Origin of the sequence: Mesorhizobium sp. ESP6-5, assembly GCF_020164695.1 — a bacterium.
GTDB classification, from domain to species: domain Bacteria; phylum Pseudomonadota; class Alphaproteobacteria; order Rhizobiales; family Rhizobiaceae; genus Mesorhizobium; species Mesorhizobium australicum.
This window is the reverse complement of record NZ_JAIUGR010000002.1, coordinates 110,663-168,333: the sequence shown is the minus strand read 5'-3', so window position 1 is coordinate 168,333 and position 57,671 is coordinate 110,663. Positions and strand designations below refer to the sequence as shown.

The following is a 57,671-nucleotide window of genomic DNA, read 5'->3' as shown; positions in this document are numbered from 1 at the left end:
GCCGATTATGGCGTCACCCATCTGTGCGGGGCGCCGGTGGTCATGTCGGTGCTGATCAACGCCAAGGACGAGGACAAGCGCGCATTTGCGCAAACCGTCACCTTCAACACGGCGGCCGCCCCGCCGCCCGAAGCCGTGCTGTCGGGCATGGCCGATGCCGGCTTTGCCGTCACCCACCTCTACGGCCTGACAGAGACCTATGGGCCCGCTGTCGTCAACGAATGGCATAATGGCTGGGACGCACTCGACAAAGGGGCGAGGGCGGGCAAGAAGGCACGGCAGGGCGTGCGCTATGCCGCACTCGAAGGCCTGACGGTAATGGACCCCGAGACCATGGCCGAGACGCCCGCCGACGGCGAGACCATCGGCGAGGTGATGTTTCGTGGCAACATCGTCATGAAGGGCTACCTGAAGAACCGCAGGGCGACTGACGAGGCTTTCGGCGGCGGCTGGTTCCACTCTGGCGATCTCGGCGTCATGCACCCGGATGGCTATATCCAGCTCAAGGACCGCTCCAAGGACATCATCATCTCCGGTGGCGAGAACATTTCCTCGATCGAGGTCGAGGAAGCGCTCTACAAGCATCCCGCCGTCGCCTCCTGCGGCGTCGTGGCGCGCCATGACGACAAATGGGGCGAGGTGCCTGTCGCCTATGTGGAACTGAAGCCGGGCAAGGAGGCGAGCGAGGCCGAGATCATCGAGCACTGCCGGACGCTGCTCGCCCGCTTCAAAGTGCCGAAAGCGGTGATCTTTGCCGAGATACCGAAGACCTCGACCGGCAAGATCCAGAAGTTCCGGCTGCGGGAAATGGCCAAGGTCGCCTGAAGCCCCCGGGGATTTTCGAGAGAATATTTTCAATGGTCCGCATCCTGAGGGCGCCTTGTGACGTCTACTGGATGTCACCAATTGTCACCTATCGTACGCGTACACCGAATCCGCGTTGACACCTCGCTCATTTAGATTTACGAGTGATGAAAATCGAAATTCGTCACTCGTTATTTGACAGAGAGCTATGTCCGAAGCCGCCAACATCGTCGCCGACGTCGCCCGACAGGAAAATGTAACGCGCATACTCGATTGCGCCGAGCGCCTGTTCCGGCACTATGGCTACGGCAAGACCAATGTCGCCGACATCGCCCGCGAACTCGGCATGTCACCGGCCAACATCTATCGTTTCTTTGCCTCCAAGGTCGAGATCCACCAGGCCGTATGTGGCCGGATGCTCGGCGCCAGCTACAAGATGGCTTACGAGATCATGCACCTGCCGATCAGCGCCGAGGAGCGGCTGCGTCGTTATGTGCATGCACAATACAAGCTGACGATGGAGGTCATGCTCGACGACCAGAAGGTCCACGAGATGGTCATCGTCGCGCTCGAGCGGGACTGGGGCGTCATCGACAAGCATGTCGACAGCATTCACGATCTTTTCGCCGAGGTGATCGGCGAGGGCATCGAGGCCGGCGAGTTCAGGAAGCAGGACCCGGTGACCGCATCGCGCTGCTTCGGTGCCGCCACCGTCATCCTGTGCCATCCGCAGATGGTGGCGCAGTGCCTCGCCAAGACCAATCGGGCAATGCCCGACGACCTCATCGATTACGCCATCAGAGCCTTGAAATAGCCGTCGCCAGCCGGTGCCGGTGTCGACAGTCCGTCTTCCAGTCGGGAGTACCGAAATGTTTTTGCCCAGTTCCATCCTTCGCAAGCTGCCAGCTGCCGGCCTGATCGTCGCATCGCTTGGGCTTGCCGGCTGCTCGCAGGAAAAAGCCGAGGTGAAGGACATCATCCGTCCGGTGAAGGTCGTCGAGATCGCCCAGGCGCATGACACCCGTACGCTGTCCTATTCCGGATCGGTGCGCGCCCGCACCGAGAGCACGCTGGGTTTCCGGGTCAATGGCAAGATCACCGAGCGTCTCGTCGACATCGGCCAGCACGTGGCGCCTGGCGACGTGCTCGCCCGCATCGATCCCTCCGACTATGACCTGTCGGTCAAGAGCGCGCAGGCGGCACTCGATGCCTCTGAACGGCAGGTCGAGACGGTCGAACTCGCCCGTAAGCGCGCCGAACAGCTTTTCGCCAAGAACTTCGCGCCGAAATCGCAGCTCGAACAGGCGACACTGACCTATGACCAGGCAATCGCCACGCGCGACTCCGCCCGCTCTACGCTTGCCCAGGCCAGGAACCAGGTCGGCTATACCGACCTCAAGGCCGACAGGGACGGCATCGTCACGGCGGTAAACGCCGATGTCGGCCAGGTGGTCGGCTCGGGCACGCCCGTGGTCACCGTCGCGGTCGACGGTGAAAAGGAAGTGCTGATCGCGGTTCCGGAAATGGAGATCGCCGAGTTCAAGCCGGGCAAGGACGTCAAGGCGGGCTTCTGGTCGGACGATGGGCTGAAGCTTGACGGCAAGGTCCGTGAGGTCGCCGGCAGCGCCGATCCGCAGTCGCGCACCTTTGCCGTCCGCGTCAGCCTGCCCAACGACCCGCGCGTGCTGCTCGGCATGACCGCCAATATCGAGGCGTCGGCGGCCAACGAAAAGCAACTCGTGTCCATCCCGCTCAGTGCACTCGCCGAGAAAGACAGCCAGTCGATCGTCTGGACGGTCGATCGTGGCGCCGACACCGTGCATGCCCGTTCGGTCAAGGTCGCCGAGTTCGCCCCCGACGGCGTGCGTGTCGCGGAGGGATTGAAACCGGGCGACGTCGTGGTCGCCGCCGGTACGCAGTTCATGACCGAGAACCTGAAGGTGAAACTCCCCGGCGGCACCGCACAGCAGTCCGCCTCGGCCGAGGGCGACGAAGCCAGCCAGTTGCGCTGACGACAGACAGGTCGGCCGCGCGTTCCCGCGGCCGCAGGTTTCCGGGCGGCGTGCCCGAAGGTCGAGACGTCAAGGCCGATGTACCCCCGCATCGACCCTCGCGTCCCACCGCGATGAGTGTCTCTCCGCTTGAAGAGCAACGCCGCCCGGAAGCCAGTATCGAACGCAGATGATTTCGTTCCGCGCGCGCTTCCTCGAAGCCCCTTTTTCGAAGCACCAAGCGCCGGCAACCAAGCAAAGTGGACCACTTCCGATGACGACCCCCACTGAAGAAAAGCGTGCCTTCAACCTGTCCCGTTGGGCCATCGGCCATCCCTCCATAGCGCGCTTCCTGTTCGGGCTGATCATCATAGCCGGCGCGCTCGGCTTGATGCGCATGGGCCAGAAGGAGGATCCCGACTTCACCTTCCGCGTCATGGTCGTGCAGGCGATCTGGCCGGGCTCCTCAATCCAGGAGATGGAGGACCAGGTCGTCAACAAGATCGAGCGCAAATTGCAGGAGACGCCGCATCTCGATTTCGTGCGTTCCTTCACCCGCGCCGGCAGCGCCATCATTACCGTCCAGATCAAGGGCGACACCAACGCCGCCGAAGTGACGGATGCTTTCTATCAGGTGCGCAAGAAAGTCGGCGATATCCAGGGCGACCTGCCGCAAGGCCTGCTCGGCCCGTATTTCAACGACGAGTTCGGCGACACGTTTATCACCCTGCATTCGATCAGCGGCGACGGCTTCTCCTTTCCCGAATTGAAGAAGTTCGCCATCCAGGCGCGCGATATGCTTTTGACGACGCCCGGCGTCGAAAAGGCCGTCATCATCGGCGACCAGCCGGAAAAGCTCTATATCGATGTCTCGTCCAAGGCGCTGGCCGAACGCGGCCTGACGCTGACCGACCTGCAGAACGCGATCAAGGGCCAGAACAACGTCGACCCCGCGGGTTCCGTCGACACCGGCGTCAATTCGGTGCGCATCTCGGTCGAAGGCGACGTCGCCAAGGCGGCCGACATCCGCGAACTGCGCCTGCGCGCCGGCGGCCAGGTTACCCGGCTGGGCGACATCGCCACCGTCACTTCGGGCCTGGAGGACCCCTTCCAGCGCAAATACCGCTTCAATGGCCACGACAGCGTGCAGCTTGGCGTGGTCATGGCCAAGGGTTTTAAAGTCACCGATGTCGGCAAGGATGTCGAGGCGACCTACAAGCGCTTCGAGGAGGCGCTGCCCTATGGCGTTTCGGTCGACCAGATTTCCGACCAGCCGGGCGTCGTCACGGATGCCGTCAGCGAATTCATGCATGCGCTTGGCGAAGCGCTGCTGATCGTGCTCGTCGTCTCGTTCCTGTCGATCGGCTGGCGCTCGGGGCTGGTCATCGCCATCGCCATACCGCTGGTGCTCGCCGCCACCTTCGCCATCATGTACGAGATCGGCATCGACCTGCAGCGCATTTCGCTGGGCGCGCTGATCATCGCGCTCGGCCTGCTTGTCGATGATGCCATGATCGTCGTCGAGATGATGGAGCGCAAGCTCGAAGAGGGGCTGGTCAAGATCGAGGCGGCGAGCTTCGCCTATTCCTCGACCGCCTTCCCGATGTTGACCGGCACACTGATCACCACCGCCGGCTTCATACCGGTCGGGTTCGCTGCTTCGACGGCTGGCGAATATGTGCGCACCTTGTTCTATGTCGTGGGCATCGCGCTGATCGTGTCGTGGTTCGTGGCGGTCTATTTCACGCCCTGGCTCGGCTATATGATCCTCAAGCAGCGCAAGCATGCCGGCAGCCATCACGACGCCTTCGACACAGGCTTCTACCGTCGGCTGCGTGCCACGGTGGGCTGGGCCGTGCGCCATCGCATCATCGTTTTGGTGATGACGCTGGCGACTTTCGGCACTAGCCTTTGGGCGTTCCAGTTCATCCCGCAGAATTTCTTCCCGCAATCGTCACGGCCCGAAATTCTTGTCGACCTCTGGCTGCCGGAAGGCACCAGCATCAAGGAGGTCGAGGCGCAGGCCAAGGCCCTGGAAGCCAAGGTGATGGACGACAAGGACAAGCGTTTCATCGCCACTTATATCGGCGAGGGCGCCCCGCGCTTCTTCCTGCCGCTCGACCAGCAACTGCGCAACCCGAACTTCGCCCAGATGCTGGTCATGGCCAATGACGAGCCGGCGCGCGAGCGGCTGATCGTCAAGCTGCGCACGGTTCTGGCTCAGGACTTCCCGTCGATCCGTGCCAAGGTCGACCGCCTGTTCCTCGGACCGCCGACCGGGTGGCCCGTGCAGATGCGCGTCATGGGTCCGGACCGCCAGGAGGTGCGCCGCATCGCCGACCAGGTGAAGGCGAAGTTCCGGCAGGATCCCCTGCTCGGCGCCGTCCATGACGACTGGCTGGAGCCCGTTCCGGCGATGAAGCTGGTTATCGATCAGGATCGTGCCCGTGCGCTCGGCGTCACCTCGCAGCGCATCCGCCAGATGCTGCAGGCGACGATGTCCGGCGCGCCGCTTGACGATTTCCGCGACGGCGAGGAGACGGTGTCGATCGTCGCCCGCGAGCCGGATGCCAGCCGTAGCCTGCTGTCGTCGGTCGACTCGGTCTATATCCCGACCGATTTCGGCGGCTTCGTGCCGCTGTCGCAGGTGGCCAAGGTGGTGCCTGTGCTGGAGCAAGGCATCGAATGGCGGCGCGACCGCCTGCCGACGATCAGCGTGCGCGCCACATTGCCAGACGGCGTGCAGTCCAACGACGTCGTCACCAAGATGTACAAGGACATGCAGGGCCTGCGTGACGGCCTGGCGCCCGGTTACAAGATCGAGATCCAGGGCGGTGCGGAGGATTCAGCCGAAAGCCAGGCTTCGATCGCCGCCAAGGCGCCGATCATGCTGGCCATCATCGTCGTGCTCCTGATGATCCAGCTGCAGAACTTCGGCAAGGCGATGCTGGTGCTGGCCACCGGCCCGCTCGGCATCATCGGCGCGGCCGCGGCTCTGCTGATCAGCGGTGCACCGTTCGGCTTCGTCGCCATCCTCGGTGTCATCGCCCTGCTCGGCATCATCATGCGCAACTCGATCATCCTGGTCGACCAGATCGACCAGGACATTGCCAAGGGCATGGACCGTTCCGAAGCGATCGTCGGCTCGGCCGTGCGCCGCTTCAGGCCGATCGTGCTGACGGCGATGACGGCGGTGCTGGCACTGATCCCGATCTCGCGCGGCGTGTTCTGGGGACCGCTCGCCTATGCCATGATGGGCGGCATTCTGGTCGCCACCGTGCTCACCATCCTGGTGCTGCCGGCGGGCTATGCGCTCTTCTTCGGCCGCGAGCCGAAGAAGGCGAAGACCGACCAGCAGGCGCCGGAGCCAGGGGAGATCGAAGGCATCGAACGGCCGCAACTGCCGTTGGCGGCGGAATAAAAAACCGGCCGGTCGATTTGCGACCGGCCGGTTTTCCTTGATGCAATGATTTAGGCCGCGGTCAGACCATCAGATGACGAACACCCAATTCGCGATGAGCATGACCGCCACGCCGGCGACCAGTGTCAGATAGGGCAGCATGCCCGCCTTCTTGACCGAAAGGTCGGCTCCCGCCATGCCGAGATCGGCCAGCATGTGGTCGGGGAATTTGCCCTTGTCCTGGATGTAGTGGCGGAAGCAGAACACCGGGATGATCAGCGCCGCCGTGATCAGTCCGGCCCACAGCGCCATCGGGTTCCACACTTTGGCGCCTGCGCCCATGAAGATCGCGTTGACGTAGGCGAAGATCGCCCCGATCCCCAAGAGCCAGCTCGGTGCTTTCCACGGCCGTGCGATATGGCCGTTGTCGATGCGGTGGATCCAGCCGGCATTGAGGTTGAGGAAATTGAAGATAATGTAGCCGCAGTTCGACACGGCGAGGATGAAGAAGAAGCTCGTCGCGTCGGCCGAGGCGATCGCCAGCACGACCAGATTGAAGCAGAGATCGGTCCACATGGCCCGCGTCGGCGCGCCGTGCTCGTTGACGTGGCTGAGATAACGGGGCAGCCAGCCGTCGACCGAGCCCTGGTAGAGCGTGCGCGACGAGCCGGCCATCGCCGTCATGATGCACAGCACCAGCGCCAGGATCATCAGCATCACCAGCAGGCTGTGGATAAGCCTGCCGCCGCCGACCATGCCGGCCAGCGCATCGGCCACGCCGGAGCCGTCGACGATCGGTGTTGCCAGCATGCCGTTCAAGCCCAGCACGCCCTGGAAGGTGAAGGGCACCAGGATGAACAAAAGCATGCAGAGCAGGCCGGAATAGAAGATGGCCTTGAACGTATCGGTACCCGGGTTCTTGAACTCCGACGTGTAGCAGACGGCGGTTTCGAACCCGTAGGTCGACCATGCGGCGATGAACATGCCGCCGAGCGCCAATGTCCAGCCGGCGATGTTCCAGGAGCCGGGCTCAGGTGCATAGGCGGCGGCGAGCGGCACCAGCGGCGAAAAGTTCGACCAGTCGATCTGGCCGGTGAAGATCGGCACCACGCCGACGATCAGCATCGGGATAATGACCAGCAGTCCGATATATTTCTGCACGCTGGCAGTGCCCAGGATGCCGCGATGCTGGATCGAGAAGATGATCAGCATCAGCACGGCGCCGATGAAGAAGGTGGCATTGAGCGTGAAGGACACCGGGCCTAGCGTGTGGCTCCACAGAGTCCAGTTGCGGATCGCCGGCGTCGCGGCGGCGGTCACCGCGGTGATGGCGTCGGCAGGTGCCGTTCCGGCGTGCGCGGCGATGTAGGCGACGACATCGGGCGAGGCCTCGGTGAACAGCGGCACCGGCGCCAGCGCATTGAGGATATAGGCGGCGGCGATCGAGCAGCCGAGCGACAGCACCGGCGACCAGGCGAACCAGTTGCACCACACCGACAACGGCGCGATGAACTTGGAGTAGCGCAGCCAGGCGGTGGCGCCGTAGATCGAGGCACCGCCGGACTTGTTCGGGAACAGGCCGGCGATCTCGGCATAGGTGAAGGATTGCAGGAAGCCCATGATCATGGACACCGTCCAGATCAGGAACGCCAGCTTTCCCGTCGTGCCGGCAATGCCGCCGATCGAGAACAGGACCAGCGCCGGAACGCCACTCGCCACCCAGAAGGCGCCGCGCCAGTCGATATGCCTGAGCAGCTTGCTTTCGGCAGGCTGGTCCAGGACCGTACTTATTGTGCTCATGTGGATGAGTTCCCCTTTTTCGATGTTCCCCGCCAGTGGTGTCTCGGCTACGCGAAACTTACTCCCCGGCAAATGATCGTTCCGGCCGCAGTGTTTCCACTCAGTCGTATTTTTTTCTTAGGAGTGAAGATTGATCCGGCGCGGCGTCACGTCAAGCGATTTGTGAAACCATGCACATCACGCTTGCGCGCGCGGACATCAAAGCGTCCGGCGGTGCGGCCGGCGGGCGCTTTGCGAGTCCCAAAAGGGCAGGTCAGGAACGTGGTTTGGTCTTTTGCGGATCGTAGTGGGCAAAGGCCACGACCCGAGCCGGCAGCCGCTTGGCGTGGCCGTCGAGCTTGCCGATCTCGACCTCCGTGCCGACAGCGGCATGAGCGACGTCGAGCCGCGCCAGCGCGATGTTCTTGCTCAGCACCGGCGAGCGCATGCCCGACGTGACGACGCCGATCTGGGCGCGCCCGACATGGACGCAGTCGCCGTGGCCGACGGCGACATTGCTGTCGATGTCGAGGCCGACCAGCTTTGTCTGCGGATGATCCTTGCGCCGGATCAGCGCCTCGCGGCCGATGAAATCGTCGGTCTTGCTCTTCAGCGGCACGGTGAAGCCGATGCCGGCCTCGAACGGATCGGTCTGGTCGGAAAATTCGTAACCGGCGAAGATCAGTCCGGCCTCGATGCGCACCATGTCGAGCGCCTGCAGGCCCATCGGCTTCAGCCCATGCGGCTGGCCGGCCTCCCAGATTGCGTCGAAGACCTTTTGCGCGTCGCGCGGATGGCACCAGATCTCGTAGCCGAGTTCGCCGGTATAGCCGGTGCGCGAGACGACGATGGGAATGCCGTTGCCGCCGCCGATCCTGGCGACGGCGAAGCGGAACCATTCGAGTTCCTCGATCGATGGCTGCAGCGGCGAGGTCCAGATCACCTCCTTCAGGATGGCGCGGCTCTTTGGCCCTTGCACGGCGATGTTGTGCATCTGGTCGGTGGACGAGCGCACCAGCACGTTGAGGCCGAGTTTTGTCGCCGTCTCGCGCAGCCATTCGCCGGACAGATCGTCGCCGCCAACCCAGCGGAAATTGTCCTTGCCGAGCCGCAGAAGCGTGCCGTCGTCGATCATGCCGCCATGCTCGTAGCATATGGCGGAGTAGACGACCTGGCCGACGCCGAGTTTCTTGACGTCACGCGTCAGCGTATATTGCAGCAGGGCTTCGGCATCCGGGCCGGTCACTTCGAACTTGCGCAGCGGCGACAGGTCCATGATCACGGCATCCTGTCGGCAGGCCCAGTATTCGGCGATGGCGCCTTCCCTGGCGAACGAATTGGCCAGCCAATAGCCCCTGTACTCGACGAAGTCGCGTGTGTGGTTGGCAAAGCTCGAATGGAAAGCTGTCTCGCGGGTCATTTTCGGTTCCGAATCGGGCGTCATGCGTCTGGCGATCGCTCGCGAGAATTTGTGCTGGCCGGAATAGGTCCGCACGTGGATGTCGGTCAGGTCCCAGCCATTGGCCGGCGTCGTGTCGTCGGGGCAGGCGGAGGAGACGCAGACGATGTCGGTCAGCGCTCTGAGCAGAACATAGTCGCCGGCCCGCGACCATGGCTCGTCCGACACCATGACGCCATGGGCGTCGATCGCCGTGTTGAAGAAGAAGTTGATCGCCATCCAGCCGGCGCGGGGATTGACGCCCTTGCCGTCCAGCGCGCGATTAAAGTTCTCCGAGCAGTTGGTGTGGCCGGGATAGCCGATGTCGTCATAATATTTCGCCGCGCAGGCGAGCGCGAAGGCATCGTGCCGGCCGCATGTGTCCTGCACCACCTCAACCAGCGGTTCCATGTCCTGGTCGTAATATTTCGAGTGCAGGCCAGGCATCGGATAGCTCGCGCCCATCAGCGTGCGCGTGGTCGTGACGTCGAGCGGATGGTCGAGCCCCTTGTCCAGCTTGCGGGCCGAGAAACACTGGAAGTCGGTGCACTGGCGCCCGTCGACATCGATGATCTGCAGATAGTCGCCCGCCTTGACGAAATACGATTCCGCCGTCGCCGAATGGACGCGCAAATCGAGCACCGGATCGGCCAATGGATCGGCAAGCCGGGATTTCGTTTTCAGGCGGATCGTGTTGCGCCGCACGACGACGCTGAGCGGCGTCGCTGTGTCGTGCCCGTCGACCAGCATCGGACCGCCGGGTGCGGCGATCAGCATCGCGCCGTCGCGCGCGACGGTGAATGCCTGCTCGGTACCGGCTGGTGTCATGCCGCCAAACACGCGCACCGCCTCGGCCTGCCCAAGCTGAACCTGGCGGCGTTCGAGGCCGCGGCGCACCGCCGAAAGACTGTCGTCGCCCTCGGTGAGCAGCGCCTTGATGCCGGCGGCATTGCTGTTGGATTTTTCACTGAGAATGCCGGGATCGCTGGCGCCTGACCTGTCCCAAGCCAGCAGCTCGCAGGCCTGGCCTCCCTCGACGTTGCGAACCGTGATCGTATCGCCGGCCTCGACCTCGATCAGCACCGCGCCATTCCCCTGTACGGTATAGCGCTCCATGCCGGCCGGCAGCGCGATCTGGCCAGGCCGCAGGATCAGGCTTGGCCTGGGCGGTCCGGCTGTCACGGTGGGGTAGGGCGACTGGCTCATCTCAGCCTTGCGGTTCGAGAAACAAGTTTGCCTGTGTGTGAAATTATTTTAGCAGCAAGAATAGCAGCGGAGCGGAGTTTGGCAAGGCGGGGAAGAAGCGCAGTGCTACGCCAAGTCCTCCGAATGCCCGATCTCGACACCATACTCGGCAGCCGAGTCCAGCATCGTGTGCCACAGGCTTTCGGCGAAGGTCGAAAACACCAGAACGGTGAAAACAGCCTGTCCGTCCGGCGCATCATTGCCACGCCACAGCGTGACGCTGGTGTGATCCATCGAGGTGGTTGCCGCGGCTCCGACCGGGAACGTCGCCGGATACAGATCGATCGACGACAGTTTGGCGAGCAGGGCGCGCGCCTTGTTGCCGGAAATGCTGATCAACACCCGCGCATGTGACTGGTCCGAGAGCGAAGCCGAGGTCGCGAAAACCGGGGCCAGCGACTCCACCGTGTGTCTGCCTTTCGACAGCACGAAGAACTGATCCGGTCCCGACCAGATGAGCGTGGCTTCGGCTGCTGCGGCCGTCTTCGGTGTTTCCGGCGCCGTCACGCCGAAATGCGCGTTCGCGGCGCTCGCCATCTCGGCCGTCTTGCCGCGCCGCGCCATCACCTGGACAAGGTCGAAATTGCGGATCTCGCTCAGGGTCACGCCGGCGTCGCCTCGCGCGCCGTGTGGACCGGCGACGAGTGCGCGGTGGAGAGGGCTGCGGGTTTCCCAGGAAAACTCAGCCACGCTGGCGCCCTCCATCCGGGTCATAGAAGACAGGGTTGCACAGTTCCAAATCGTAATCCTCGCCGCGTAGCGGATCGTGCGCATGCACGATCTCGCCGAACCGCTCGCGGCCGCGCTCGACAAGTGCAAGCCCGATCCATTGGTCTGATGTCGGCGAAAAGCAGACCGAGGTGACGTAGCCCTGGTCGTTGTCGGGCCCGGGTGTCTGCCCCTTCGGAATGATGTGCGCGCCGGAACGCAGGCGCCGGGCCTTGTCGGTCGGCTTGATGCCGACGACGACCTGCCGATCAGCTGCGATCAGCGCCTCGCGTCCGGCCATGACGCGGCCGATGAAATCCTTCTTGGTCGACATCATTTTGCCGAGGCCGAGATCGGCCGCGGTGGTCGTGCCGCTGAGTTCCGGACCCGCGACGTGACCCTTTTCGATGCGCATGACGCCGAGTGCCTCGGTGCCGTAAGGCGTCACGCCGAACGGCTTGCCCGCAATCATCAAATTGCGCGCCATCGCCTCGCCGTAGCGCGCCGGCACCGAAATCTCGAACGCCATTTCGCCCGAGAAAGAAATGCGGAACAACCGCGCCCTGACGCCGCCGCGCAACGCGACTTCGCGCGCGCCCATGAAGGGGAACCCTTCGTTGGAAAGGTCTTCCGAAGGATCGACGATCTCTTTCAACAGGTCGCGGGTTTTGGGCCCGGCAATCGAAAATTGCGCCCACTGGTCGGAGACCGAGGTTAACTGCACATCGAGTTCCGGAAACAGCACTTGCCGGCAGAATTCGAGATGCTGCATCACCAGCCCGGCCTTGGCCGTGGTGGTGGTGAGGAAATAGTGGTCCTCGGCCAGCCGCGACGTGGTGCCGTCATCATAGACGATGCCGTCCTCGCGCAGCATCAGCCCGTAGCGCGCTTTTCCCACCGCAAGAGTGGAGAAGGTGTTGATGTAGACACGGTCGAGGAAGGTGCCGGCGTCCGCGCCATGCACGTCGATCTTGCCCAGCGTCGAGACATCGCAGAAGCCGACGCCTGAGCGCACCGCCTTGACCTCGCGGGTCACCGATTCCAGCCAATCCTTCTCGCCGGCGCGCGGATACCATTGCGCGCGCTTCCACAGGCCGGTGTCGACGAAGATCGCGCCCTGTTCGGCGGCCCAGTGATGCGACGGCGTCAGCCGCGTGGCGTGAAAATTCTCGTCGCGATGATGGCCGGCGAAGGCGCCGATGGCGACCGGCACATAGGGAGGCCGGTAGATTGTCGTGCCGGTCTCGGGAATGGATTTGCCCGTGACCGCCGCCATGATGGCGAGGCCGGCGACGTTCGAGGTCTTGCCCTGGTCGGTCGCCATGCCGAGCGTGGTGTAGCGCTTCAGGTGCTCGACCGATTCGAACCCTTCGCGCTGCGCCAGCTCGATGTCCGATGCGGTGACATCATGCTGCTGGTCGACGAAAGCCTTGCCCTTGCCGGCAACGTGCCAAAGCGGCGCCAGTGAAAAGGCTTCGTCGTCGGCCACCGGCGTGGAGCCTGAGCCATTGCCGTGTCCGGCATCACGTGCCGCAGCCGCGCCCGCCGCAAATCCTTCGCGCAAGCAGGCGCCAAGCCCGAAGGCGCCGTTGGCGGCACCAGCCGCGACCATTCCCGGAGGCGCGCCGTCGGGCACGAAGGCGGCGATATCGTCGCGCCATTTCGGCCGGCCGCGATGATAGGAGGTGAGCCCGACCGCCGGGTTCCAGCCGCCGGAAACGGCAAGCCCGTCGGCTTCCACTTCGGCACGCGCGCCGCCGGTGAGTGAGACGGAAATCTTGCGCACGCCATTCTTGCCGCCATCGATGCCGCTGACGGAGCCATGCAGAACCGCAAAGCCGCCCTTGCTGGCAAGCGAGCGGTGCTCGGAAGAGATTTCGGCGCGCGCGTCGATCACGGCGGCGACCTGCAGTCCCGCCCCGAGCGCTGCCTCGACGGTGCGCCAGCCGTCCTCGTTGTTGGTGAACAGCGCGATGCGTCTGGCCGGTGCCGCGGCATAACGTGCGATATAGCTGCGCATGGCGGACGCCATCATCACGCCCGGCATGTCGTTGCCGGCAAAGACGATTGGCCGTTCGAGCGCGCCTGCCGCGACGACGCAGCGCTTGGCCACGATCCGCCATAGCCGCTGGCGCACCTGGTGCTCCGGCGGCGAGGGCAGATGGTCGCTGACACGCTCGATCGCGCCATAGGTGCCGCCATCATAGACGCCGAACAGCGTCGTGCGCGTCATGATGCGGACATCAGGCATGGCGGCAAGCTCACTGAGCGTGCGCGCGATCCATTCGTCGGCAGGCATGCCGTCGATCATGCCGCCATCGGCAAGCAGGCGCCCGCCGGGAACAAAGTCCTCTTCGCACAGGATGACGCGGGCGCCGCTGCGGCCTGCTGCGAGGGCGGCTGCGAGGCCCGTCGGGCCGGACCCGGCGATCAGCACGTCGCAATGCGCCCACGCCTTGTCGTAGTGATCCGGATCGGCAATGCCGGCTGCACGGCCGAGACCCGCGGCGCGGCGGATCGCCGGCTCATAGATCGCTTCCCAGAACTTCGCCGGCCACATGAAGGTCTTGTAGTAGAAGCCGGCGACGAAGATCGGCGCGAACAGCTGGTTGACCGACATCACGTCGAAGGCGAGCGACGGCCAGCGGTTCTGGCTGGCGGCGTCGAGCCCTTCATAGAGCTCCGCTGTCGTCGCCTTGGTGTTCGGCTCGCGCCGTGCACCGCTGCGCAGCTCCACCAGCGCGTTAGGTTCTTCCGATCCCGCGGTCAGGATGCCGCGCGGGCGATGGTACTTGAACGAGCGGCCAACCAGCTTGACGCCGTTGGCAACCAGTGCCGAGGCAAGCGTGTCGCCTTTGAAACCGGAGAAGCTCTTGCCGTCGAACCTGAAATTCAGCGGCGCCGAACGGTCGACGAGACCCCCGGATGTGAGACGATGGGGTTGAGAGGTCACGATGTCCAGCCTCTCGTCGATTCGATGTCATGGCGGAGGGCAGCACTGCCCCTCATCGCCCTGCCGGGCACTTCTCCCCGTATAGTGACGGGGAGAAGGGGGCTGGCCGCTAAGTTGGCTTCCTTCTTGCAGCGCTGGCGATAGGCGAAAGCGGGGACGGCAGCACCCCTCTCCCCGTCCCTATACGGGGAGAGGATGCCGGCAGGCAGGTGAGGGGCGGCGCCGAGTTGGCAGGAAATATTCATTTCGCAACCTGCCTCGCCCCGGCACCCGCTGCCGGTTCAACCGCCGAAATCTCGTGCGTCACCGTGTTGCGGGTGACCTTCAGCCAGGCCCGGCAGCCGCCGCCATGATACCAGTTCTCATCCATCACGCCGGCGATGTTGTCGCGCAGATAGACGTAATCGTAGACCTCATCTTCCGACGCTCCAGGTGCCGGCCGCGCCGGCTTGGCGTCGCCGAGATAGGTGAACTCGCCGAGCTCACGTTCACCACAGAAGGGACAGACAATACGCATGTTTTTCGACTGTCCTCAGTGCAGGTTCGGTTGGGCGCCCTGGCCCTTTTCGTCGATGACAGCACCAGACCGGAACCGGTCGAGCCGGAAGCGGGCGGCCTCGGCGTGCGATTCATCGCGAGCAAGCAGATGGGCGAAGACGAAGCCTGAGCCGGGTGTCGCCTTGAAGCCGCCATAGCACCAGCCGGCATTGAGGTAGAGCCCGTCGACCGGTGTCTTGTCGATGATCGGCGAGCCGTCCATCGACATATCCATGATGCCGCCCCATTGGCGCAGCAGCCGCACGCGGCCTATCATCGGCATCAGCGCCATGCCGCCTTCGCAGACATCTTCCATGACAGGCATGTTGCCGCGCTGGGCATAGGAATTGTAGCCGTCGATGTCGCCGCCGAAGACCAGCCCGCCCTTGTCGGACTGGCTGACATAGAAATGGCCGGCGCCAAACGTCATGACGCCGGGAATGAGCGGCTTGATCGCCTCCGAGACGAAGGCCTGCAGCACATGGCTTTCGATCGGCAGCCGCAGGCCAGCCATCGCCGCGACGCGCGATGAGGACCCGGCCACCGCCATGCCGACCTTGCCGGCGCCGATCCTGCCGCGCGAGGTCTCGACGCCAGTCACCTTGCCGTTGGCGTCCCTGACAAAGCCCGTGACTTCGCAATTCTGGACGATGTCGACGCCGAGTTCGCTGGCAGCGTGGGCGTAGCCCCAGGCCACCGCATCGTGCCGCGCCGTGCCGCCGCGCCGCTGCAGCAGCCCGCCCTGCACGGGAAAGCGCGCATTGTCGAAGTTCAGGAACGGGATCATCTTCTTGACCGCCGCCAGGTCGAGCAGTTCGGCATCGATGCCGTTGATGCGCATGGTGTTGCCGCGCCGTGCATAGGCGTCGCGCTGCGCATCGGAATGGTAGAGGTTGATGACGCCGCGCTGGCTGACCATCGCGTTGTAGTTGAGGTCCTGCTCCATCCGTTCCCAAAGCTTCATCGACAATTCGTAGAAGCCGGTATTGCCGGGCAGGCCGTAGTTGGAGCGGATAATGGTGGTGTTGCGGCCGGCATTGCCGGAGCCGATCCAGCCTTTTTCCAGCACCGCGACATTTTTGATGCCGAATTCGCTGGCCAGGAACCAGGCGGTGGCCAGCCCATGGCCGCCGCCGCCGATGATCACCACGTCGTAGCGATCCTTCGGCGCGGCGTCGCGCCAGGTGCGTTGCCAGTTTTTGTGGCCGGAAAGAGCGGCGCGGGCGAGCGAGAAGATCGAGTATTTCATACGTTCATTCCGAGGTCGCTCGCCCCACGCAGGAACTTTCTTGACGCATCGCCTTTGCCGAAAACCGTGTCACACTTTTCGGTCCGATGCTCTAGATGTCCAGCGTGTGGTCGCGCTCCCATTGCGTGAAATGCGAAGCATAGGAATTCCATTCCTGGTGCTTCAGCTTTAGATATGCCGACGAGAATTCCTCACCCAGCGCCGCCTTGAGCGATTTGTCCTTGTCGAACTCGCGCAACGCATCGAGCAGGTTGAGCGGCAGCTTGGGCGCGCCCTTCACCGTGTGGCCATGCTGGTACATGTCGATATCGTAGCGCTTGCCCGGATCGGCCTTCGAGCGGATGCCGTCGAGGCCGGCGGCGATGATGACCGCCTGCAGCAGATAAGGGTTGGCAGCGCCATCCGGGAGGCGCAATTCGAAGCGGCCGGGGCCGGGCACGCGCACCATGTGGGTGCGGTTGTTGCCGGTCCAGGTCACCGTGTTCGGCGCCCAGGTCGCGCCCGAAATGGTGCGCGGCGCGTTGATGCGCTTATAGGAATTGACCGTCGGGTTGGTGATCGCGGCGAGCGCCGAAGCGTGCTTCATGATGCCGCCAAGGAAGTTCTTGCCTTTGGCGGAAAGACCGAGCTCCATCGAATTGTCGGCGAAGACATTGGTCTTGCCCGATTTGTCCCAGACAGAGATGTGGGCATGGCAGCCATTGCCGGTCAGGCCCTGGAACGGTTTGGGCATGAAAGTGGCGCGCAGCCCATGCTTTTCCGCGATCGACTTGACCATGAACTTGAAGAAGGAATGCTTGTCCGCGGTCGGCAGCGCATCGTCGAACGCCCAGTTCATCTCGAATTGGCCGTTAGCGTCCTCGTGGTCGTTCTGGTAAGCGCCCCAGCCGAGCGCCAGCATGTGGTCGCAGATCTCGGCGATGACATCGTAACGGCGCATCACCGCTTGCTGGTCGTAGCAAGGCTTCGATGCCGTGTCGTATTCATCGGAGATCGTCTTGCCGTCCGGCGAGATCAGGAAGAACTCGGCCTCGACGCCGGTCTTGACGTGCATGCCGTCGGCGGCTGCCTCGGCGATCAGCCGCTTCAGTGTGTTGCGCGGCGCCTGGTCGACGTCCTTGTCGTCCATGATGCAGTTCGCGGCGACCCAGGCGACTTCCGGTTTCCATGGCAACTGAATGACCGAGTCTGGATCCGGCACCGCCAGCATGTCGGGATGCGCCGGCGTGAGGTCGAGCCAAGTGGCGAACCCGGCAAAGCCGGCACCGTCCTTCTGCATGTCGGCAATGGCTTGCGCCGGTACCAGCTTGGCACGCTGGCCACTGAACAGGTCAGTGTAGGAAATCATGAAATATTTGACGTTTTTCGCCCTTGCGAACTCTGCAAGATCAACTGTCACTGAAGTTCCCCATTTCTTATCGATTGTTGGCCCTAGAGCATATGGCCTTCGGCCCTTTGATCAGAAGCCGTTCTTCCCCGGTATCCAGTTGGTGCCGGCCAGCGGCACGCCGGCCATGGCGGCAGCCTCGATCGTCAATGCGACGAGGTCCTCGGGTTCGAGATTGTGCAGGCTGTTCTTGCCGCAGGCGCGGGCGATGGTCTGCGCCTCCAGCGTCATCACCTTCAAATAGTTCGCCAACCGGCGCCCGGCGGCCACGGGGTCGACCCGCTTCATCAGTTCGGGGTCCTGCGTGGTGATGCCGGCAGGATCCTTGCCCTCATGCCAGTCGTCATAGGCGCCCGATGTGGTGCCGAGTTCGTTGTACTCCGCCTCCCAGCGGGGATCGTTGTCACCGAGCGCCACGAGTGCCGCGGTGCCGATCGACACGGCGTCGACGCCGAGCGCCAGCGCCTTGGCCACATCGGCGCCGTTGCGGATGCCGCCTGAGACGATGAGCTGAACCTTGCGGTGCATGCCGAGATCCTGCAGCGCCTGCACCGCCGGCCTGATGCAGGCGAGCGTCGGCTGGCCGACATTCTCGATAAACACTTCCTGCGTTGCAGCCGTTCCGCCCTGCATGCCGTCGACCACGACGACATCGGCGCCGGCCTTCACCGCAAGTGCTGTATCGTAGTAGGGCCGGGCGCCGCCAACCTTGACGTAGATCGGTTTTTCCCAGTCGGTGATTTCGCGCAGTTCGAGGATCTTGATCTCGAGATCGTCCGGTCCCGTCCAGTCGGGGTGGCGCGAGGCCGAGCGCTGGTCGATGCCTTTGGGCAGCGTGCGCATCTCGGCGACACGGTCGGAAATCTTCTGGCCGAGTAGCATCCCGCCACCGCCGGGCTTGGCGCCCTGGCCGACGACCACTTCGATCGCATCGGCGCGACGCAGGTCGCGCAGGTTCATGCCATAGCGCGATGGCAGGTACTGATAGACCAGTTGCTTGGAATGGCCGCGCTCTTCCTCTGTCATGCCGCCATCGCCGGTCGTGGTCGAGGTGCCCGACAGCGTCGCGCCGCGCCCGAGCGCTTCCTTGGCGGGACCGGACAGCGAGCCGAAGCTCATGCCGGCAATGGTGATCGGGATCTTCAGTTCGATAGGCTTCTTGGCGTGGCGCGAACCGAGCACCACGGATGTGTCGCAGCGCTCGCGGTAGCCTTCCAGCGGATAGCGCGAGATCGAGGCGCCGAGGAACAGAAGGTCATCGAAATGCGGCAGCTTGCGCTTGGCGCCGGCACCTCTGATATCGTAGATGCCGGTCGCCGCGGCGCGGCGGATTTCCGAGAGCGTGTAGTCGTCGAAGGTCGCGGATTTGCGCGGCGTCGTCGGCGGGTTGCGATAGGTCATGCTGCCTCAATACGCGTCGGCGTTGTCGATATTGAAATTGTAGAGCGTGCGCGCCGAGCCGTAGCGCTTGAACTCCGACGGCTTGACGCCGGTCACGCCGGCGCGGTCGAGCAGACCCTGCAGCAGTTCCAGATGCTCGGGCCGCATCTCCTTGGCGATACAGTCCGCACCAAGACTGTCGACCTTGCCGCGCACGAAGAGCCGCGCCTCGTAGATGGAATCGCCCAGTGCATCGCCGGCATCGCCCAGAACAACGAGGTTGCCGGATTGCGCCATGAAGGCCGACATATGGCCAATATTGCCATGCACGACGATGTCGATGCCCTTCATCGAGATGCCGCAGCGCGACGAGGCATTGCCTTCGATGACCAGCAACCCGCCCTTGCCGGTGGCGCCGGCATACTGGCTGGCATCGCCCTTGATGACGATGGAACCCGACATCATGTTCTCGCCAACGCCGGGGCCGGCCGAGCCGTGCACGGTGATGGCGCTGCCGGAGTTCATGCCGCCGCAGTAATAGCCGACGCTGCCGCGCACATCGATGCTGACAGGATAATCGACACCCACGGCGACCGAATGGCTCCCTTTCGGGTTGAGCACTTCCCACGCCGTCTCGTTCGAACCCGGAGCCAGATTGTGGAGCGCTTGATTGAGTTCGCGCAGCGACAGGACGTCGAGGTCGAAGACGCGCGCATGGCTGTCGCGCGTTGCCTTGGAGGTTGCCGGCATGAACTCAATGCTCCCAGAAATAAACGGTTGCGGGCTCCGGTTCCCAGACCCTCGCATTGTCTATGCCCGGCAGCTTGGTCAGGGCGCGATATTCCGAGCCGAAGGCGACATACTGGTCGGTCTCGGCCATCACGGCGGGCTTGCAGGCGATCGGATCGCGCACCACGCCAAAACCATTCTTGGTGCCGACGACGAAGGTGAAGAAACCGTCGAGGTCGGACAGCGTGCCTTCCAGCGCCTCGCCGAGATTCTTGCCATGCGCCATTTGCGAGGAAAGGTAAGCGGCCGCCACTTCGGTATCATTCTCGGTCTCGAATTTCATGCCTTCGCGGATCAATTCGCGGCGAACATTGTTGTGGTTCGACAATGAACCATTGTGCACAAGACACTGGTCGGCACCGGTCGAGAAAGGATGCGCACCCATCGTCGTCACTGCCGATTCCGTCGCCATGCGGGTATGACCGATGCCATGCGTGCCGGTCATCTTGCGCACGTCGAAGCGATCGACGACGGCTTCGGGCAGGCCGACTTCCTTGTAGATTTCCACCGCTTCGCCGGCGCCCATGATGCGGATGTCCGGCCTGAGCGACTGGAGGGCTTCACGCGCCGCGTCGACCCTGTCCGGCGTGGTCCTGACCACCGCGTGGGTCGATTTCACCGCAATGCTCACCGGCGCTCCGACGGCCTTCGCGAGTTCGGCGTCCAGGCCGCGGAAATCGCGTTCCGGCTTCGGCGACTGGATGGTGATCTTGGCCTCGTTGCCGGATGTCGCGCCATAGATGGCGATGCCGGCACTGTCAGGCCCGCGATCGCTGAGCGATACCAGCATCTCCGACAGCATCGCGCCGAGCTTCGGCTCCAGCGCCTTGTCCTTCAGGAAAAGTCCAACGATTCCGCACATGTCAGCCTCCCGACGTTTGTGACTAAGATGATGTACCGAATGAAATCCTCTAATTCAATGGCATGAAAGAAATTTTCCTCTGGTTACGTATGCGGCTCAATGCCGCTCTGCGTATCGTTTCCTTCCGTCCGGGCATTATGAGCCCATTTGGCGGTACGGATGCGGGCGATCTTGTAGGCGTCGAGGATCGACAGCGCATAGATCAGGAAGCCGCCGGCGTGACGGCCGACGAAACTGGCGTCCGGCGGTGAAATCTTGGCGGTCACCCAGGCCAGGACGACCATGAAGAAAAGAAACTGCAGTCCGCGCACCGGGATGCCCAGAATGACATGACCGCTTGCCGGCAGCACGATTGCGGCGCCCAGGACGAGATAAGGGCTCACTGGCGCCGGCGAAGTGTCTGAAGTGCTCATGCGGCCTGCCGTTCGCTTCGGTTGATGGCGTCGCGCAGATCCGAGAGCGACACCAGCAACCGCTCGATCAGCGCAGAATCGATCCGTGTGTCACCGAACGCGGCTTGCCGGAAGACACCGTAGCGTGCCCGCTCGGCCTCGGCCAGCAGCCACACGATGCGCACTCCGTTCGGCGTGATCAGCAACTCCTTGGCGCGGCCCTTTGAAAAGGGTTCCATATGGTCGGCGATGATGCTCTGCGGGAAACGCGTGCCCCTGCGGTCTGTCCGCAGCACCGCCTCGGCCGGAAAACCGGGCGCCTTCGGCAATGTATGCTGGAGATGGTCGAAATTGGAGAACGTCGTCGGCGAGCCCGGCCGCATCATCATATCGAAAATGGCAGGTACCGAGACCTTCTCGGTGATCGAAACGCTGAGCCAGCGCGCCGGCAGTTTCCGCGTCGCCAGCGTGTCGACGATGGTGCGCACCTGCACGCGTTGGCTGTTCCATGATCCTTCCCAGGTGATGACGCCGGCGGTGCCGTCCGAGACATTGTCTGCATCCGCGACGACGGCGCGAACGCCCGCCTCATCGGCGGCCAGCGCTGCCGAGGCCCTGTCGCGGCTGCGGCGCGCCTGCCACGCAAAGTGAAGGACGAGAGCCAGGACAATTGCCCCGGCAAGCAGTGCTGATATCACGTCGGACATTTTATCGTGCAAGGCCCGTCCATATCCTGGACGGGCCTACTCCCATCAATAGCCCTGTGGTTTCGGCCACGGCATGGTGAACTGGTCCCCACGCCGCACGAATTTGTAGCGATAGAAATGGAACCACAGCGAAATCAGGAAATAGAAGGCGACCATGGCGATCAACTGCGAGCCGAAGCCGAGAAAGATGGCGAAGAAGGTCACCACGCACAGGCAGAACAGGACGATTGCCGGCAGCGGGTGGAACGGGTGCGTGTAGCCGCGGCGGATCGAGCCCAGCGGCCACTTCTTCCTGAACATCATGATGTTGATGCTCATGAAGGTGTATTGCAGCACGCCCGACAGGATCGAGAAGGTGATCGCCTGGTTGAGGTCGGCGATGAAGGCGAAGGCCAACGCGATCGGCAGCAGGAACAGGATCGAGCGATAGGGCGTGCGGTATTTCGGATGCACCGCCGAAAACCAGCTCGGCAGATAGCGGTCGCGGCCGAGCGAGAACCAGGCGCGCGCCGCGTCATTGATGCAACCATTGGCGGAGGCAAGCGCGGCGAGCAGCGTTGCTATGAACAGGAGGTTCTCAAGCAGCGGGCTGCCGGTCAGTTTGCCGGCGTCCCACAGCGGATAATAGGTGATGCCGAGATATTCCCAAGGCATCAGCGAGGCGCAGACATACCAGGTCATGGCGGCGGCGATGAGCAGCGTGATCATGCCGGCCATGGTGCCGTAGGGCAGGGAGCGTGCCGGCGAGCGCACTTCCTCGGCGGCCTGGGTGGTCCCTTCGATCCCGAGATAATACCAGATGCCGAACTGGAAGGCGGCGATGACGCCGATCCAGCCATAGGGCAGCGCGTTGCCTGGAGTGACCAGTTCGTTGAGCTTCAGCACCGCGCCTTGCGTCCAGGGGCTGACCGAGAAGAACAGGACGACGATCGAGACATAGGCGATGGCCGTGATGACGAAGTTGACGTTGAGCGTCATCAGTACGCCGCGATAGTTGAGCCAGGCCAGCACCACGATGGTGGCGGCGATGAAGGAATTGTGGGTCAGCCCTTCCACACCCGCCTTGGCGACGATGGTGTCGCCGAGCAGGATGGCGTCGGACACTTCCAGCATCGTATAGGCAAAGACCAGGAACAGCGCGACGTTGAACGCCATCAACGGCCCGACAATGTGCTTGGCCTGCGCATACTGGCCGCCGGCGGCGGCCACTGTCGACGTCACCTCGGAATCGATCATGGCCACCGAGGTGTAGAGCAGCCCGACGACCCAGCACACGATCAGGGCAGCCAGCGCGCCGCCCTTGTCGGCCGAGAAATTCCAGCCGGTGAACTCGCCGACCAGAACGATGCCGACGCCGAGCGCCCAGACATGGGCCGGGCCAAGCACCCGAAGCAGCGATACCCGGTCGCCGTGAATTGTGGTGGTGGTGGTGTTTTCAAGCGCGACCGTCATCGATCAATCCCCACTCAGATCCGGTGTTTTTCGGAAGCGGCTTCAAGCTCGCCTTCACGCGACGAGGTCAAGACGTCCTCGGAGTAGTTCGTATCGACCTTGAACCAGTCGTAGAGCATCCACAGCGCGAGCACGATCGAGATGCCCCAGCATGCGTAAGAGAGTGCCACCCACATGATCGTGTCCCCAAATTCTTCGTCGCCAAACTTTACCTGTCGTCGAACTTCTCGTTGATGACATCGCGATATTCACGGTCGGATGCCCGGAACAGGAAGACGAAATAACCGATCAGGACGGCCGCCATGATGATCAGCGTCGGCCAGTCGATAATATAGTGGAACCGGTTCTGGATGATGTCGTGCGCGGTCTCGGGCGTATAGCCGAGCTTTTCCCAGATCGACGCCATGGTCGGATTCTGCCCGAGCGCTTCCCAGGTCTTGGCATCGAGCGCGTCGATTGATTTTGCGGCACCGGCAAGACCAAGCTTCAGCGGCAGCCACAGCGCCACGAAGATGGCGACCACGACAACGGCGATGTCGAAGACTTGCCCGGCCTTGCTCTGCTCCGGCGGCGTATAGCGGGACATTGTTCCTCCCCTCAGGACTTGCGGTTGCGGGATGCGTCGGCGTTCTTGATGTCGAGCCCGTAGATGAACTCCTTGTCTTCTTTGTAATGTTTGACCATCGCCAGGATGGCTGCCGTGTTGAAGATGAGCACGGCGGCGGCGGCAATGGCGACGACGGCCTTGATGCCGCCCTGCGGAATGTATGGCCATGTCATGAAGAGGACGAAGAGGATCGTCGCCCACAGGCAGATGATCAGGAGCGCGGATCCGCGCAAGTCGGAGCGGTACAGCGCCTCGATGCGCTGCTGCAGGTCTGCCATCGGTTTTCCCCTTCTTTGCCGACGCCCGGTTCCGAATCCACCGCCCGCCGCTCTCTTTCAAGAGAGTGAAATTTTTTTCATAAATTCAGGCCGAATTCCGCAATTGTCAAGGCGAATTTACGCTGAGTTAACCGCTCAGTTCGGACGAGCGATTTTGCCTGACAATGAAATTATTTGCTTGCAGGGGATTGCGGGCCTCTCGCGTTTGCGATCAATATTCGACCAAGCTCCCGGCCTGGCGCACGGGAGCAGGGAACAGCAGCATTTTCGAATGGAGGACGAGCGGATGACGGCATCTTGGAGATTTTCGACCCTGGCGGATCGCCATCGTGCGCTGGGTTCGAAACTCGAAGACTGGAGCGGCATGGGCACCGCCTGGACCTATGACAAGGATGCCGACGAGGAATATATCGCCATCCGCACCAAGGCCGGGCTCATGGATGTTTCCGGCCTGAAGAAGGTGCACATCACAGGGCCGCACGCCTCGCATCTGATCGACCTCGCCACCACGCGTGACGTTGAAAAGATCTATCCCGGCAAGTCGGCCTATGCCTGCATGCTGAACGAAGCGGGAAAATTCACCGACGACTGCATCCTCTACCGCACGGGACCGAATTCCTGGATGGTGGTGCACGGCTCGGGCACCGGCCATGAGGAACTGCAGCGGGCGGCGACGGGACGGGACGTGTCGCTGCGCTTCGACGACAATCTGCACGATTTGTCGCTGCAGGGGCCAACAGCGGTCGACTACCTGGCCAAGCACGTGCCCGGCATCCGCGACCTCAACTACTTCCATCACATGCAGACGCAGCTGTTCGGCTTTCCCGTCATGATCTCGCGCACCGGCTACACCGGCGAACGCGGCTACGAGATCTTCTGCCGTGGCCAGGACGCCGGCACGATCTGGGACAGGATTCTCGACGAGGGCAAGAACGCCGGCATCATTCCCTGCCGCTTCACCACGCTCGACATGCTGCGGGTCGAAAGCTACCTGCTGTTCTACCCCTACGACAATTCCCAAAAGTATCCGTTCGAGAATGAAGGCCCCGGCGATACGCTTTGGGAGCTCGGCCTCGACTTCACCGTCAGCCCCGGCAAGACCGGCTTTCGCGGTGCCGAGGAGCACTATCGCCTGAAGGGCAAGGAGCGCTTCAAGATCTATGGCGTCCTGCTCGACGGCAAGGAGCCGGCGGACGAGGGCGCTCCGGTCTATCGCGACGGCAAAAAGGTCGGCGTTGTCACCTGCGCCATGTATTCGCCGCTGGTCGAGAAATCGATGGGCATTGCCCGGCTCGACGTCGACTGCGCGGTCAAGGACACCACGCTCGAGATCCGCAACAAGAGCCGATCGATCAAGGCGACGGCGCAGCCCTTGCCGTTCGACGATCCCAAGAAGACCAAGCGCACGGCGAAAGGCTGAGGCATAATCGACAGCGAGGGGTTTCGAGGCACGAAGACTTAAATGGCAGCCAAGACCATCATCAGCCGGCCCATTTACGGGACCCTGTCTCCGCAACCCGGCAGGCATCATCTTTTCGTCGCCGACGCGGAAGGCGCGCTCGCAATTACCGATATGGCCCGAACCGCGCCACCTGGCTTTTTCGATGGTGCCGAGATCGTCTTCATTCCCGGTCCTGACGGGAAATACAGTGCCGCTCTCGAAGCATTGAAGCCAGCCCAGCTTCATCTGGCCCCGTCCTTCGCCAGTCTGCTGCCGCGTCTGAAGCAGACGCTTGATAACGCACATATGGGTTTGCGCCTCTATCTTGCCGGCACCGAAGGGCTGATCGGTCAGGCCATGCAGGTGGCGCTCGAAGCCGGCATCGACCACACCTCCGTGCAGACCGAGCATCGCGGCTCGCTGGCACGGCGCATGCAGTGCGTGCACTGCAAGGGCATCACCGAGAATGTGACGACGCAGCCGGCGACATGCTCGCATTGTGGCCTGCTGCTTCTCGTGCGCGATCACTATTCAAGGCGCCTTGCCGCGTTCCAGGGCGTCTGCATCAATGCCGAGGATCGCAGTGAAATTCCTCCGATGGAGGAGATATTTCGATGAGCACCGGCACGACCAAGCTCGACGTCGTCGTCAGCGATGTCGTCCCGGTCAATGAGCTGGTCACCCGGTTCCATTTTCGCCGGCGTGATGGCGAGCTGTTGCCGACCTTTTCCGGCGGCGCCCATGTCGTGGTCGAGATGCGCGATGGCCAGCGCACAAGGCTCAATCCCTATTCGCTGATGGGCTCGCCGCTAGACACGCGCGAATACACCATCTCGGTGCGCCGCGACGACGTCGGTCGCGGCGGCTCGCTGTTCATGCACAGGTCGGTCAAGCCGGGCCTGGAGATGGTGATCAGCTATCCGGTCAATCTTTTTTCGCTCGATCTGCGCGCCAAGAAACACCTGATGCTGGCCGGCGGCATCGGCATCACGCCGTTCATGGCCCAGACCGCCCAGCTGGCGGGGGAGGGCGGCAATTTCGAACTGCACTACACCTGCCGCACCGCTTCGCTTGGCACCTATGCCGACGTGCTGCGGGAACGTTACGGCCGTCGCGTTCGGCTCTACCATGATGACCTTGAGGAGCGCATCGAACTCGACCGGTTGCTATCCTCGCAGCCGCTCGGGACGCACCTCTATGTCTGCGGCCCGGCCGGCATGATCAACTGGGTGCGCGACCGCGCAGCTAGCCTCGGCTGGCCGCCGGAGACCGTCCACTACGAGCATTTCGCGGCGCCGCAGCCCGGCCTGCCATTCGACGTGACGCTTGCCGTCAGCGGCAAGACCATCCGCGTCGGCGAGCAGCAGAGCCTGCTGGAAGCCATTGAAGCCGCCGGCGTCGATCCGCCCTATCTCTGCCGTGGCGGCGTCTGCGGCCAGTGCGAGACCAACGTCATCTCGTGTGACGGCAAATTCATCCACAACGACCATTGGCTGAGCGAGGAAGAGCACCGTTCGGGCAGGAAGATCATGCCGTGCGTGTCGCGCTTCGAGGGCAGGTCGCTGGTCTTGGAAAGATAGGAGGCGAGAATGGGCATCACCTTTCGCAAGGAAACGTTCCGCGACGACTTCACCTTCAAGAACAGCCCCGAGCACATCAGGCGGTTTCCGTTCCCGTTCCACGAAGACAGCTACATGTACGCCGTCAATATCGAGCCGCATGTCGTCGGGCCCAGGGGCTCGGTGCTCGAAAACCTGATCGACGTCGACGAACACTATGTCGCAGAGATGCAGGACCGCGCCTTGGTGCTCGCCGAGGATCCCCTGCGCTGCCAGTCGCTGCCGCACATGACGCTCGCCGGCTGGGATCTGCTGGAGCTTTTGATGGAGCAGCAGGCGCTGGGCTATCCCGAGCATTTCACGCTGACGCGCGACGGCGACCGCTGGCGCTGGATCAACCGGCCGCTCGGCATCGATGATACTTTCACCTTCGGCGACACCTCGACTTTGCCTTACGGGCCGATGGAATACATCACCCGCCAGAGCCAGGGCGATTTCTGCATCCTCGACCAGCGCGACGGCAATCTGTGGATGGACGCCGGCATGGTCACCACCCAGGCCGACTGGTCGCTCGATTTCGACATCGGCATGAATTTTTTCGAGTGGCACGCGCCTGTGCCGCTGGCGCATGAGAAGGGCATTTTCACGCGCGCGCTGAAGTTCCTCACCAACATCCAGCAGGGCAGGCCGGCACGGCGCCTGAACTGGACGATGACCATCAATCCGCGGCTGGACACCAGCCCGGAGAATTATCACAAATGGGGTCCGGACCGCGCGACGGTGACGTCGGAGAATGTCGGCGACAAGGTGCATCTGCGTGTCGAACTGCAGAGTTTCTGGCGGCTGCCGCGCTCCAATGGCATCGTCTTTCCGATCCGCTGCTACCTGATCAAGATGGACGAACTGGTGACGCAGCCGAAATGGGCACGGCGCCTGCACCGCGTCATCCGCGACCTACCCGAGGAACTCGCCAGCTACAAAGGCCTCACGCGCTTTCGCCCGACACTGGTCGAATGGCTGTCGAAGCTGGACGATGGGAGCCCGACGAGCCCGGGGTTCGGACCGGATTAAAAGCCCCCCTCATCCGGCCGCTTCGCGGCCACCTCCCCGAGGGGAGAAGAGATCGCCAACGCTGGCGTCGGGCTCCTCTGCCCTGGGGGCAATCCGGGTGAGGGGCTGCGGCGGCCCGCCTACCCAGCACTGCCCTGCGGGTAGCAGATAATCGACAAATACCGCATCGGCAGTTTCGTCAGTTGCTCCGGTCCGTGCGGCGCGTCGGCGTCGAAGAACAGGCTGTCGCCGGGCTTCATCGGGTAGAGGTTGCTGCCATGCCGGTAAACGACCTCGCCCTCGAGCATGTAGAGAAACTCCATGCCTTCGTGCTGGAAGGTCGGGAACACGTCGGAATCCTCGGTCAGCGTGATCAGATAGGGCTCGACGACGACGCCGCTGGTGTTCGAACCGATATGGCCAAGCAGATTATACTGGTGGCCGGCGCGTGTACCGCGGCGTTCGACATCGAGGCCTTGGCCGGCCTTGACGAAGACGGCGCTGCGTTCTTCCTCGAAGCGGCGGAAGAAGGCGGTGACCGGAACGCCGAGCGCCCGCGACAGTGCCTGCAAGGTGGTCAGCGACGGAGAGGTGATGCCGTTCTCGATCTTCGACAACATGCCCAGCGAAATATCGGTGGCGACCGCGAGATCCGCCACGGTGATGCCGAGCTTCTTGCGGAAGGCCCGCACCTCGCGGCCGATCGCGACCTCCAGCACTTTTTCGCGTGTATCGCGAATGGCGTGCGGGTTTTGTGTCAGCGGCGCGCGTATGGTCCTGCCGTCCGCCGACACTTTCGGCGACGGCTTTGCCTTTGCGCTCGCGGGAGCCTTGGAATCCGAATTAGCCTTTGCCATGCCGCCCCCAATCGTCAGGATTTATTTCACTCAAGGTGAACATGTCAGGTGCCGATACAGGAGCGCAACCGCAACGGCAAGCCATCTTATGTTGCGCGCGGCAGTGCGACCATCGCGACGCCCGCGGGTTTTCCGCCAGGAATCCACTGCGCGCAAACGCCGTTCCAGCAGATGTCTGTTGACAGCACCAAGAGGCCAATTACTGTCACTGGCAGTGAAATTTGTTTCGCTGGGGAAATCAAAAAAGGAGGCCCGGAATGAACACTCGCGTTGCCGTCATCGGAGCCGGACCGTCCGGTCTGGCCCAACTCAGGGCTTTCAAGTCGGCGGCCGACAAGGGCGCCGAGATTCCCGAGATCGTCTGCTTCGAAAAGCAGTCCGACTGGGGTGGCCTGTGGAACTACACCTGGCGTACCGGCCTCGACGAACATGGCGATCCCGTGCACGGCTCGATGTACCGCTATCTCTGGTCGAACGGGCCGAAGGAATGCCTGGAATTCGCCGACTACACATTCGAGGAGCATTTCGGCCGGCCGATCGGCTCCTACCCGCCACGTGCGGTGTTGTGGGACTACATCAAGGGCCGCGTCGAGAAGTCGGGCCTGCGCAAATGGGTGCGCTTCAACAGCCCGGTGCGCATGGTCACCTTCTCGGACGAGACGAAGAAATTCACCGTCACCGCGCATGACCGCACCAACGACGTGACCTATTCGGAAGAGTTCGACAATGTCGTCGTCGCCTCCGGGCATTTTTCCGTGCCCAACGTGCCCTATTTCGAGGGCTTCTCGACCTTCAACGGCCGCATCCTGCACAGCCATGATTTCCGCGACGCCATGGAGTTCAAGGGCAAGGACATCCTGATCATCGGCCGCTCCTATTCGGCCGAGGACATCGGTTCGCAGTGCTACAAATATGGCGCCAAGTCGATCACCTCCAGCTATCGCTCCAAACCGATGGGCTTCAAATGGCCCGAGAATTGGAAGGAAGTGCCGCTGCTGCAAAAGGTCGTCGGCAAGACGGCGCATTTCAAGGACGGCACGACCAAGGATGTCGACGCCATTATCCTGTGCACCGGCTATCTCCATTCCTTCCCGTTCCTGACCGACGATCTCAAGCTCAAGACCGCCAACCGCATGTGGCCGCTGGACCTCTATGAGGGCGTGGTCTGGGAGAAGAACCCGAAGCTGTCCTATATCGGCATGCAGGACCAGTTCTACACCTTCAACATGTTCGACGCGCAGGCCTGGTTCGCGCGCGATGTCATCATGGGCCGCATCAAGCTGCCGTCGGCCGAGGCGATGGCGGCGCATGGCGCCAAATGGCGCGCCCGCGAGGAGACGCTGGAGGACGCCGAGCAGATGATCTGGTTCCAGGGCGACTATACCAAGGAACTCATGGACCAGACCGACTATCCCGGCTTCGACGTCGAGGCGGTCAACCAGACCTTCATGGAGTGGGAGCATCACAAGGCCGAAGACATTATGAGCTTCCGCGACCATTCCTACCGCTCGCTGATGACCGGCACCATGGCGCCGCTGCACCATACGCCCTGGCTGCAGGCATTGGACGATTCCATGGAGAGCTATCTCGAGGTGAAAGGAGTGGCGGCCGAGTAGGCCGCCGCCGCTATCCAAGCCTTGCCCGCGCCTTTGCCGTCCAGGCATTGAACAGCCGGTCGGCGACGATGCCGATGAAGGCGATGGCGAGGCCGGCGACGATGCCGCGGCCGGAATCGGCTTTCGATAGCGCGATGAACACTTCCTGGCCGAGATCGCGCGTGCCGACCATGGCGCAGATGATGATCATTGCCAACGCCATCAGGATGGTCTGATTGACGCCGAGCATGATCTCCGGCAGCGCCAGCGGCAGTTGCACGCGGAAAAAGGTCTGGCGCGGGGTGCAGCCCGACACTTTCGCTGCCTCGATCAGTGCCGGCGGCACCTGCCTTATGCCGTGATTGGTGTAGCGGATCGCCGGCACCACGGCGAAGGCTATCGTTGCAATCATCGCCGTCACGTCGCCAACCCTGAACAGCATCACGACCGGGATGATGAAACAGAAGGACGGCAGCACCTGCAGGGTGTCGATGACGGGTGTGACGATCTTTTCGAAACGGTCGCTACGGGCTGCCATCAGGCCGATGGGAATGCCGATCAGGCAGGCGATGAAGGCGGAGATGCCGCAGAGATAGACCGTCGCCATGGTCTTTTCCCACAGGCCGGTGACCGCGCAGAAAGCGGTCAGCATTGCCACCAGGACGGCCAGCCGCGGGCCGGAAAGCTGGTAGCCGGCAAGGCCGAGCAGGAACACCGCGCCCAGCCAGGGGAAGCCCTCGCAGAAGGCGCGCAGCGGATTGAGCACATTGAGGATCAGCGCCACGCGGAAGGCTTCGATGAGATCGAAGAAGTTGATCGTCACCCAGTTCACCGCCGCTTTCCACAGTGGCGCGGTGGTGAAGGTGATCGCCTTGGGCACGGCCGCGAAGGCGGGTACGAACAGGCCGAGCAGAGTGGTGACGGCAAGGATGGCGACGGCGAGCGTCAGATTGGGATAGCGGCGCCAGAACCTCGGGCTCGCGGACCGGTGGACATTGCCCTTCGCCTGCTTGTGGGCGATGGCCTGGCTCAGCCGGTCGAGCGCGATGGCCAGTGCGACGATGGCAAGCCCGGCTTCCATCGCCTCGCCGACCTTGAGCGCGCGTAGCGCCAAAAGCACGTCGTAGCCTAGGCCGCCGGCGCCAATCATCGAGGCGATGATCACCATGTTGAGTGCCAGCATGATCACCTGGTTGACGCCGACCATCAGCGTCGGCCGCGCCGACGGCAGCAGCACGCGCCACAATTTCTGCCGCGCCGTGCAGCCTGCCATCTCGCTGAAATCGTCGATCTCGGACGGCACCCGGGACAGGCCCAGCATCGTCGCCCGCACCATCGGCGGCGTGGCGAAGATGGCGGTGGCGATCATCGCCGAGACCGGGCTGTTGCCGAACAGCAGCAGCATCGGGATGAGATAGGCGAAGGTCGGGATCGTCTGCATCAGGTCAAGTGCTGGGGAGACCACAAGCCGCTCGGCCCACGGCCTGCGCCAGGCCCAGATGCCGGCGAACAGCCCGGTGAGAATGCAGAACGGCACCGCGATCGAGATCAGCGCCAGGGTCAGCATGGCACTGGTCCACTGGCCGAACAGCGCGATGTAGAGGAAACATCCGCCAACCAGCAGGCTGAGCTTCCTGCCTCCTGCCGCATGGCCGGCGAGGAAGGCGACGGCGCAGACGCCAACCCAGGACAAACGCGGCAGCACGAAAGCGTCGGCGCCATGGCCGAACTTGAAATTCTTGGCCAAGAGATTGAGCGCGAAGTCGAGCGGCACGCCGAGCACCGCGGTGACCGAGCGCGTCAGCCAGGACAGGTTCGACTTGATCCAGCCCATCAGCGCGCTGACCCAGTCGGCGACGGGGACGACCGCCTCGACCGGGTAGTTGACGGCCCATGGCAGCCTGTCCTGCAGCAGGAACATCACCAGCACGGCGGCAAGCGCGAGCACCCAGATCACCAGCCACCGTTGGATCGGCGGCCTTGTCCGGCTGGCGTTTGCGGTTACCGTCATGCGCCGGCTCGCTCGATGCCGGCCAGAAGATCGATCACCGCTTGCGGCGTCACTTCGCCGATCGGCGTGCCGGTGCCGTTGATCACGGCGAAGGGTTTGCCGGCGGCAACGATGCTGCCCGAAAAACTCGATATCTTGGCCTCAGGCGCCACCGTGCCGCCGTGCTCGGCGCCATCGCAGCTACGCATCAGGCTGCGCGCCGAGATCACCTTGGCGCGGTCGACGTCGCGGGTGAACTCGGCGACATAGTCGGTCGCTGGATTGACCACCAGTTCCTCCGGCGTGCCGATCTGGATGACTTGGCCGTCCTTCATGATGGCGATGCGGTCGGCCAGCCTGATGGCCTCGTCGAAATCATGGGTGATGAAGACAATGGTCTTGTGCAGCATGGTCTGCAGCCGCATCAGCTCGTCCTGCATCTCGCGGCGGATTAGCGGATCGAGCGCCGAGAACGGCTCGTCGAGAAACCAGATCTCCGGCTTGGTGGCGAGGCTGCGGGCGATGCCGACGCGCTGCTGCTGGCCGCCCGACAGTTCGCGCGGATAGAAATGCTCGCGGCCGCGCAGACCGACGAGTTCGATGACTTCCCGGGCGCGCGCCTCGCGTGTCGGCCGATCCTGTCCCTGGATACTCAGAGGAAAGGCGATGTTGTCGAGCACGTTGAGATGCGGCAACAGCGCGAAATTCTGGAACACCATGCCCATGCGATGGCGCCTGAGCTCGATCAGGGCGGCATCGGAAATCTTGAGCAGGTCCTTGCCTTCGAATTCGACCTTGCCATGTGTCGGCTCGACCAGCCGCGACATGCAGCGCACCAGGGTCGATTTGCCGGAGCCGGACAGGCCCATGATGATGAAGATCTCGCCCTGGCGGATTTCGAGGTCGACGGCGCGCACCGCGCCCACAAGGCCTGCCGCCGAGACCTCCGCCATACTGGCCTTGCCGTCACGCTCGCGGATGAAATTGGCGGCGTTCGAGCCGAACAGTTTCCAGACGTTGCGGCAAGCAAGTTTTATCGGCCGGGCATCCGTCGCGTCGGATGCCTGTTCAATCGCTTCCGTCATTCAGTCGCCCTTCTGGAACATCAGGAATTGAGGCCCGGCCGGTCAACAGCCGGGCCTCCCTTTCCAGTCGGAGGTCACTGCGCCCAAGCTTTCCAGTCTGCCTCGTGAGCGGTGATCCAGGCGGCGGCGACGTCTTCCGGCGTCTTGCCGTCAAGATCGATCTCGCCGCTCATCTTGTTCAACTCGTCGGTGTCGATCGTGTAGGCCTTGGCCACTTTGTAGGCGACCGGCCATTTGTCTTTCATGCCGTTCCAGGAGTACTTCCAGATCTCGCCATGCGGTTTGCCGCAGTCGTATTTGGCGTCCGGGTTCACGCCCCATTTCGGGTCGGTGTAGCATTCGGGCGTGTATTCGGGGAATTGCACCCATTCGCCCTTGTATTTTGCAGGCGCCCAATGCGGCGAATAGATCCACAGTATGATCGGCGCCTTGCGCTGATAGGCGGAGTCCAACTCGGCGAACATCGCGGCATCAGTGCCGGCATGGATCACGGTGAAGGGCAGCTTCAGCGCCGCGACACGCTCGTCGTCAAAGCCTTCCCAGGTCACCGGGCCGCCGAGATAGCGCCCCTTTGGCGCCGTCTCGGCGGTCGAGAACGATGCCGCGCAGGTGGCGTCGAGCAGAGCGTGCCAGTCCGGCAAAGTCGGACATTTCTCCTTCATGTATTCGGGAAACCACCACTCTTCCTTGGCCTTCGGGCCGAGCTTGCCGAGCCTTTCGGTCTGGCCCGTGGCGTCGGAGGCCTTCATCGCTTCGCCTGCCGTCGTATCCCAGAATTCCAGGCCGACATCGATATCGCCATTGGTGAGGCCGGTTGTCAGGCTGGAGAGATAGTCGGCGGTCGGGTATTCGACGGTATAGCCGAGCTTTTCCAGGATGCCGCCGAGGATCTTGGCGTTGAGATTGACGCTGGTCCAGTCGAACAGCGCGATCTTGATCGGGTCGTTGGATTCCGGCGCCGCTGCCTGCGCTGTCGGCGTCAGGACACTTGCCGCGGCAAGTGCAAAAGCTCCCACTGAGAATTTCGATATCACACTGCGGAATGGCATTGCTTGGTTCTCCTTCAAGCTGTGACGGTTATTGGTCGTTCCCTTGTTGCGTCTTTTCTTGATTGTGTTGGAAAGGCAGGCTGTTGTGCAAGACCGTTCTCGCAATGTCGGGGCCAAGCTGGCACAGGCGCGATGATGCTCGATTTCGGTGATGACGGACGCTGCCGAGACAGCCAGTCTCATGGCCGATCGATCGCCGCGATAGCGATCGTCGGCGGATCAATTGTCAGTCCTGCGGCGCCCTGCAAGATGCGAGCCATCAAGGTCCCATGATCCCGAGCATTTCCAGCGGAATTGCTCTCGGCTATCGCCTGGCAAGCCCCTTCTCGCCAGCGCGGTTTCACAGGATGAAAATATATATACCAACGTTCATGCCGCGCAACGACTAACGCCGCGAAGAAGCAGAATTCCAGACTGCAGGCGTAGCCGGCGGGACACGGGTCGCATGGCCTGTTTACCAGCAGACGTAGCCGCCATCGACGAGGCCGGTGACGAAGCTTGACGCGCGGCTGGCCAGGAAAACCGTCGGCCCGACCATTTCCTCCGGCGCCGCCATGCGTCCCATCGGCGTGTCGCGTTTGAAGATCTTCACCTCTTCGGCCACCTCCGGCCGTTTGTTCATCGGCGTCAGCGTGTAGCCCGGGCTGACGACGTTGACGCGCAGGCCGCGGTCGGCCCACTCCATGGCCAGGCTCTTCGACATGTGGATGACGGCGGCCTTCGAGGAATTGTAATGCGCCTGCGTCAGTCCGCGATTGACGATGGTGCCCGACATCGAGGCGATGTTGATAATCGAGCCCTTGCCCCGCGCCAGCATCTTGCGCGCTTCTGCCTGGCAGGACAGGAACACGCCGGCGACATTGACCTCGTGCACCTTCCGCCATGTTTCCAGCGCCAGTGTCTCCGCCGGTTCGGAGCCGGCAATGCCGGCATTGTTGACGGCGACCGCCAACGGCCGAGTTCGGCTTCGACGCGATCGATGGCCCTGGCCAGTCGCTCTCCGACGTCACCGTGCCCGTCAGCACCAGCGCCCTGCGGCCGAGTGCCGTGACCCGGTGAGCGGTTTCGTCCAGCCCGCCCTTCGACGCATGGCCAAAACAAGCGACATCGGCGCCTGCCTCGGCCAGTCCGATCGCGATTGCCTGGCCAATGCCGCTGCCAGCGCCGGTGACCAGCGCAACGTCGCCGTCCAGTTTGAAAAGATCCATCTATAGCCCTCCTGCTCAAGGAGGGTATGCGCTGACCTATATCTCGATCAAGCCTTCAGCGGGCTGCGGCATGCCTAGAAATATCCGTCGGACGCGGCCGTGGCTTCCTTTGAGATCTCGACGCCATCGACCAGGATCTTGTCGACCAGTTCGTGGTGGAAGCAGACCAGTCCCTTGATGCGTTCTGCCTCGTGCACCGGCTCCGGATAGTACCAGACCATGTTCTCGTGCCGTTTCTTGGGCGTGGTCACGTGATAATAATTGGAAATGCCCTTATAGGGGCAGCGTGAGATGTAACGGCTGGGCGCGAGCATATCGAGGCGCGTGTCGGAGATCGGCAGATAGTGGCGCACAGGGTGGCCGGTTTCGAACAGGAACACGCCGCGCCGTGAATCGGCGACCTGCTCGCCATCGAGGATGACCTGGACGCGCCGCGACGACGGCAGGCAGTCGACGCGACGGAACGGGTCGCGGGCGTGCACGAAGATCTCCTCGTCTTCCTCGAACCAGTGGCCCATCTTGCTCCACACGAACGACATGTAGCCCGCGATCGGCGGACAACCCTTGACCGGATCGAGATAGCGCCATGCACCATCTTCGACCAAGGTGATGCCTGTATTGAGCGAGTAGTGCGTGGCGACGCCCTTGTACGGATCTTCCGTCGTCGTCTTTGAGGGCAGCAGGAATTCCTCGCGCACGTCCTCGATCGGGAAATAGTAGACCGGCAGATGGTCGGATTCGTACAAAACCAATGCCCTGGTGGTGTCGGCAACGGTCATCGAGCCGACCTGGACCCGCAGCCGCTTCAGCGACGGCATGGTGAAGGCGACATAGCCGGGCTCGAACTCGTACTGCTCGATGGTGTCGAGCACGGGGAAATGCGGTCCGCGACCGCGCAGATGAGGCTTGCGAATGGTAGTCTCCTGTTTCTGTCTGTCGTCGGCGCGTGGTTAGGACGATATGAGGCTGGGCCGACGGCCGGCGAGGGCTTCCGTACGGTGGGCGTTTGCCGGTGTCGAACCGTTGGAGCGATGGCCCCCCATCGTTCGTCGCGGGCCTGTTGCCGGATAGCCTCACCGCCCGAAACACGGAGCCGCCCAATATTGCTTCTGCCTGCCGAGCATGATCTTGGCAGCATCTACCCCAGCGACACCCGATCGAGCAGCAGCCCGGCGGCGATCGGCGGCAAGCCGCTGACATTCTTGCGCACCGGCACCAGGAGATCGGGAAAGTAGCTGAAAATGATGGGTGTCTCGTCGAGCAGCAGTTTCTGGATGTCGGAGGCTGCCGCGCGCTGCGCGCCGATATCGAGCGCCTTGAGATAGCTCGTGACCATGCCGTCATAGGCAGGGCTCTTGAAATGCGCCGCGTTCCAGGGGCCGTCGCTGACCAGCGGGCTCTTGAGGAACACATTCGGCACGCTGCGATGAGCGTAGTCGGTGATGCCGAGTGGGCTGTCCAGCCAGTCCGATTGGCCGAATACGGCCTTGCCGTAATATTTGTCCTGGTCTTCGATGTTGAGCGAGATGCGGGCGCCGATCTCCTTGGCGAAATTCTGGAACAGCTGCGCGTAGCCGGGAATATCGGAGTAGCGCAACGTCGTCAGTGTGATGTCGAGACCATTGGCAAGCCCCGCCGCCTCCATGAGTTGCTTGGCCTTGGCGATATCCTGCGTGCGTTGCGGCACCGACTTGTCGGTTGCGGGAAAGGCCGGCGCGAACGGGCTGTCATTGCCGGTCGCCGCCATGCCGCGGCACAGTCCGTCGACCAGCTTGGACCGATCGACGCTGAGCGCCAGCGCCTGGCGCACGCGCTTGTCGGTGAAGGGCGCCATGTCGCAGCGCATGTGCAACTGGCGATGCGCGGTCGAGGCGACGCGCAGCACCATGATGTCGGGGCTGTTCAGCACCACCTGGCTGACATCGAGCGGAACCGCGTCGAGAATGTCGACCTCGCCGGCCTGCAGCGCCAGGATGCGCGGCTGCACGTCGCCGTAGAACTTGAATTCGAGCCGGTCGGGCAATGCCTTCTCGCCCCAATAGTCGGGATTGCGCACGAAGGTCGCGCCGACCTTCGGCGTATAGGTCTCCATCCGGAACGGCCCGGTACCCTCAAAAGTCTTTTCGTAATCGCCTTTGTAGCTCGCCGGCAGGATGACGGCGTTGTAATTGTCGATCGACACCGAATAGGGAAAGCTGCCGTTCGGCGCATCGAGATGGAAGGCGACGGTGTGATCGTCGACCTTCCGGGTTGCACCCTTCGACAACAGGCCCTTGAACACCGACAGCGCGTTGGAGGCGCCGTTGGGATCGGCCAGCCGGTCGAACGTTGCGACGACGTCGTCGGCTTTGAATTCCTCACCATTGTGGAATTTCACGCCCTTGCGCAGCTTGAAGGTCCAGACGCTGCCGTCCGCATTGGGCGACCAGCTTTCCGCCAGAACCGGCTTCAAGGTCAGATCCGGCTGGGTGATGCAAAGGAATTCGGCGGTCTGGAAAACCAGCTGATAGCTGCCACTGTCATAGAAGGTGACGGGATCGATGGCACCGCCGGGCGTGGCCACGCCGGCGCGCACCGTGCCGCCCGGCTTGCCCTCGGCGCGGGCCTTCCGCGTGCCGAAACCGGCCGCTCCCAAAATGCCGCCAAGCAACGGCAGCGACAGGCCAAGCATGCTGCCGTGGCGGAGAAAATTACGCCGGTCGAGCCTGCCTGCCAGCAACTCGTCGACAGCGGAATTTTCGATTTCCGTGAGGCTTTTGCGGGCGGCGTCGATCGTCATGAAATGCCTTGGCATGGCTGCATTCCTCGCTTGCCCTCGGGAGAATGGCCATTTAGGTCATTGTTGACCGCGACCGGAAAGCGATATTTTTTGATGAGGCCCATCGAAATTTTCGATGCTAGAGTGATGGCATGGATACCGAAAACCTGCGCAGCTTCCTGGAGGTCGCCGAGCATGGCAGTTTCACGGTCGCGGCCAGCCGGCTCAATCTCGCGCAGTCAACGGTCAGCGCCCGCATAAGGGGGCTGGAGGAGCAGTTGGGGCGCCGGCTTTTCGTAAGAGATCGCGACGGCGTCACGCTAACGCCGGCTGGCTGGCAGTTCCTCCCGCACGCCTCCTCCATCACCCGCACTTGGGAGCAATCGCGGCAGGACATCGCTGTTCCCGACGGCTACGAGTCGCTGTTGCGCTTCACCGCGCCCGCCTATCTCTGGGATCGCGTCACCTCGCCATGGATCGCGTGGATGCGGGCCCAGCGGCCGAACGTGGCGCTGCGGCTCGAAGGAAGCTTTCCCGACCTGGCGATCGACCAATTGGCCGAAGGACTGCTCGACATCTGCATTCTCTATCTGCCGCGGCCGCATCCCGGCATCGTCTACGAGACGCTGGCCGTCGATCAGGTCGTGCTTGTCCAGCATTCCGCACAGACGAAGCCGTGGACCGAGAACTACATCCTGATGGACTGGGGACTCGAATTCCGCATCGAGCATGATCGGGCGTTCGCTGGCATGGTCAAGCCGGCCATTTCGGCCGGGCTGGTCTTCATCGGCTTGCAGCATGTGCTGTCGCAGCAAGCCGCCGCCTATCTGCCGCTCAGCGCCGTCAGCGGCCATATCGAGCGTGGCGAAATGAAACGCATCGCGAACACGCCCGTGTTCCAGCGGCCGATCTATCTTGCCTATCCCAGCAATCCGGCGTCGTCGGACGTGCTCGACGTGGCATTGGCGGGATTGCGGGCGCTGACGAGGGATTGGGCCGGCGAGCAGGGCTTTGCCGAAGGCGACCGGCCCTTCAGCATGGCCGGCCAGCCGTGAAGGGCAGGGGCCGCGTTTCCGACTACGCCGGCTCGGTATCGACCGCTGCCAGCCTCTGCAGCCTGGCGAGTTCCGCGTAGGGAATATGGCAGCGGATCGAGTGTTCGGGCCGCGCCTCGGCCAGCGGCGGCTCCTGCTGCTCGCAGATCTGGCCGATCTTGCGCGGGCAACGCGTGTGGAACACGCACCCCGGCGGCGGGTTGGTGGCGCTGGGGATTTCGCCGTCGAGACGGATGCGTGCGGCCTCGGTCTGATCGAGCCTGGGCACGGCCGATAGCAGCGCCTCGGTGTAGGGGTGATGCGGTCCGGAAAAAACGTCCTCCGATGGCCCGATCTCCATGATGCGGCCGAGATAGAGCACGGCGATCTTGTCGGAGAGATAACGCACCACGCCAAGGTCATGCGAAATAAAGATGTAGCTGACGTCTTCCTTGGCCTGCAGGTCGGCGAGCAGGTTGAGGATCGCCGCCTGGACGGAAACGTCGAGCGCCGAGGTCGGCTCGTCGCAGACGACGATGCGCGGGTCGCCGGCGAAGGCACGCGCAATGGCGACGCGCTGCTTCAGCCCGCCCGAAAGCTGGCGCGGCTTGACCGCCAGATGCCGGTCGGTGAGCCGCACCGAGCGGACGAGATCGTTGAGGCGCGCCTCCAGGGCTGCACCCCTCAAGCCCGCCAGCCGCTTCAGCGCACGGCCGATCAGATGGCGGATCGAATGCGAGCGGTTGAGGGCGGAGTCCGGGTTCTGGAAGACGATCTGCATCGCCTTGACCTGGTCGTCGCCCCGGTTCTCCAGCTTCGGCGCCAGCGTCTTGCCCTCGAGCTCGATGGTGCCGCCCTCATCGGGAGGCACCAGACCGAGCAGCAGCCTGGCGAAGGTGGTCTTGCCCGAGCCGGATTCGCCGACCAGGCCAAGCGTCTCGCCGGGCCTGAGATCGAGCGAAACGTCCTTGACGGCGCGCAGTGCATGGCCGTGGCTGGCGTAGGTCTTGTTCAGCCCGGCGACGCGCAGCACCGGCGCCGTCGTGGGTTTCGGTGCGGGCACCACGTTGGCGGGCGTGGCACGTGGCAGGGTGTGCGCCTGGTCGTGGTAGTGGCAGCGCGACAGCCGCCTCCCGCGCTCGTCGGTCAGATCATAGAGCGGCGGCAATTCGGTGCGGCAGCGGTCGGTGGCCAGCGCGCAGCGATCGGCGAAGGCGCAGCCCTTGATGTCGGCGCCGATGCCGGGCAGGAAGCCCGGGATGGTGTCGAGCCGGCCCTGGTCCTTGCGCTGACCGCCGCGCGGCAGGCAACGCAGCAGCGCCACCGTGTAGGGGTGGCGCGGATCGTTGAAGACGACATCGGTCGGTCCTTCCTCGACCAGCATGCCGGCATAGAGCACGCCGACCCGGTCGCACATGTTGGAGACGACGGCGAGGTTGTGGCTGATGAACAGGATCGACGCCGACAGTTCCTGCCTGAGCTGCGCGATGAGGTCGAGCACCTCGGCCTCGACCGTCGCGTCGAGGCCGGTGGTCGGCTCGTCGAGGATCAGCATCGAGGGATCGTTGGCCAGCGCCATGGCGATCGCCACGCGCTGCTGCATGCCGCCCGACAGCTGGTGCGGATAGCGCTGCATGACGCTTGGCGGATCGGAGATGCGCACGCGGTTCAGCATGGCGATGGCGCGATCGGTGGCAGCTTGGCCCGTGATGCCGCCAAGCTCGAAAATTTCGGTCAATTGCCGGCCGATGCGGATCGACGGGTTCAGCGCCTTTCCCGGGTCCTGATAGACCATGGAGACGCTTTCGGCGCGCGCGCGCCGAAGCGCCTCCGCGTCGAGCTTCATCACGTCCTGGCCGTCGAGTGAGATGGCGCCACCCGATATCGAGCCGTTGCGCGGGAGGTAGCGCACCACCGTGAGGGCTACCGTCGACTTGCCGCAGCCGGATTCGCCGACCAGCCCATAGGCCTCGCCCTGGCCGACGGTGAGGCTGAGATCGCGCAGCACCGCGCGATTGCGGCCGGCGACCCGGTAGGCGACCGACAGATCCTTGATATCAAGCGCGTCCTTTGCCTTCCCGGTCGATGTATTGGCGGGTTCAGTCATTGAAGGCCCCATGCACGCCGTCGGCGGCCAGGTTGACGCCGATCACCAGCGAGGCGATGGCGAGCGCGTCGAACAGCACCGTCCACCAGAAGCCGCCGCCGATCATGCCGTAATTGCTGGAGATGGAGAGCCCCCAGTCGGGTGACGGCGGCTGGATGCCAAAACCCATGAAGGAGAGGGTAGCGACCGCGAAGATGGCGTAGCCCAACCGCACCGTGGTCTCGACCAGGATCGGCGGGACGACGTTGGGCAGGATCTCGACGAACATCGTATGCAGCGCGCTCTCATGCCTGAGCTGTGCGGCGGCGACATAGTCGAGCTCGCGCTCGGCCAGCACCGCCGAACGCACGGTGCGCGCGATGATCGGCGCGAAGCTCAGCCCGATGACGATGATGACGGTGGTCTTGGACGTGCCCAGCGCGACGATGGCAAGCAGCGCCACGATCACCACGGGGATCGCCATGAAGGCTTCAAGGATGCGGCTGACGACATCGTCGACGAGGCCGCGGAAATAGCCGGTGAGCAGGCCGAGCGCGGTGCCGGCGACCGTCGCCAGCAAGGTCGCCAGGGGCGCGACGGTGAGGATATCGCGCGAACCGACGATGACGCGCGAGAACACGTCGCGGCCGATCTGGTCGGTGCCGAACCAGTGTTCGCGCGAAGGCGGCGCCAGCGCGTTGATGATGTCGTCAGCGAGCGGATCGTAGGGGACAAAATGTTCGCCAAACAGCGCGCAGGCAACCCAGAACAGCACGATGGCGATGCCGACGAGGAACGTTCGCGAGCGCAGCAGTGAAAAAAACACTTCGGCCAGCGGGCCGCGGCGCCGCATGTCGTCCTGTGCGGGGGCGGGGGTCTGGACGGCGCTCATTGGCTCGACCCCAGGCGGATGCGCGGATTGAGCACGGAGTAGAGGAAGTCGGCGATCAATGTGGCCACCGCATAGACGATGCCGATGGTGAGGATGCCGGATTCCAGCATCGGAAAATCCTTGCCGCGCGCGGCGGTGAAGATCAGCGAGCCGATGCCCTGGTAGCGGAACAGCGTCTCGATCACGACAAGGCCGCCGATGAGATAGCCGGTCTGGGTCGCGATGACGGTGATGGTAGGCAGCAGCGCATTGCGCAGCACATGGCGCCAGATCACAGTGCGCCAGGGCAGGCCTTTGAGCACGGCGGTTCGCGTATAGTCGGAATCGAGCGCCTCGATCATGCCGGAACGCGCCATGCGCGCGATATAGCCGAACAGCACCAGGAACAGCGGCAGCGACGGGAGGATCAGGTAATAGAGCTGGGTGAAGAAGCCGGCATCCCTGGGCCACGCGGCCGAGATCGGCAGCCAGCGCAGCCACACGCCGAAGATCAGGATCAGGATGATGCCAGTGACGAATTCCGGCAGCACCGTCACCGACAGGCCGCCGAGGCTGATGATACGGTCGAGCGGGCGGTTGAGGTTGAGTGCGGCAATGACGCCGCCGAGGATGCCGATCGGCACCACCAGCACGAAGGCGACCCCCGCCAGCTTCATCGAATTGCCAAGCGCACCGATGACGAAGGGCGCCACCGGCGAACGGAAAATGTAGGACGTGCCCATGTCGCCCTGGACGAAGTTCGATATCCAGCTCCAGTACTGGGTGAGCAGCGGGCGATCGACGCCGAGCGTGTGATTGAGCGCGTCGACCGCGCGTTGGTCGGCGAACGGGCCGAGGATCGCGCGCCCGACATTGCCAGGCAGGACCTGGCCGCCCAGGAACACCATGATGCTGAGCAGGAACAGCGTCACCAGCGACAGGGACACACGCCGCGCAAAGAAGGAGAGAATGGCTAAGACTCCTTGCAAAGCCAGCCCCCTGGGGAGCTGGCTGTTAGAGGAATGGCTTTCCCTTTCGCTTACGCCTTCGATGCCTTTTCGAGGAACAGCTGCGACATGGCTGTCGGTTGCACGCCGGCCACGCTCTTCGACGTCGCCGTCAGGTAGTCGTAGAAATAGCCGAAGATGACAGGCGTTTCCTCGAGCAGAAGCTTCTGGATCTTGCCGGCGTCAGCCTTCTGCGCCTCGAGGTCGAGCGCCGCGATATAGCTGGTCGCCAGCGCGTCGTAGTCCTTGTTCTTGAAGTGCGCGGCATTCCAGGTGCCGTCGCTCTTCAGGGGAGCGGCAAGATAAACATTCGGCACGCCGCGATGGCCATAGTCGGTGATGCCCATCACCGAATCCAGCCAGTTCGATTTGCCGAACACCGCGTCACCATAATAGGCGCTCTGGTCGAGGATGTTGAGTTCGAGCTCGATGCCGATCTCCTTGACCCAGTTCTGGATGAGCTGGGCATATTCGGGGATTTCGAGATAGCGCTCGGTGGTCAGCGTGATCTTGAAGCCCTTGCCGGCACCGGCCGCTTCCATGAGCTGCTTGGCTTGTGCGATGTCCTGCTTGCGCTGCGGTATGCTTGTATCGGTCGAGGGGTAGACCGCGGCGAATGGACTGTCATTGCCAAGCGCCGAGCGTCCCTTCATCAGGCCGGCGGCGAGCTTGTCGCGATCGAGGCAGAGCGCGATGGCGCGGCGCACGCGTGCATCCTTCAACGGGCCATCGTCGCAGCGCAGATGCAGTTGCTGGTGAGCCGACGACTTCAGGCTGAGGATTTCGAAGCCCGGATCGTTGAGCAGGGCCACGCCGGCCAGCACCGGCATCTGGTTGATGACGTCGACCTGCCCACCCTGCAGCGCCAGGATCATCGGCTGCACGTCGGTAAAGAAGGTGAACTCGGTACGGTCAGGCAGCGCCTTCGCTCCCCAGTAGTTCTCGTTGCGGACGAAGGAAGCGCCGACCTTCGGCGTGTATTTCTCCACCTTGAACGGGCCGGTGCCATCGAAGCTCTTCTCGTAGTCGCCCTTGTAGTCCGCCGGGATGATGACGGCGTTGTAATTGTCCGACGAGACCATGTAGGGAAAATTGCCGTTCGGCGCGTCGAGGTGGAATTCCACGGTGTAGTCGTCGACCTTCTTGCTGGCCCCCTTCGACAGGATACCGGTGAACACCGACAGCGCGTTGGACGAGTTTGCCGGATCGGCCAGGCGGTCGATGCTCGCCACCACGTCCTCGGCCTTCATTTCGCCGCCGCTGTGGAATTTCACGCCCTTGCGCAATTTGAAGGTCCAAACCGAGCCGTTGTCGTTCGGCTTCCAGCTCTCGGCCAATGCGGGCTGCAGCACCAGGTCGGGGCCGTCGACACAGAGGAATTCCGCAACCTGCTGCATGATCAGCAGGCCGCCGGCGTCGGCGATCGTGACGGGATCGATGGCTGCCGCCGGCACGCTGCTGGCGACACGGATGGTGGCGCCGGGTGCGCCCTGGGCGCGGGCCAGCGATGGCATGCCGCCAAGGCCGGCAGCCGTGGTGATGCCTCCAAGCAGCGGCAGCGACAGGCCAAGCAGGCTGCCATGGCGGATGAAGTCGCGGCGGCTGACACGGCCGTCGACGAGGCCGTCGATCAGGTGATTTTCAAGCGGCGAGCGATTGCGCCGGATCAGGTCGAGAATGCGGTAGTTCTTGATCATGGGTTTTAACCCTTCCCCTGTTTCTTATGGTTTGATGAATGCGTTTTTCAGTTGACGAAGTCCGTGGAGTTCTCCTGTCCCGGCCATCAACGTTGTCAGTCGACCGGACTGTAGCATGCGGTTTTCCCTGGTCCATCCGATCCTTGCGGCGCGGGGGTCAGATTTTCTTGAGGCAATGCTTCCACCCGTCCGGTCCTGCCGTCGCCATCGATCGCGGCGGCGGACTCTTGTTCTTGAAATACGTCTCCTTTCCCGTGTCGTTCTCCTAGTTCAGCGGCAAACGGCGATATGTCCCTGGCTTGGCCGGGTCATGATATTTGTTGCAAGGGCCGTTGTCGGCAAAGTCGCGATGGCAGGCCGCGAGATTTTTCCGCGACAAGGTGACACCAAGACCGGGACCTTCCGGGACACGCACCGTATTGTTCCTGGGGCAAAACGGCCCCTCCTCGGTGATATCCATAGGTTGCATACGAAACAGCGACTGGTTCGGCTCCCGGATCCAGCCCAGGGCCGCGCACAGATGCAGGTAGGCCGCGCTGCCGATGCCGCTGTCGCCGCTGTAGCACCAGAAATCGATGCCCGCGTGCTCGCAGGCGCCGACAAAGCGCAGCATCCGGCCGATGCCGCCATGCGCGGTCGGGTTGCCGACGAATGCATCCGGCACCTTGAGGTCCATGGCGCGCGCGATGTCGATATTGTGGGTCGAGAACGGGATCGAGCAATGGCGGCGCAGTTGGCGCATCTCCTCCGATGTCGCCACCGGATCTTCCCAGTTGCGCACGCCGAGCTCTTCCAGCGGCCGTGCTAGCCGCCGCGCCGTGGCCAGCGAATAGGCCTGGTTGGAATCGATGCGGATCATCGCCTCGTCGCCGAGTTTTTCGCGGAGCAGCTCGACCATTCTCAGCGAGACTTTCGGATCTTCGGTCGAGAATTTGCCTTCGAAGAAGGTCGTTCCATGCGTCTCGTGCAGTTCGACGCAATAGTCGGCGACTTCTTCCGGCGTCGTTTCGCCCTTTACACCATCCCCATCGCCGCGCAGCGAGAAATAGTCGGTGAACGGGATGTCCTTGCGCACGGCCCCGCCGAGCAACTGATAGAGCGGCTGGTTCCAGGCCTTGCCGCGCAGGTCCCAAAGCGCCATCTCGATGGCGCCGAAGGCCATGATGCGGGTGCGGTCGTTGATCGACTGCACGCCGGTCCAAAACGGCAGGCAGACATGTTCGGCGCCGGCAATGTCGAAGGCGTCGCGGCCGACCAGCCGCTGGGCAAGAACATCATTGATGATGGCGGCCGCTGCCGGCGTCGGTGCTTCGCCCAGCCCGACAAGGCCGTCCTCGGTCTCGACTTCGACGATAACAGGCGAAAAACCGTCGAGTTCGCCGAACACCCAGGCATAGGGCGCTTCGAGGCGAAGATTGATCGGCGTGGCCTTGATGCCGCGGATCTTCATCTCAGCGTCCAACTTCGAAGAAGGGCTTGCCGAGCAGGTCTGGAACGACGTCGATGCCAAGGCCTGGGCCGGCGGGAATACCCATGCGGCTGCCGGTGACCGGCGGCGCGTTCGACGCGGTGCGCACCGTCACCCATTCATGGAAGGCGATCGCGTGCAGCCGGCGCTCCTCCGGCGTCGACAGCGACAGATGCGCCATGGCGGATGTGTCGATCTCGGCGCCGCCGGTATCCTCGACCGTGATCATGAAGCCGAGATCGACGGCGACGTCACGGATCAGCCGGGTCTTGGTGACGCCGCCGAGCCGCGAGATCTTCAGCGTCAGCCCGTCCGCCGCGCCGAGGCGATGGATTTCCAGCATCGCCTCCAGCGAGGTGACGGATTCGTCGAGCACCATCGGCTTGTCGAGCATGCGGCGCACCGACATGTTCTCGTCGATCGTCGTGCAAGGCTGCTCGAACGTATAGTCGATCGCCCGCGTCGCGTCAGTGAACTGACGCGCCTGGTATGGTGTCCACCCGGCATTGGCGTCGCAGAAAATGACAGTGCCTTTCGGCACCGAGGCGGCGACCGCCATGACGCGCTCGACGTCGTCATGGACATTGCCGCCGACCTTGACCTGGAGCCGGCGGAAACCGTCCTCGACGATGCGCTTGGCAAGTGCGGCCATTTGATCGATCGTGCCATGGGTGACGACCTTGTAGAGTTCGGCCGTGTCGCTTTCCCTGCCGCCGAGCAGCGTCACCAGCGGTACGCCGGCGGCACGCGCCGCCAGATCCCAGCAGGCCATGTCGAGCGCCGATTTGATGTAGGGATGGCCCTTGAACACCGTGTCCATCAGTCGGCCGATGCTGGCCAGCCCGCACGGGTCCTGGCCGATAAGGTGCGGTGCGATCTCCGGCACGCCGGCTCGGGTGCCGGCCGGGAAGGCGGCCGAGTAGAAATTGCCGAGCGGCGCCATCTCACCCCAGCCGGTGACGCCGCTGTCGGAGGTGATGGAGACGATCACCGCGTCGAAGCAGTCGGCCACACGCCCCTTGGACATGCGATAGGGGCCATCCACGAAAGGCTGCACGACGTGATAGGCTTTGATGGTTTCGATCTGCACGTGGGGTATCCATTATCCGCGGTGAGGGGGAGGGTCAGGCGCCTTTCGACGAACGCTTTTCGAGGCCGCGCGCATAGGCAAGAAGCTCTTCGAAATCGTGGTCGATATGCTCGCGTGCGTGGCGCTGGGCGGCACGCATGTCGTCGCTCTTGAGCAGCCGCACATAAGTCTCGTGAACGTCTTCGGCGGGCACGGCTTCGTTGCGTGCCTGCTGGTGCAAGGCGAAATACATCTGCAAACGGCTGGTCAGTCTTTGCCAGGTTTCCAAGAGCACTGAATTGTCGGCCCATTCATAGATCAGGCCATGCAGTTGCAGCGCGGTCTCAATCTGGCGCGTGGTGTCGCGGTCGCGCGTCGCCTGCTTCACCGCCTCGTGGCGCCGGTCGAGCTCATCGAAAAAGCGCTGGTCGCGCAGTTCCCACGTCCGCTCGATGGCGAATTCGTCGAGCACCTTGTTGAGCGAATAGACGTCGTCGATGTCCTTGGCGGTGACATTGATGACGAAGGTGCCTGCATAGGGAATGCTGGTCAGTATGCCTTCCTGGACCAGCTCGCGCATCGCCTCGCGCAGCGGGGCGCGGCTGACCCGCATTTGTTCGGAAATCCTGAGCTCGTTGAGCTTCTGGCCTGGCTCGAGCTGACCGGTCAGGATCGCGCGTCTGAGCAGCGCCACGATTTCGGCACGGCGTGTCGTGTCGGCAATCGGACTGAATTCCGTCTTCACCATCCGGCCCACTCCCGCGAGAACAGAGCAGAGACAATCAGATTGTCGACAATCTAACAAGAGGCTCTGCTCGAATTCTTATCTTCGCTTCGCGGCCCGGGCCGGGGTGCGAAGGGCTGGGTCAAGCCGCACGGCCATAGAAGCCGACGCGCTCCTCCTCGCTGAACATCACGCCTGGCTTCTCATAGTAGGAGAACACCGCGATCATCCGTTCGCGTTCACCTTTGACCGTGGTGACACGATGCGCGGTGTTCTTGCCGCGAAACACGTTCAGCGTGCCTGGTTTCATGCGCAGGATCCTGACGTCGGGGTCACGTCCTTCGAGCAGCCGGGCGACGCCCTCGTAGTTCGGGTTGTCATCCGACCTGAGATCGGTGCGGTATTCGAGGTCGCCGCCGCGTTGCGCCTGCTGCAGCAGCAAGGTGGTGGTGAATTCCGAGCGGTCGAAGTGCCAGTTCAGCGCTTCGCCGGCGCGATAGGCCATGACATTGGTGCGGGCCAGCGGATCCTCCATGACGTGCAGCTTTGCCTTGCCCATCGTCGCCGCGAGGAAACGCACCAGCGGCTCATACTCATAGATCGCCATCACCGTGCTGCCGGGAATTTGGTCGGCGCAGACCGTGTGGCTGACGGTCTCGACCTTGCGCAATGCGGGATGATCGGGCGCCAGTTCGGGAATGCTCGGCTTGAAGTAGATGTTGTGCATGCGCTTGTGGACATGGGATTGCGTGTCCATGACCGGCTTGATCTCCCGCACCGCCTGTTCGGCGACGCCGGGCTTCAAGAAACCTTCGAGATTGAACATGCCGTCGGCTTCCAGCGCCGCGATCGACTGTCCGACGAGGCGGTTCCATTCGACGCTGCCTTCACGGTCGAGCGGATAGCGGTCGAGATCGAGAATGTCTTTCATGTCATATGCTCCAACGTTAGGCACAGAAGACGGCAAAAAATTCTTTCTCTCAACACCGGAAATTATTAGGATTGGCCAAGAAAAACTTCAGGAGCCTGATTTGGACCGGCTGCCGCCGCTGAATGCGATCAAGGCCTTCGAGGTCGCGGCCCGGTCAGGCAGCTTCACCTTGGCCGCAGCCGAGCTCGGCGTGTCCTCGGCGGCGGTCAGCCAGCAGATCCGCAATCTCGAAGCCTGGTTCGGCAAGCAGCTTTTCGTGCGCACGGGCAACCGCATCGCGCTGACCGATGCCGGGCACGCCATCTATCCGCAGACGGCGCGCGCGCTCGGCGACATTGCCGCGATCGGCCAGCGCATGCTGGAAGGGGGCCTGAGGACGCGACTAGTCGTCAGCGTGCCGTTCTCGCTTGCCGAGCTGTGGCTGGCGCCGAGGCTGGCCGTACTCCTGGATGCCTTCCCGCATATGGCGATCGATGTGCGAGCCGAGGATGATCCGATCGATCTGGTGCGCCAGAATGTCGACGTGCGCATCAGCTATGGCGACTATCACTATCCCGGCCTGCGGATGGTCCGCCTGGTCCATGACGAGGTGCTGCCGGTCTGCGCGCTGGAATTCTGGCAGCGGCACGGCAGTGGCGATGCGAGGCTCACCGATTTGCATGAGAGCCAGTTCATCCACACCAATTGGGGACCGAACTATGCCTCGCACCCGAGTTGGACCGACTGGTTCGCGGCTTGCGGATCCAGCCGGTCGCCCGACCCGTCGCATGGCCGCCGCGTCGGCCTGTCCAGCCTGGCGATCGCCTCGGCGAGGCTCGGCCTGGGCATTGCCCTCGGCCAGCGGGTGATGGCGCAGGCCGATCTGGAGGCAGGGCGCCTGATCGCGCTGTCATCGGTCTCGGTGCGCCTTGGTCACCCCTATTGCGCCTTCATGCCGCCAGCCAAGGCCGACCGCGCCGACGTCGCCGCTTTGGTCGGTCTGCTCGTGAAAACGGCGCCCGCGACCTGAGAAAAGGTCGGGGCGCCGCGCGGAAACCGGGCCTGCGGGGGAGTCAGGTAGCCGGTTTCTGTGGCAGGGGCGAAATCGGCATTCCGGGACCGATCTTCTGCAGATTGCCTGTGATCACCTGGTCGCCTTCAGCGACGCCGCTGAGAATGGCGACCATGTCGCCGCTGGTCGGTCCCAGCGAAACGAGCCGCTGGTCGACCGTATTGCCCTTGCCGACGACATAGAGGTACTTGCCGAGCTGGCTTGATCCCAGTGCGACCTGCGGCACCATCAGTGCATCGGGCTGTTGTTTGACGTGCAGCCGCACGCGAACATACTGGCCAGGCAAGAGCGTGAACTTGGCGTTCCCGATGGTGGCGCGTGCGGTGATCGTGCCGGTCGAGTGATCGATCGTGTTGTCGATAAAGGTGAGCTCGCCCTTCTGGTGGGCCTCGGTCTCACCGGGAAGCAGGACCTCGACCTCGATCGGGCCGGCGGCACGCGCTTCCTCGATCTGCGCCAGATCCGTCTCGCTCGGATTGAAGGTGACGTAGATTGGGTCGAGCTGCACCAGGGTGTTGAGCACGGTGCCGGCAACGCTGACCAGCGTTCCCACGGAAGCCTGGTTGCGGCCCAGACGTCCAGCGAACGGCGCGTGGATTTCAGCGTAGCTCAAATTGAGCTCGGCCGTGCGCACAGCCGCCTGGTTCAGCGCCAGCGACGCCTGCGCCTCGCGCAAGGTGCTGGTGCGCTGGTCGAAGCTGTCCTTGTCCAGGTAGCCGCTCTTGGCGAGTTCGGTACCGCGGCCGAGATTGGAACGTGCATAATCGAGGGTCGCCGTGTCGCGCTGAACCTGTGCCTTCGCCTGGTCGAGCGAGGCCTGGAAGTCATCGGGCGAGATCCTGTAGAGCAGGTCGCCTTGCCGCACGTCGGCGCCGTCTTGCGCCGTCTGTTCCTGCAAATAGCCGGGGACGCGTGCCTGCAGCGTGATGCTGCGGATCGGCTCGGTCCGCGCGGCATAGTCGAGATAGATCGGGATCGTCTTCTTGACCACGTTCGCCACCGGCACCGGCATGACGAACGCTGCTGGAGCCGGCGCGGCCCCGGCCGTGCCGGCATTCAGGCTGAGATTGCCCATGTCCAGCAGGTGGACACTGGCCACCGAGATCGCACCCAGCGCGACAGCCGTTCCCAACGCGATTTTCCATTTACGCATGATGATTCTCCAATCTTATTCGGCCGCTTCCGCCAGAGGAGGAAAGGCGGGTTTGGCCGTTGGTTCAGTGTGTTGAGAAGCGGGCTCGTCGCCGCCGCGCCGTTCGCGCAGCTGTTCGATGACCGCGTAGAAGACCGGCACGAACACCAGCGACAGGATGGTCGCGGCGACCATGCCGCCGAACACGGTGGTGCCGATGGACTGGCGGCTGGCGGCACCCGCGCCGGTGGCGATCATCAGCGGCACCACGCCGAGGATGAAGGCAAACGCGGTCATCAGGATCGGCCGCAGTCTCAGCCGAGCGGCCTCCATCGATGCCTCGACGATGCTGAGGCCTTCCTCGCGCCGCCGTCTTGCGAACTCGACGATCAGGATCGCGTTCTTGGCCGCCAGGCCGATCAGCATGACGAAGCCGATCTGCGAATAGACGTCGATCTGCATGCCTCGTACCCAAAGTGCGGCGAACGCGCCGAACAGGGCGAGCGGCACCGCCAGCAGCACCATGAAGGGCATCGCCCAGCTCTCGTACTGCGCCGCCAGGATCAGGAAGACGAAGACGATGGCGAGGGCAAAGACCACCGACGCGATCGACCCCGCCTTGAGCTCCTGGAAAGTGATGCCGGTCCATTCGAAACCGAAATCCCTGGGCAGCGCGGTCGCCGCTGCCCGTTCCATGGCGGCGACCGCCTGGCCCGACGAATAACCGGGAGCGGCGCCGCCATTGATGGTGGCCGAGGCGTTGTTGTTGTAGTGCGGCACGGTTTCCGGGCCGACGAACGGCACCAGCTTGCCCAGCGTGCTGAGCGGCACCATGCCGCCGGAGGCATTGCGCACATAGAGCCGTGAAATGTCGGCTGCACCGGCACGTGAATCCTTGTCGGCCTGGATGGTCACCCGGAAGGTGCGGCCAAACAGGTTGAAGTCGTTCACGTAGAGCGAGCCGAGATAGATCTGCAGCGTGTTGAAGACGTCGGGCAGGTTGAGGCCGAGCAGCTTCGCCTTGGCGCGGTCGAGATCGTAGTTGAACTGCGGCGTCGAGGTCGAGAACGGCGAAAACAGCTGCTGCGGATTGATTTCAGGCTGCTTGCGGGCCTCGGCGATCACCGCTTGCGTGGCGTCGTTGAGGGCCGTGCTGCCGCGGCCGGTGAGGTCCTCGACGACGAATTCGAAGCCGCCCGTGGTGCCGATGCCGGGGATGGAGGGCGGATCGAAGGAGAGCGCGAAGGCCTCCGGAATTTGCATCAGCTTGCCACGCACGTCGCCAACGAGCTTCGAGGCGCTCTGGTCGGGGCCACGCTCCTCCCACGGCTTGAGGATGGCGAACTCGACCGCCGAGTTCGACTGCGCCGCGCTGGTGAGGAAGTTCAGGCCGCTGATCGAGCCGACGATGTCGACGCCTGGCGTCGCCTGCAGGATGTCGCGCGCCTTCTGGGCCACCGCATCGGTACGCTCCAGCGAAGCGCCGTCGGGCAGCTGGATGACGACGAAGAAATAGCCCTGGTCCTCGACCGGTAGGAAGGTCGAGGGCAGCTTTTGCCAGACGAAGTAGGTGGCGACCAGGCCGGCGGCGAACAGGCCAAGCATGATCCAGCGCAGCCGGATAAGGATGCGCACGCCATGGGCATAGGCATGCGACAGCCTGTCGAAGCCCGTGTTGAACCAGCGGAACAGGAAGAATTGCGTCTCGCCGCGATGGCGCAGGAAGGCTGCACTGAGCGCCGGGCTGAGCGTCAGCGAGTTGAAGGCGGAGATGCCGACGGAGATCGCCACCGTCAGCGCGAACTGGTTGTAGAGCTTGCCGGAGACACCGGGAATGAAGGCAACCGGCACGAACACCGCCATCAGCACGGCGGTGGTCGCAATGATCGGGCCTGTAACCTCGGCCATGGCGGCCTTTGTCGCCGCCAGCGGTTTCAGTCCGGCCTCGAGCTGTCGTTCGACATTCTCGACCACGACGATGGCATCGTCGACGACAAGGCCGATCGCCAGCACCATGCCGAGCAGCGAGAGCATGTTGAGCGAGAAACCCATCATCTCCATGATGACGAGCGTCGCCACCAGCGACACCGGAATGGCGATGGTCGGAATGATGGTCGTGCGCCAGCTCTGCAGGAAGATGAAGACCACGGCGACGACGAGCACCAGGGCTTCGCCAAGCGTGATCAGCACGTCATGCATCGAGGCCGAGACGAAGCGCGTCGTATCGTAGTGCATCGCATAATCGACGCCCTTGGGAAAACGGGCCGACAGTTCCTGCATCTTGTCCTTGACGCGCTGCTGCAGATCGAGCGCGTTGGAGCCGGGCATCTGATAGACGGCGAGCACCACGGTCGGGTCCTTGCCGAAAAAGGCCGAGGACGAATATTGCAGGGCACCAAGCTCGATACGGGCGACGTCGCGCAGCCGCACCAGCGAACCGGTATCGGTGTTGGCACGCACGACGATGTCGCCGAATTCCTTCGGGTCGCTCAACCGGCCGACGGCGTTGACCTGCATCTCGAAGGCGGTGCCGGCGGGCGCCGGCGACTGGCCGATCTTGCCGGCCGCCACCTGGACGTTCTGTTCGGCGATGGCATTTTGCACATCGACCGCGGTGATGCCGAGATTGGCGAGCTTGTCCGGATCGAGCCAGACGCGCATCGAATAACGCCGTTCGCCGAAAATCTGCACGTCGCCGACACCAGGCAGCCGCTTCAGCGGATCCACCACCTGCAGATAGGCAAGGTTGGAGAGCGCCACCGGATCGACCGAATGGTCGGGCGAAGTCAGGTTGACGATGAGCACGAAGTTCGGGTTCTGCTTCTTGATCGTCACGCCGCCCTGGTTGACGATCGCCGGCAGCGACGAGGCGGCCTGCGAGACGCGGTTCTGGACGTCGACGGCGGCCGTGCTCAGGGAATAACCGACATCGAAGGTGATGGTGATGGTCGACGAGCCGTCATTGGAACTCGTCGAGGACATGTAGGTCATGCCTTGCACGCCGTTGATCTGCTGCTCCAGCGGCGTCGTCACCGTGTCTGCCACCACTTGCGCGCTGGCGCCCGGATAGTGGGCGCTGACCACGACTTGCGGCGGTGTGATGTCGGGAAACTGCGAGACGGGCAGCAGGAAATAACAAATCGTGCCGGCGAGCACCATGATGATGGCGATCGCCGAGGCGAAGATCGGACGATGGATGAAAAAGTTTACCACGACACGCACGCCTCTCCGGCCGCTCTTGCCCGCCCGAAGGCGCTGGCGACCCTGGACAACTGCCCGCGCCCGTCCCGGGACCCTTCCCGTGAACGCAGCAACGGCACCTCGCGACGCTGCCCATCGGCAAGCGAGCGCAACATGTTCTCGAACGCGCGGGGGTCGACCCCGTCTGCCTTCATGACCAGCCGGATCATCGGATCCCGGACGGCCTCATCTATGGTAAGATCGCGGCGCTGTGGCATTGGCCGGCTCCTTGTCTGTCGATTCGCAGCCCGTGCTCACGAACCGTTTTTCATCTCTTCACCGGCCGAGGCCGCATGATTGGCAATCTTTTCGTCCATCTCGATCTGGTAGGACCAGTTCACGACCTTGTTATTGACGACGGACGATATAGGTGTTACCAGTAAGTAACATTCTGGAAGTTACAGACCGGTAACACCCTAGTCAAGAGGTGGCCGAGGGTTTTTTGGAAACGAAAGGAGATCATGATGACAGACGGCGTCGTGGAGCGCTCTCGTCCCCGGGATCGGATTCTGGAGACGGCGCGTGACATGTTCCACAAGCACGGCATCAAGGGCGTCGGCGTCGACGCCATCACCGAGGCTGCCGGCACGAACAAGATGACGCTCTATCGTCACTTCGAATCCAAGGACGAACTGATCGTCGAATGCCTGCGCGCCAACGCATTGAAAGCTGGCGCGATGTGGGAAACGTTCGAGGCCGAGCATCCGGGTGACAAGCTCGCTCAACTTCATGCCTGGGTTCGCAAGGCCGCCGCCATGCTCAACACCGACGGCCGTGGCTGCGACATGGCCAACGCCGCCGCCGAGCTGACCGAACCCGATCATCCGGCAAGGCGCGTCATCAAGGAACTCAAGGAAGCCCAGCGCGAACGCCTGGTCGGGCTCTGCCGGGATGCCGGCATCGGCCAGGCCGAGCTTCTCGCCGATACGCTGTCGCTGCTGTTTGAAGGTGCGCGGGTCAGCGTGCAGACCGTCGGTGCCGAGGGCCCGAGCACGCAGTTCGTGCGGATGGCTGAAGGACTGATCGTTTCCTTCCGGGGCACTGCCGCCGGTTAAGTATTGCCGTGGCTGCTGGTGATTTTGCGGTCGCGTGACCGAAACGATGTCTGCTGCCCTATAGGCAGCACGCTATTTCCCGTTGACTGAACGAAAAAAGCCCGCTGCCGGGAGGAGGTGGCAGCGGGCTCGATTTCGAATGTGGCGCGGGAGGAGGTGCACCCCATTCAGCGTCGGCATCGCATCTGGGAGGAGTAGATGGCCGACAACCAGAACGTACGAGTTGCCCAATGATTCGGCAACAATGAATTGTGCATAGCTGCTGTGCAGATTTGCAGGGGCGGTCAGGTTCCCCAGGAGATGCGGGATCTCACTGCACCGGTACGTTTTCCCGGAAGATCAATCGCGGCTCGATGAATTTGCGGGTGAGATAGGGCGCCGATGATGCGATCGAGCCGAGCAGCTGGATCACCGACTGCTCCGCGATCAGCCTGGCGTTCTGGTCGATGACGACGTCGGCGAGGTCGTCGACGAGGTAACCGCGTGTCTCCCTGGTCAGATCGTGGCAGATGAAGACCGGCTTGCGGTTGGGCCTGGTTTCCCGGATCGCCTTGGCAATGCCGGAGCGCCCGGCGCCGACGCAATAGATACCGAGCAGTTCCGGCTCGTTGCGCAACGCTTTCATGGTTGCGGCATAGCTGGCACCGGGCTCGTCATTGATCTCGACGGCGCTGCTGACGGTGAGGTTGGGAAACTCCTCACCAAGCACGGAGCGGAAGCCCATCTCGCGCTCTTCATGGCCGCGGTAGGAACGCGAGCCGACGACCATCGCCAGCTGCCCCTCGCGGCCACCCAGGAAGCGTCCCATCAAAAGTGCCGCCGTCCGCCCCGCCACGCGGTTGTCGATGCCGACATAGGCCGAGCGGGGAGCGGCCGGAATATCGGAGACCAGCGTCACCAGCCGGATACCGGCCTCGACCATGTCGCGCAGGATGTTGCGCGTCCTGGGATGATCGACCGCGATGACACCGACGCCGTTGGCGCGCAGCGACAGCTTTTCGACCGCGGTCTGCAAGGCATTGGGCGAGATACCGGCGAGATTGTGAATCCGGCAGGACGCCACCAGCGGCAGGCGCGAGGCGTAGTCCTCGATGTGCTTTGCCAGGTCGTGCATGAAGTCGTTCGAGCCGATCGGCAGGAAGAATTCCAGGTTTGCGGGCCTCGAGGGAAGCGTCACCTGGTCGGCGACCGGCAGATAGCCGAGCTGCTTGGCGGCCTCCATGACGCGTTGCCGGTTGGCGGCACTCGCTCCGGGCCGGTTGTTGAGCACCCTGTCGACCGTCGCGGTCGACAGCCCGCAGTTCCTGGCGATGTCGGAGACGGTAGCCTTCATGCCGCAACCCTACACGTCGCTTCGTACGTCCTCAGTGCGCCGGCTTGCCGTCGGCGAGGGCGTCGCGGATGTCCTTGTCCGACATGCCGGTGATGATGCGCTCGACTTCCGTCACGGTTGTCGTCTTCGGATCGATGTCGTCGGCGACCACCTTGCCCCTGCGCATGACGACGATGCGGTCGACCACCTGGAAGACATGGTGGATGTTGTGCGCGATGAAGATGCAGGAGTGGCCGGAATCGCGGGCGTTGCGCACGAAGCTGAGCACGCCTTGGGTCTCCGCCACGCCGAGATTGTTGGTCGGCTCGTCGAGGATGATCAGGTCGCTGTCGAAATGCATGGCGCGCGCGATCGCGACCGCCTGCCGCTCGCCGCCGGAGAGCGAGCCGATCGGCGTCGTCGGCGGGATGTTCTTGGAGATGC

Annotated in this window: 46 protein-coding genes and 1 pseudogene (2 of these 47 running past the window's edge); 12 read left to right on the top strand and 35 right to left on the bottom strand. The window is 63.2% G+C overall.

The genetic code is table 11. The features are described from left to right. The 4 genes from LB524_RS03235 to LB524_RS03220 all read left to right on the top strand — a co-directional run. Positions 1 to 825 carry the 3' portion of an acyl-CoA synthetase gene (locus LB524_RS03235; RefSeq protein WP_015318926.1) on the top strand. It extends 816 nt beyond the left edge of the window, so only the last 825 of its 1,641 coding nucleotides appear in the window; the start codon falls outside the window, past its left edge; the stop codon is at positions 823 to 825. Between the two features lie 187 nt (positions 826 to 1,012). Further along, positions 1,013 to 1,618 carry a TetR family transcriptional regulator gene (locus LB524_RS03230; protein WP_015318925.1) on the top strand — a complete coding sequence of 202 codons (606 nt, stop codon included), beginning with the start codon at positions 1,013 to 1,015 and terminating at the stop codon, positions 1,616 to 1,618. 55 nt (positions 1,619 to 1,673) lie between these two features. Continuing rightward, positions 1,674 to 2,816 (top strand): efflux RND transporter periplasmic adaptor subunit, encoded by a 1,143-nt coding sequence (locus LB524_RS03225; RefSeq protein ID WP_140617379.1) that lies wholly within the window; start codon positions 1,674 to 1,676, stop codon positions 2,814 to 2,816. A 253-nt stretch (positions 2,817 to 3,069) separates the two neighbouring features. Then, positions 3,070 to 6,216 carry an efflux RND transporter permease subunit gene (locus LB524_RS03220; RefSeq protein ID WP_224523631.1) on the top strand — a complete coding sequence of 1,049 codons (3,147 nt, stop codon included), beginning with the start codon at positions 3,070 to 3,072 and terminating at the stop codon, positions 6,214 to 6,216. A 69-nt stretch (positions 6,217 to 6,285) separates the two neighbouring features. Here LB524_RS03220 and LB524_RS03215 read toward each other — a convergent pair whose 3' ends face one another. The 16 genes from LB524_RS03215 to LB524_RS03140 all read right to left on the bottom strand — a co-directional run bounded on the left by LB524_RS03215 (position 6,286) and on the right by LB524_RS03140 (position 23,958). Further along, a complete protein-coding gene (locus LB524_RS03215) occupies positions 6,286 to 7,995 on the bottom strand; it encodes an APC family permease (protein WP_015318922.1) in 1,710 nt (569 codons plus the stop codon). A 253-nt stretch (positions 7,996 to 8,248) separates the two neighbouring features. Continuing rightward, positions 8,249 to 10,618, bottom strand: coding sequence for a DUF1989 domain-containing protein (locus LB524_RS03210; protein WP_224523629.1), 2,370 nt, complete (start codon positions 10,616 to 10,618; stop codon positions 8,249 to 8,251). 105 nt (positions 10,619 to 10,723) lie between these two features. Continuing rightward, positions 10,724 to 11,347: a sarcosine oxidase subunit gamma gene (locus tag LB524_RS03205; RefSeq protein WP_224524014.1), complete on the bottom strand. Its 624-nt coding sequence runs from the start codon at positions 11,345 to 11,347 to the stop codon at positions 10,724 to 10,726. Next, entirely contained in the window at positions 11,340 to 14,318 is a 2,979-nt protein-coding gene (locus LB524_RS03200; RefSeq protein WP_015318919.1) for a sarcosine oxidase subunit alpha, read from the bottom strand. The genes LB524_RS03205 and LB524_RS03200 overlap by 8 nt, the downstream gene beginning before the upstream one ends. Before the next feature lie 241 nt (positions 14,319 to 14,559). Next, positions 14,560 to 14,835 (bottom strand): sarcosine oxidase subunit delta, encoded by a 276-nt coding sequence (locus LB524_RS03195; RefSeq protein ID WP_224523626.1) that lies wholly within the window; start codon positions 14,833 to 14,835, stop codon positions 14,560 to 14,562. A 15-nt stretch (positions 14,836 to 14,850) separates the two neighbouring features. After that, positions 14,851 to 16,104, bottom strand: coding sequence for a sarcosine oxidase subunit beta family protein (locus LB524_RS03190; protein ID WP_224523624.1), 1,254 nt, complete (start codon positions 16,102 to 16,104; stop codon positions 14,851 to 14,853). A gap of 91 nt (positions 16,105 to 16,195) precedes the next feature. Beyond that, positions 16,196 to 17,503, bottom strand: a complete 1,308-nt coding sequence (gene glnT, locus LB524_RS03185) for a type III glutamate--ammonia ligase (RefSeq protein ID WP_015318915.1) — start codon at positions 17,501 to 17,503, stop codon at positions 16,196 to 16,198. Between the two features lie 60 nt (positions 17,504 to 17,563). Beyond that, positions 17,564 to 18,892, bottom strand: a complete 1,329-nt coding sequence (locus tag LB524_RS03180; protein ID WP_015318914.1) for an FMN-binding glutamate synthase family protein — start codon at positions 18,890 to 18,892, stop codon at positions 17,564 to 17,566. A 6-nt stretch (positions 18,893 to 18,898) separates the two neighbouring features. Then, on the bottom strand, positions 18,899 to 19,621 hold the full coding sequence (locus LB524_RS03175; protein WP_224523623.1) for a GXGXG domain-containing protein: 723 nt from the start codon (positions 19,619 to 19,621) through the stop codon (positions 18,899 to 18,901). Positions 19,622 to 19,625: 4 nt separating this feature from the next. Next, positions 19,626 to 20,522: a class II glutamine amidotransferase gene (locus tag LB524_RS03170; RefSeq protein WP_140617372.1), complete on the bottom strand. Its 897-nt coding sequence runs from the start codon at positions 20,520 to 20,522 to the stop codon at positions 19,626 to 19,628. An 83-nt stretch (positions 20,523 to 20,605) separates the two neighbouring features. Next, positions 20,606 to 20,935 carry a hypothetical protein gene (locus tag LB524_RS03165; RefSeq protein WP_224523621.1) on the bottom strand — a complete coding sequence of 110 codons (330 nt, stop codon included), beginning with the start codon at positions 20,933 to 20,935 and terminating at the stop codon, positions 20,606 to 20,608. Next, complete coding sequence (locus LB524_RS03160; RefSeq protein ID WP_224524013.1) at positions 20,932 to 21,621, bottom strand: hypothetical protein; 690 nt, start codon at positions 21,619 to 21,621, stop codon at positions 20,932 to 20,934. The genes LB524_RS03165 and LB524_RS03160 overlap by 4 nt, the downstream gene beginning before the upstream one ends. A gap of 45 nt (positions 21,622 to 21,666) precedes the next feature. Then, positions 21,667 to 23,073 (bottom strand): APC family permease, encoded by a 1,407-nt coding sequence (locus tag LB524_RS03155; protein WP_140507951.1) that lies wholly within the window; start codon positions 23,071 to 23,073, stop codon positions 21,667 to 21,669. Between the two features lie 14 nt (positions 23,074 to 23,087). Beyond that, complete coding sequence (locus tag LB524_RS03150; RefSeq protein WP_015318908.1) at positions 23,088 to 23,249, bottom strand: hypothetical protein; 162 nt, start codon at positions 23,247 to 23,249, stop codon at positions 23,088 to 23,090. Positions 23,250 to 23,281: 32 nt separating this feature from the next. Then, positions 23,282 to 23,659, bottom strand: a complete 378-nt coding sequence (locus tag LB524_RS03145; protein ID WP_015318907.1) for a hypothetical protein — start codon at positions 23,657 to 23,659, stop codon at positions 23,282 to 23,284. An 11-nt stretch (positions 23,660 to 23,670) separates the two neighbouring features. Beyond that, positions 23,671 to 23,958, bottom strand: a complete 288-nt coding sequence (locus LB524_RS03140; RefSeq protein ID WP_140617370.1) for a hypothetical protein — start codon at positions 23,956 to 23,958, stop codon at positions 23,671 to 23,673. A 286-nt stretch (positions 23,959 to 24,244) separates the two neighbouring features. Here LB524_RS03140 and LB524_RS03135 point away from each other — a divergent pair, with 286 nt between their 5' ends. The 4 genes from LB524_RS03135 to LB524_RS03120 are packed head-to-tail and all read left to right on the top strand — an operon-like array spanning position 24,245 to position 28,029. Continuing rightward, the gene (locus tag LB524_RS03135) at positions 24,245 to 25,378 is read left to right on the top strand and encodes an aminomethyltransferase family protein (RefSeq protein WP_224523619.1); all 1,134 of its coding nucleotides are present in this window, start codon (positions 24,245 to 24,247) and stop codon (positions 25,376 to 25,378) included. A 42-nt stretch (positions 25,379 to 25,420) separates the two neighbouring features. After that, a complete protein-coding gene (locus tag LB524_RS03130; RefSeq protein WP_224523617.1) occupies positions 25,421 to 26,017 on the top strand; it encodes a dimethylamine monooxygenase subunit DmmA family protein in 597 nt (198 codons plus the stop codon). Continuing rightward, on the top strand, positions 26,014 to 26,979 hold the full coding sequence (locus tag LB524_RS03125) for a PDR/VanB family oxidoreductase (RefSeq protein WP_140715114.1): 966 nt from the start codon (positions 26,014 to 26,016) through the stop codon (positions 26,977 to 26,979). The genes LB524_RS03130 and LB524_RS03125 overlap by 4 nt, the downstream gene beginning before the upstream one ends. A gap of 9 nt (positions 26,980 to 26,988) precedes the next feature. Further along, positions 26,989 to 28,029, top strand: coding sequence for a heme-dependent oxidative N-demethylase family protein (locus LB524_RS03120; protein WP_224523614.1), 1,041 nt, complete (start codon positions 26,989 to 26,991; stop codon positions 28,027 to 28,029). Between the two features lie 119 nt (positions 28,030 to 28,148). On the opposite strand, the gene LB524_RS03115 is transcribed toward LB524_RS03120, so the two are convergent. Further along, positions 28,149 to 28,865, bottom strand: coding sequence for a helix-turn-helix domain-containing protein (locus tag LB524_RS03115; protein WP_015318901.1), 717 nt, complete (start codon positions 28,863 to 28,865; stop codon positions 28,149 to 28,151). A 257-nt stretch (positions 28,866 to 29,122) separates the two neighbouring features. Here LB524_RS03115 and LB524_RS03110 point away from each other — a divergent pair, with 257 nt between their 5' ends. Then, positions 29,123 to 30,481, top strand: coding sequence for an NAD(P)-binding domain-containing protein (locus tag LB524_RS03110; protein WP_140617364.1), 1,359 nt, complete (start codon positions 29,123 to 29,125; stop codon positions 30,479 to 30,481). 10 nt (positions 30,482 to 30,491) lie between these two features. Here the strand turns inward: LB524_RS03110 and LB524_RS03105 are convergent, their stop codons facing one another. The 6 genes and pseudogenes from LB524_RS03105 to LB524_RS03080 form a co-directional block, all read right to left on the bottom strand. Next, complete coding sequence (locus LB524_RS03105; protein WP_224523612.1) at positions 30,492 to 32,471, bottom strand: ABC transporter permease; 1,980 nt, start codon at positions 32,469 to 32,471, stop codon at positions 30,492 to 30,494. Beyond that, positions 32,468 to 33,535 (bottom strand): glycine betaine/L-proline ABC transporter ATP-binding protein, encoded by a 1,068-nt coding sequence (locus LB524_RS03100; RefSeq protein ID WP_224523610.1) that lies wholly within the window; start codon positions 33,533 to 33,535, stop codon positions 32,468 to 32,470. The genes LB524_RS03105 and LB524_RS03100 overlap by 4 nt, the downstream gene beginning before the upstream one ends. 74 nt (positions 33,536 to 33,609) lie before the next feature. After that, entirely contained in the window at positions 33,610 to 34,584 is a 975-nt protein-coding gene (locus LB524_RS03095) for an ABC transporter substrate-binding protein (protein WP_224523608.1), read from the bottom strand. 454 nt (positions 34,585 to 35,038) lie between these two features. Continuing rightward, positions 35,039 to 35,792 (bottom strand): annotated as a pseudogene (locus LB524_RS03090) (SDR family oxidoreductase). A 74-nt stretch (positions 35,793 to 35,866) separates the two neighbouring features. Next, complete coding sequence (locus tag LB524_RS03085) at positions 35,867 to 36,664, bottom strand: DUF427 domain-containing protein (protein WP_181177804.1); 798 nt, start codon at positions 36,662 to 36,664, stop codon at positions 35,867 to 35,869. A 266-nt stretch (positions 36,665 to 36,930) separates the two neighbouring features. Next, positions 36,931 to 38,586, bottom strand: coding sequence for an ABC transporter substrate-binding protein (locus LB524_RS03080; protein ID WP_224523605.1), 1,656 nt, complete (start codon positions 38,584 to 38,586; stop codon positions 36,931 to 36,933). A gap of 116 nt (positions 38,587 to 38,702) precedes the next feature. Between LB524_RS03080 and LB524_RS03075 the strand changes: the two genes are divergently transcribed. Further along, positions 38,703 to 39,605: a LysR family transcriptional regulator gene (locus LB524_RS03075; RefSeq protein WP_224523602.1), complete on the top strand. Its 903-nt coding sequence runs from the start codon at positions 38,703 to 38,705 to the stop codon at positions 39,603 to 39,605. Between the two features lie 22 nt (positions 39,606 to 39,627). On the opposite strand, the gene LB524_RS03070 is transcribed toward LB524_RS03075, so the two are convergent. The 8 genes from LB524_RS03070 to LB524_RS03035 all read right to left on the bottom strand — a co-directional run bounded on the left by LB524_RS03070 (position 39,628) and on the right by LB524_RS03035 (position 49,437). Continuing rightward, on the bottom strand, positions 39,628 to 41,691 hold the full coding sequence (locus LB524_RS03070; protein ID WP_224523593.1) for an ABC transporter ATP-binding protein: 2,064 nt from the start codon (positions 41,689 to 41,691) through the stop codon (positions 39,628 to 39,630). Further along, positions 41,684 to 42,562, bottom strand: a complete 879-nt coding sequence (locus LB524_RS03065) for an ABC transporter permease (protein ID WP_224523592.1) — start codon at positions 42,560 to 42,562, stop codon at positions 41,684 to 41,686. The genes LB524_RS03070 and LB524_RS03065 overlap by 8 nt, the downstream gene beginning before the upstream one ends. Continuing rightward, the gene (locus tag LB524_RS03060; RefSeq protein WP_140878189.1) at positions 42,559 to 43,512 is read right to left on the bottom strand and encodes an ABC transporter permease; all 954 of its coding nucleotides are present in this window, start codon (positions 43,510 to 43,512) and stop codon (positions 42,559 to 42,561) included. Before LB524_RS03060 ends, LB524_RS03065 begins: the two co-directional genes overlap by 4 nt. Positions 43,513 to 43,580: 68 nt before the next feature. Continuing rightward, positions 43,581 to 45,245 (bottom strand): ABC transporter substrate-binding protein, encoded by a 1,665-nt coding sequence (locus tag LB524_RS03055; protein ID WP_140823364.1) that lies wholly within the window; start codon positions 45,243 to 45,245, stop codon positions 43,581 to 43,583. Positions 45,246 to 45,510: 265 nt separating this feature from the next. Then, on the bottom strand, positions 45,511 to 46,695 hold the full coding sequence (locus tag LB524_RS03050) for a mandelate racemase/muconate lactonizing enzyme family protein (RefSeq protein ID WP_140878072.1): 1,185 nt from the start codon (positions 46,693 to 46,695) through the stop codon (positions 45,511 to 45,513). Position 46,696: 1 nt separating this feature from the next. Beyond that, positions 46,697 to 47,803, bottom strand: a complete 1,107-nt coding sequence (locus LB524_RS03045) for a mandelate racemase/muconate lactonizing enzyme family protein (protein ID WP_015318886.1) — start codon at positions 47,801 to 47,803, stop codon at positions 46,697 to 46,699. Positions 47,804 to 47,837: 34 nt separating this feature from the next. Continuing rightward, positions 47,838 to 48,530, bottom strand: a complete 693-nt coding sequence (locus LB524_RS03040) for a GntR family transcriptional regulator (protein WP_224523591.1) — start codon at positions 48,528 to 48,530, stop codon at positions 47,838 to 47,840. Positions 48,531 to 48,648: 118 nt separating this feature from the next. Further along, entirely contained in the window at positions 48,649 to 49,437 is a 789-nt protein-coding gene (locus tag LB524_RS03035; protein WP_224523590.1) for a 2OG-Fe(II) oxygenase, read from the bottom strand. Positions 49,438 to 49,537: 100 nt separating this feature from the next. Here LB524_RS03035 and LB524_RS03030 point away from each other — a divergent pair, with 100 nt between their 5' ends. Then, positions 49,538 to 50,446, top strand: a complete 909-nt coding sequence (locus LB524_RS03030; RefSeq protein WP_224523589.1) for a LysR substrate-binding domain-containing protein — start codon at positions 49,538 to 49,540, stop codon at positions 50,444 to 50,446. A 43-nt stretch (positions 50,447 to 50,489) separates the two neighbouring features. On the opposite strand, the gene LB524_RS03025 is transcribed toward LB524_RS03030, so the two are convergent. Together LB524_RS03025 and LB524_RS03020 are read right to left on the bottom strand one after the other, a co-directional pair. Continuing rightward, on the bottom strand, positions 50,490 to 51,641 hold the full coding sequence (locus tag LB524_RS03025) for an efflux RND transporter periplasmic adaptor subunit (RefSeq protein WP_015318882.1): 1,152 nt from the start codon (positions 51,639 to 51,641) through the stop codon (positions 50,490 to 50,492). A 15-nt stretch (positions 51,642 to 51,656) separates the two neighbouring features. Further along, the gene (locus LB524_RS03020; RefSeq protein ID WP_140617599.1) at positions 51,657 to 54,833 is read right to left on the bottom strand and encodes an efflux RND transporter permease subunit; all 3,177 of its coding nucleotides are present in this window, start codon (positions 54,831 to 54,833) and stop codon (positions 51,657 to 51,659) included. A gap of 491 nt (positions 54,834 to 55,324) precedes the next feature. Between LB524_RS03020 and LB524_RS03015 the strand changes: the two genes are divergently transcribed. Continuing rightward, the gene (locus LB524_RS03015) at positions 55,325 to 55,915 is read left to right on the top strand and encodes a TetR/AcrR family transcriptional regulator (protein WP_015318879.1); all 591 of its coding nucleotides are present in this window, start codon (positions 55,325 to 55,327) and stop codon (positions 55,913 to 55,915) included. A 310-nt stretch (positions 55,916 to 56,225) separates the two neighbouring features. Here LB524_RS03015 and LB524_RS03010 read toward each other — a convergent pair whose 3' ends face one another. Both LB524_RS03010 and LB524_RS03005 read right to left on the bottom strand, forming a co-directional pair. Beyond that, positions 56,226 to 57,248, bottom strand: coding sequence for a LacI family DNA-binding transcriptional regulator (locus tag LB524_RS03010; RefSeq protein ID WP_224523588.1), 1,023 nt, complete (start codon positions 57,246 to 57,248; stop codon positions 56,226 to 56,228). A 31-nt stretch (positions 57,249 to 57,279) separates the two neighbouring features. Beyond that, positions 57,280 to 57,671 carry the 3' end of an ATP-binding cassette domain-containing protein gene (locus LB524_RS03005; protein ID WP_015318877.1) on the bottom strand. Its footprint extends 400 nt past the window's final position, so only the last 392 of its 792 coding nucleotides appear in the window; the start codon falls outside the window, past its right edge; the stop codon is at positions 57,280 to 57,282.

Excerpts from the sequence above, each read along its gene's own strand:
- LB524_RS03230 (WP_015318925.1), top strand. The coding sequence starts at position 1,013 with ATGTCCGAAGCCGCCAACATCGTCGCCGACGTCGCCCGACAGGAAAAT.
- LB524_RS03225 (WP_140617379.1), top strand. The coding sequence starts at position 1,674 with ATGTTTTTGCCCAGTTCCATCCTTCGCAAGCTGCCAGCTGCCGGCCTG.
- LB524_RS03220 (WP_224523631.1), top strand. The coding sequence starts at position 3,070 with ATGACGACCCCCACTGAAGAAAAGCGTGCCTTCAACCTGTCCCGTTGG.
- LB524_RS03215 (WP_015318922.1), bottom strand. The coding sequence starts at position 7,995 with ATGAGCACAATAAGTACGGTCCTGGACCAGCCTGCCGAAAGCAAGCTG.
- LB524_RS03210 (WP_224523629.1), bottom strand. The coding sequence starts at position 10,618 with ATGAGCCAGTCGCCCTACCCCACCGTGACAGCCGGACCGCCCAGGCCA.
- LB524_RS03195 (WP_224523626.1), bottom strand. The coding sequence starts at position 14,835 with ATGCGTATTGTCTGTCCCTTCTGTGGTGAACGTGAGCTCGGCGAGTTC.
- LB524_RS03190 (WP_224523624.1), bottom strand. The coding sequence starts at position 16,104 with ATGAAATACTCGATCTTCTCGCTCGCCCGCGCCGCTCTTTCCGGCCAC.
- LB524_RS03180 (WP_015318914.1), bottom strand. The coding sequence starts at position 18,892 with ATGACCTATCGCAACCCGCCGACGACGCCGCGCAAATCCGCGACCTTC.
- LB524_RS03175 (WP_224523623.1), bottom strand. The coding sequence starts at position 19,621 with ATGCCGGCAACCTCCAAGGCAACGCGCGACAGCCATGCGCGCGTCTTC.
- LB524_RS03170 (WP_140617372.1), bottom strand. The coding sequence starts at position 20,522 with ATGTGCGGAATCGTTGGACTTTTCCTGAAGGACAAGGCGCTGGAGCCG.
- LB524_RS03165 (WP_224523621.1), bottom strand. The coding sequence starts at position 20,935 with ATGAGCACTTCAGACACTTCGCCGGCGCCAGTGAGCCCTTATCTCGTC.
- LB524_RS03160 (WP_224524013.1), bottom strand. The coding sequence starts at position 21,621 with ATGTCCGACGTGATATCAGCACTGCTTGCCGGGGCAATTGTCCTGGCT.
- LB524_RS03155 (WP_140507951.1), bottom strand. The coding sequence starts at position 23,073 with ATGACGGTCGCGCTTGAAAACACCACCACCACCACAATTCACGGCGAC.
- LB524_RS03150 (WP_015318908.1), bottom strand. The coding sequence starts at position 23,249 with ATGTGGGTGGCACTCTCTTACGCATGCTGGGGCATCTCGATCGTGCTC.
- LB524_RS03145 (WP_015318907.1), bottom strand. The coding sequence starts at position 23,659 with ATGTCCCGCTATACGCCGCCGGAGCAGAGCAAGGCCGGGCAAGTCTTC.
- LB524_RS03140 (WP_140617370.1), bottom strand. The coding sequence starts at position 23,958 with ATGGCAGACCTGCAGCAGCGCATCGAGGCGCTGTACCGCTCCGACTTG.
- LB524_RS03135 (WP_224523619.1), top strand. The coding sequence starts at position 24,245 with ATGACGGCATCTTGGAGATTTTCGACCCTGGCGGATCGCCATCGTGCG.
- LB524_RS03130 (WP_224523617.1), top strand. The coding sequence starts at position 25,421 with ATGGCAGCCAAGACCATCATCAGCCGGCCCATTTACGGGACCCTGTCT.
- LB524_RS03125 (WP_140715114.1), top strand. The coding sequence starts at position 26,014 with ATGAGCACCGGCACGACCAAGCTCGACGTCGTCGTCAGCGATGTCGTC.
- LB524_RS03120 (WP_224523614.1), top strand. The coding sequence starts at position 26,989 with ATGGGCATCACCTTTCGCAAGGAAACGTTCCGCGACGACTTCACCTTC.
- LB524_RS03115 (WP_015318901.1), bottom strand. The coding sequence starts at position 28,865 with ATGGCAAAGGCTAATTCGGATTCCAAGGCTCCCGCGAGCGCAAAGGCA.
- LB524_RS03110 (WP_140617364.1), top strand. The coding sequence starts at position 29,123 with ATGAACACTCGCGTTGCCGTCATCGGAGCCGGACCGTCCGGTCTGGCC.
- LB524_RS03105 (WP_224523612.1), bottom strand. The coding sequence starts at position 32,471 with ATGACGGTAACCGCAAACGCCAGCCGGACAAGGCCGCCGATCCAACGG.
- LB524_RS03100 (WP_224523610.1), bottom strand. The coding sequence starts at position 33,535 with ATGACGGAAGCGATTGAACAGGCATCCGACGCGACGGATGCCCGGCCG.
- LB524_RS03095 (WP_224523608.1), bottom strand. The coding sequence starts at position 34,584 with ATGCCATTCCGCAGTGTGATATCGAAATTCTCAGTGGGAGCTTTTGCA.
- LB524_RS03080 (WP_224523605.1), bottom strand. The coding sequence starts at position 38,586 with ATGCCAAGGCATTTCATGACGATCGACGCCGCCCGCAAAAGCCTCACG.
- LB524_RS03075 (WP_224523602.1), top strand. The coding sequence starts at position 38,703 with ATGGATACCGAAAACCTGCGCAGCTTCCTGGAGGTCGCCGAGCATGGC.
- LB524_RS03070 (WP_224523593.1), bottom strand. The coding sequence starts at position 41,691 with ATGACTGAACCCGCCAATACATCGACCGGGAAGGCAAAGGACGCGCTT.
- LB524_RS03065 (WP_224523592.1), bottom strand. The coding sequence starts at position 42,562 with ATGAGCGCCGTCCAGACCCCCGCCCCCGCACAGGACGACATGCGGCGC.
- LB524_RS03055 (WP_140823364.1), bottom strand. The coding sequence starts at position 45,245 with ATGATCAAGAACTACCGCATTCTCGACCTGATCCGGCGCAATCGCTCG.
- LB524_RS03050 (WP_140878072.1), bottom strand. The coding sequence starts at position 46,695 with ATGAAGATCCGCGGCATCAAGGCCACGCCGATCAATCTTCGCCTCGAA.
- LB524_RS03040 (WP_224523591.1), bottom strand. The coding sequence starts at position 48,530 with ATGGTGAAGACGGAATTCAGTCCGATTGCCGACACGACACGCCGTGCC.
- LB524_RS03035 (WP_224523590.1), bottom strand. The coding sequence starts at position 49,437 with ATGAAAGACATTCTCGATCTCGACCGCTATCCGCTCGACCGTGAAGGC.
- LB524_RS03025 (WP_015318882.1), bottom strand. The coding sequence starts at position 51,641 with ATGCGTAAATGGAAAATCGCGTTGGGAACGGCTGTCGCGCTGGGTGCG.
- LB524_RS03015 (WP_015318879.1), top strand. The coding sequence starts at position 55,325 with ATGACAGACGGCGTCGTGGAGCGCTCTCGTCCCCGGGATCGGATTCTG.
- LB524_RS03010 (WP_224523588.1), bottom strand. The coding sequence starts at position 57,248 with ATGAAGGCTACCGTCTCCGACATCGCCAGGAACTGCGGGCTGTCGACC.